Source organism: Erythrobacter sp. 'gip.4 top 5' (assembly GCF_056495765.1).
The window spans coordinates 2,294,533-2,349,940 of record NZ_CP200270.1 but is presented as its reverse complement, the minus strand read 5'-3'; the positions used below and the strand labels follow the sequence as shown (position 1 = coordinate 2,349,940).

Genomic DNA, 55,408 nt, shown 5'->3' with positions numbered 1-55,408 from the left:
TCATTCCCGGCGCGCTCGTCATCCTTGCGCTTTCGGTGCTTTATGCTCTTGCAGCCGACCTTGCATGGGTGGCCGCTGTGTTCCTCGGGATCAAGGCCGCGGTATTGGCGATCGTGGTGCAGGCTCTGGTGCGTATCGGCGCGCGCGCGCTCGAAACCACACTTAAACGCGTTTTGGCTGTGGCTGCATTTGCGGGACTTTTCTTTCTTGATCTGCCGTTTCCGTTAATTGTTCTGGGTGCCGGGGTGATCGGCATAGCGGTTGCCGCAGTGCGGCCGGAATGGCTCGCTGTCCGACCGGGCGGGAGCGACGGGCTGCCAACACCCCAACCGTGGCGCAGCACCTTCCTGTCAGTCGCAGTCTGGTCTGCAATCTGGGCCTCACCGATGCTGTTGATTGCCATGACGCTGGGGCAGGATCATGTGCTTTGGGAAATCGGCGTATTTTTTTCGCAGCTAGCCGTCGTCACCTTCGGCGGTGCTTATGCGGTGCTCGCCTACATGGCGCAGGAGGCGGTACAGGGCTTCGGGTGGCTGCGGCCGGGCGAAATGGCCGACGGGTTGGGTCTTGCCGAGACGACCCCAGGGCCGCTGATCCTTGTCATGCAATTTGTCGGCTATCTTGCCGCCTTCCGCGCGCCAGATCCGTTTTCGCCGCTGATTGCCGGTTTGCTTGGCGCGGCGGTTACAACCTGGGTCACTTTCGCGCCGTGCTTTATGTGGATTTTTGCCTTCGCGCCGTGGATCGACCGGCTCGGTAACGCAGTGCGCATCAAGGGTGGGCTGGCCGCCGTGACGGCTGCGGTGGTCGGCGTGATTGCCAATCTGACAGCCTGGTTCGCGCTTCACGTGCTGTTTGCGTCGGTCGGCGAGGCGCGGTTTGGGCTGCTGCGTCTCTACTGGCCCGATCAAGCTAGCTTTGATGTGCGTGCCGCCGGGTTGGCTATACTGGCCTGCATCTTGGCCTTTGTTTTCAAATGGCAAGTTCTACGCATACTAGCCCTCTGCTCTGTAAGCGGCCTTGCGCTAAGCCTGCTCGCTTGATTGCGCCCGTCAGCGATTTCGGGAATCGGTCTGGCTCAGGTCCAGTCCGCAACGGGTGCAGATCCGGTTCGGCCAAGGGACCACGAATATCCCCCGGAAGAACGCGTTCTTGGCGCAGCGCTGGCAATTGAAGCGCAGCATCGGCGCATTAACGATCAAGAGCAGCAAGATCGCTGCCACAAAGGCGAGCGTTGAATGACCATAGAGCCGGTCGACCGTGACAACCAACAGCACGCCAAAAGCCACGGCCCCCAGCATCCGCCAGGCATGACGCGCGGCGCGTGAATAAAGCGTCATGCCAGGCGGGCGAGGATCGATTGGGCGAACTCCGTCAGGGTATCATCGCGCGCGCCCATGACCACGATACGGTCACCAGGGCGGGCAAGGGCGATGATCCGGTCGGCGCAATCATCGCGTAAGGCGATATGTTCGGCCTGCCCCCCGGCAGTGTTGATAAGGCCGGTGACCCTTTCGCTGCCTTCGCTACGATCGACTGTCCCGCCGTAATAGACAGGGTCGCTGAAGATGGTGATGTCATCCGGCGCCAGTTCGCGTGCGAAGGTCCGGGCAAGCTCAGCACCCATCTGGCGCAAAGGGCCGTAGCCATGGGGCTGGAAGAAAGCGATTACCCTGCCGTGTGTGGTTTTCAAGGTGCGCAAGGTCGCCGCGCATTTTTCAGGGTTATGGCCAAAATCGTCAATCACCGTGATGTCGGACGACGTCGTGCCGATCACGTCGAACCGGCGCGCCAAACCCTCGAAGCTGCGCAGCGCGTAGGTCGCGTGCGCTATACTAAGACCGGCTGCACTTGCCGCCGCGATGGCGGCCAGCGCGTTGGACAGGTTATGCAGCCCCGGCATCGGCAGGATCAGCGGAAACACCTCGCGCTTGCGATTATCGATCACTGCGGCGCGGACGCCAAGTTCGCTCTGATCGATGGAATCCGGTTCGACCGTGATATCGGCGCTCCGCGTCTTGATCCCGAAGGTCACGGCGCCATCAGCCTTTGGCAGAAGATAGGCGGCTTCTGGACTGTCAAGATTGATGACAGCAGTCCCGGCTGTGGCAACGAACTTGCCGAACAGGGCACGCAGTTCCTCGATGCTCTTATGATCAAGGCTGACATTAAGCAGCACGCCGATAGTCGGCCGATAAAGCGAAATGGAACCGTCGCTTTCATCAACCTCACTGACGAACAGCGCCGGCCTGCCGATCCGCGCGCTGGCAAAGGGGTTGGCCGGGGTGACGAAATTCTTCATCACCGCACCGTTCATCACCGTGGGATCGTGTCCACCTTCGGCCAAGATCCAGGCGATCATCCCTGTGACTGTCGATTTGCCTGAAGTTCCGCCCACCGCGATGGAGAAATCGGCTGCGTTGAATAGGCCCGAGAGCAGTTCAGCGCGGCTCAACTTTTCGCAGTCAAGCGCGCGCGCTTGAGCGACTTCGGGTACCGTGTCCTCAATCGCGGCAGAGGCAATCAGAACCTGATTGGAGGACGTGACACCGCTTCCGTCCTGGGGAAACAGAGTGAAGCCATTGCTCTGCATCCATGCAAACTTATCAGGCGTGCGGCCTTGGTCACGGCTGCGGTCCGATCCTGCCACCGGATGGCCGAACCCTTGCGCGATCTGCGCTAGTGGCAGCATACCGGACCCGCCGATGCCGCAAAAGAACAGCGGACGCCCTGTAAGCGACCCGGCTTTGAACCCATAATCCATATTCGGCTTGGTTATTGGCTTGCGCCCTCCCTGACAAGCGCCATAGGCTGCGCGGCATGACGAATATCGCCATATGTGCGCCCGCCACGCCAATCACCCGAGAGCATCAAAGCGCGCTCGCGGCGCTGATTGCGGCGGAATTTCCGAACCACAATGTCACTTTTCACGATCAATGTTTCGAGCGTGACGGTCATTTTGCAGGTGACGATCTGCGACGCCTCACCGCGCTCCTCGATTGTGCCAATGATCCTGCCTTCGATGTCGTATGGTTCGCCAAGGGCGGTTATGGTTCGAACCGTATTGCCGAGGCTGCGGTTGCCCGGATGAACCAGGCTGCACGGGCCAAGACCTATGTGGGCTTTTCCGATTGCGGTTATATGCTGGCCGCACTTTACCGGGCGGGGATAGGGCAGAGCGTCCACGGCCACATGCCCGTCAGCGCGCGTTCGGAAGGCGGGCGCGATGCAATCCGGCGAGTACTGAAATGGCTGGGCGGCGATACCAGCGGGTTGGAGCCAAGCCTCGACGGGACAACGCCTGCCGCCGCTTTCAACCTTATCACGTTGGCCATGATCGCCGGAACGCCGATCATGCCCGATCTGACCGGCCATGTTGTGATGGTGGAAGAAGTATCCGAACATCTTTACGCGATTGACCGATTGTTTTTTCATCTTGCCGGAACGCTCCCGCGCCTCGCTGGCCTCAGGCTGGGGACGATTACAGATGTGCCGGAAAACTACGTTGAATTCGGCCAGAGCGAGGAAGACATCGCTCGTTTCTGGTGTGCGCGAGCCGGCATTCCCTACCTCGGCCGGGCGCTTGTCGGGCATACGTCTGCCAACAGGGTTGTGCCCTTCGGCCTTGCCAGTCCGCCCGTGCGGACGTAACGGCGCGCCCCAAAACTCATAAAGAGGGTCGTCCATGCGCGCATTTATTTTTCCGGGACAGGGCAGTCAGAAAATCGGCATGGGCGCCGATCTGGCCGAGGCGAGCCAGGCAGCGCGCGATGTGTTCGGTGAGGTGGACGAAGCGCTGCGTCAGCACCTTTCGGTTTTGATGCGCGAAGGACCAGAAGAGCGACTCACCCTTACCGAAAATGCTCAGCCGGCGATCATGGCCAATGCGATCGCGACTTTGCGCGTTCTGGAACACGACTTCGGCGTCAACATCCTTAAGGTGGCCCAATGCGTTGCGGGCCATTCGCTTGGCGAATATACGGCCCTGTGCGCGGTCGGCGCGTTCGGTCTTGCCGACACGGCCCAGCTTCTGAAATTGCGCGGATGGGTTATGCAGGCTGCTGTGCCGCTGGGCGAGGGCACGATGGCCGTGCTGCTGGGCGCGGATATCGATCAGGCTAGGGCACTGGCTGAAGCAGCTGCACAGGGTGAGATCTGCGAAATCGCCAATGACAATGACCCTTCGCAGGTCGTATTGTCAGGCCACACCGGCGCGATTGAGCGGGCGGTGGCGCTGGTCAAGGAGCACGGGATTAAGCGCGGCATGATCCTCAATGTGTCCGCACCATTCCATTCCTCACTGATGGCGCCAGCCGCCGTGCGCATGGCCGAGGCGCTGACAGCAACCCCTCCGCAGGCCTTCACTCTACCGCTCTATGCCAATGTCACCGCTGCCGCTGTCACCGACCCGGAAGCCGAACGTACGCTGCTGATCGAACAGGTGACAGGCCGCGTGCGCTGGCGCGAAAGCGTGCTTGCCATGCGCGCCGATGGCGTCGAAAGCTTTGTTGAACTGGGCGGGAAGGTGGTCGGGCCGATGGTGGGCCGGATCGATCGGGACGCCCACGTGACCAGCCTCGTGACCATGCAGGATCTTGAGGATTTCGCGAAGGAAATCGCCTGATGTTTTCTCTGAATGGAATGAATGCGCTGGTGACCGGCGCGAGCGGCGGGATCGGGTCAGCCATTGCCCACGCGTTGGCAAGCCAGGGCGCACGGCTCGCCCTGTCAGGCTCAAACCCCGCAAAGCTGCGCGCGTTTCGCGACGAGTTGAATGCGGCCTATCCACACCACGATCATGACGGCCATGTCGAAATCACGTGCGATCTTGGCAACGCAACTCAGGTGGAAGAGCTGATCCCAGCAATGCTCGATACGCTCGGCACAATGGACATCCTCGTCAACAATGCCGGCATCACCCGCGATAATCTTGGGATGCGGATGAAGGATGATGAATGGGATCAGGTGATCCGCATCAATCTCGAAGCCAGCTTCCGGCTAATGCGTGCCGCCGCCAAGCCGATGATGAAGGCTCGCTATGGTCGCATCATTAACATTACGTCCGTGGTTGGGGCGACGGGCAATCCCGGGCAGATGAACTATTGCGCAGCCAAGGCTGGCCTCACCGGCATGACCAAGGCATTTGCACAGGAAGTGGCCAGCCGCGGGATTACCGCCAATTGCGTAGCGCCAGGCTTCATCCGCACGGCGATGACATCGACGCTGGACGAAAAGCAGCAAGCCGCGATCAACGGACGCATCCCGATGGGCCGCATGGGTGAAGGCGCGGAAATAGGTGCTGCGGTGGCTTTCCTCGCCAGCCGCGAAGCCGCTTATGTGACGGGCGCAACGCTTCACGTTAATGGCGGGATGGCGATGCTCGGTTAACGTTGCGTGGGCTTTGCTTTGCCTTATCCCCAGCGCAATACCCCCTCGTAAAGCCGCCCGCTTGCCCGTATCGCGTTGCGCGCTAAGGTTTCAGGGACTTTTCCGGCGCTTGGGGGCGATTCCGTGCAACTCCACGCAACAGACAGGAACGATAGGGACAAGCAATGAAGGCCACGATTGAACGCGCGACGCTGTTGCGGTGCCTTTCCCATGTTCAATCCGTGGTGGAGCGCCGCAATACAATCCCGATCCTTTCCAACGTGTTGATTGATGCCAGCGACGGCGGATCGGTGCGGGTGATGGCTACGGATCTCGATCTGCAGGTGGTAGAGACGATGTCGGCTTCGTCCGTCGATCAGGCGGGTGCGATTACCGTGTCAGCACACTTGCTGTTCGAAATTGCGCGCAAACTGCCCGATGGCAGCCAGGTGAGCCTGACGACCAGCGACAACCGGCTGGAGGTCAAGGCGGGCCGGTCAAACTTCAAACTGCCCACGCTGCCGCGTGATGATTTCCCGGTCATTGTCGAAGGGGATTTGCCCACAAGTTTCGAACTGCCCGCGCGGCTGTTGGCCGAATTGATTGACCGTACGCGGTTTGCCATCTCGACCGAAGAAACCCGCTACTACCTCAACGGCATTTTTTTCCATGTGACGGACGAGGATGAGCCGTTGCTCAAGGCCGCGGCCACTGACGGCCACCGCTTGGCGCGCTTCACCTTGCCGCGCCCCGAGGGCGCCGCCGGGATGCCCGACGTGATTGTGCCTCGCAAAGCAGTGGGAGAGCTTCGCAAGCTTCTTGACGAAGCGCTGGATGGCAATGTGTTGATTGACCTTTCGGCCAGCAAGATCCGCTTTACCATGGGCGGCGAAGGCGGCGTCGTTCTGACCAGCAAGCTGATTGACGGCACTTTCCCCGATTACAGCCGGGTAATCCCTACCGCCAATGACAAACTGCTCAAGGTCGATCCCAAGCTGTTCTATTCTGGCGTCGATCGCGTCGCGACCATTGCCACCGAGAAAACCCGGGCGGTGAAGATCGGGCTCGACAATGATCGTGTCACGCTGTCGGTCACATCGCCCGATAATGGCACCGCTGCTGAAGAAATCGCCGCCGAATACCGTGCCGAGGGCTTAGAGATCGGCTTCAACGCCAATTACCTCAAGGATATTCTTGGCCAGATCGACAGCGATACGGTGGAGCTGCATCTTGCAGATGCCGGTGCGCCAACGTTGATCCGTGAAAATGAACAGGCGCGCGCTCTTTACGTGCTGATGCCGATGCGGGTGTGAGCTCTGCCTTGGCGGAGGGGGCTTTTCGATGAATGCTGCGCAAGTTCACGTCCGCAAATGTGATCTGACCGATGCTGTCCTGACCGATGTTCCTTTATGCCCGCTTCCCGATGGCGCGCTGCGGCTTGCGGTCGAGAGTTTCTCGATTACCGCCAACAACGTGACCTATGCAGTTGTTGGTGACGGCTTTAGGTATTGGGACTTCTTCCCGGCGCCTGATGGCTTTGGCATCGTGCCAGTGTGGGGCCATGCGCAGGTCATCGAAAGCCGCTGCCCGGACATCAGTGTTGGCGAGCGGATCTACGGCTACCTGCCAATGGCAAGCCATCTTGATGTGGTGCCGGGTCGGATCAATGTGAGCAGCTTCCTCGACACCACTGATTATCGCCAGACCATGAGCCCGGTGTACAACAGCTACACTCGCCTCGCGGCTGACCCCGAGCACAATCCGGCGCGTGAGGCGGAGCGGATGATCTTTGGCCCGCTATTTCGCACCGGATTTTTAATCGAATACTTTCTGCGTGAGGCCGCCTGGTTTGGCGCAGAACAGCTGATCGTCACTAGCGCTTCGTCCAAGACCGCGATGGGTCTGGCAAGTGTGGCACGCAAAAACTCAGCTGCCATCAAGCGGATCGGGCTGACTTCGGCGAGCAATGTCGCATTTGTTTTGGCGAGCGGGCTTTACGATGAAGTGCTGGCCTATGACGATCTGGAGCGCCTGCCTGTCTTGCGCAGTGTAAATGTCGATTTTGCAGGCAATGCGGACGTGCTGGCGCGAATCCACCATCATTTCGAGGATGCACTGGCGCATTCGTCCTTGGTAGGAATGACTCATATCGCGGCGCGCTCGACCTTTGGCGGGGGCGAGCCACTACCCGGACCCAAGCCTGCGCTTTTCTTTGCGCCAGACCATGCGGTCGCGTTCTTCAAGACACTTGGGGCGCAAGATGGTGGCAAGCTGATCGCAGCCGCGTGGCACGACTTTATCAAGACCGCCGATGGCCACGTCGCGATTGAGCGGCGTCACGGCCTTGGCGCGGCCCGCACTGTGTTTGCGACGATGATGGCAGGTGAGATTGACCCGGCCAAGGGTATCGTGATCGAACCCTGACCGGGGTGGGGTGCATTACTCCGCTGCTTCGGCCAGTTCGGCCCTTTGAGGGCCGCGAATTAACCCGCCAGGTGCTTCACCGGTCCAAGTGCCGTTACGGAAGGTGACAACGCCGCTCTTGATTGTGGCGATATAACCATCCGCCTTTTGTAGCAAACGCTTGCCACCAGCAGGCAGATCGAACGCCAGCCACGGCTTGCCAAGCTTGAGTGCATCCATGTCGGTCACGTTCAGATCGGCAAGGTAACCCGGTGCGATTACACCGCGGTCTTCTAGCCCGTACAGCACCGCCGTATCGCGACATTGGCGTTTGATTGCATGCTCCAGGCTAATCCTTGCCCCCCGCTTGCGGCTTTTCACCCAGTGTTCGAGCATGAATGTCGGCGAAGCGGCATCGCAAATCGTTCCGCAATGCGCGCCGCCATCCGAGAGCGAATTTACGGTGTCGTCGGCGTGTTGGAGCGGATGCAGAAAATCGAGATTGCCGTCAGCATAATTGAGGATAGGCAGGTAAATGAAGCCCTTACCTTCGTCGCGGCACAGCAGGTCATAGGCGTATTCTTGCGGCGAAACGCCAGCGACGGCGGCGCGGGCGTTGATGCTCGCCTCGGCGTCCGGCTCGTAATCGAAATCGGGGTCCATCTCATATTGCATCGCCCAGCCTTGCGAGATCACCATCACCACCCCGCCAATGTCCTTGGGAGCATCGGTGTAATCATTGGGTTCGGCGAGCAGAGCTGCGCGGAAAGCGGGATCGAGCAGCTTGGCCTTCTGCTCCTCCCAAGGCCGATCCTTGATGGCCATCCAGCTGGGGCGAAAAGCAAATGGGTTCACCGTTCCTTGCCAGGCCATGATGATCCCGTTCCCGCGCAGCGCGATCTGCGCCACAATTTGCGCGCCATTGTTGTTTTCGGCGCGCATCGCGGCGATCTGTTCGTCGAGAGACATTTCCTTTGCAATGGACTGCAACGCGGCGAAAGTTACGGGGATACCTGCTTCTCGGCTGAGTTTCCCCATCCAGTCGAACTCGTTCCATTCGCGCTTTAGGTCGCTGGCCATTTCGAACACGGCATGGCCGCCCGCTTTTGCTGCTCGGCCCATTGCATGGCCAATTGCAATCAGTTCCTGAGGGGTGGCGGTGGTGCCGGGGACGAGTTCGCCATCAACCGACTTGTGAAGCACAGTGCGCGAGGTGGAGAAGCCCAGCGCACCGGCGCGCACACCTTCTTCGACGATGCGGCTCATTTCGGCAATATCATCCGCAGTCGGCATGGCGCCCGGCTGTTCGCGCTCTCCCAATACATAGGCGCGCACGGCACCATGGGGAACATGCGTGCCAACATCGACCGTGCGGGGCAGCTTCTCCAACGCCTCAAGATATTCAGGGAAGGTTTCCCAATTCCAGGTCATCCCTTCGGCAAGGGCCGTGCCGGGAATGTCCTCCACACCTTCCATCAGGCTGATGAGCCACTCGTGCCGGTCGGGCTTGGCCGGTGCAAAGCCGACCCCGCAATTGCCCATGACGACCGTTGTGACGCCGTGCCAACTCGATGGGGCCATTTCCTGATCCCAGGTCGCTTGCCCATCATAATGCGTGTGAATGTCGACAAACCCCGGAGTAATGATCTTTCCAGCGGCATCGATTTCTTCGGACGCGCTGCCCTCGATCTTGCCTACCGCCACAATCAATCCGCCCTTGATGGCGACATCGCCGTTGAAGCTATCGGCCCCGGTGCCATCCACAATCGTGCCGCCCCGGATGATCAGGTCATATTGCGCCATTTTCTCTCTCCCTTATGGGAAAGAAGAATGTCGCAAAGCACCGCACCCTACAAGGGGGCGATGCTTTAGTTGATGAAACACAGCTTAAGCCAAGGGCAGGAATAATGGGTTTGAACAAGCTATATCGCATAGGTATTGTAGGACTTGTTGGATTTGCCGCGCCCAGCACGCCGCTCGCCGCGCAGGATAGCGGCGCTTGGCGCCTCGCTCCGCAGAGCGATCTGTCTGCGATGCTCGACTGTTTCGAGGCGGCGGGCCAAACGCTGATATCGGCCCACCGTGGCGGGCCGACGCCCGGCCTGCCCGAGAACGCGATCCCGACCATGGACGCGCTGCTGGCCGCGCAACCTGCAATCATGGAGGTTGATGTGGGCAAGAGCGCGGACGGCGTCCACTTCCTGCTGCATGACGATCGGCTTGATCGCACCACCACCGGCACCGGCGAGGCCGCCGCGCAGGATTGGGCCACGCTGAGCGCGTTGCGGCTCAAGGATAACTGGGGCTGGGTTACGCCCTATGCCATCCCGACTCTGACCGAGGCGCTGGTGTGGGCTAAGGGGCGCACGGTGCTTCAGATCGATTTCAAGCGCTCGGCTGATTACAACGCGGTGGTCGCCGCGATCCGCGAGGCCGAAATGGCGGGCAGCGTAATCCTTATCGCCTATTCGCCTCAGCAAGCCGCCGCGCTGCACCGTGCGGCACCTGAAATGCTGTTGTCGGTCTCCGTGGAGCGTCCTGGCGATGTCGCCGCCTTGGAAGCAGTCGGTATCCCGCAGGATCGGATGATCGCGTTCACCGGCACCCGCCTGCCGCGCCCTGAACTTTATAGCGAACTGGATGGCCGCGATATCGAGGTGATCTTTGGCACACTGGGCCGTCCTCCCCGCTCCATCGATGCGGTGATCGATCGTTACGGGATGGACGAACGCTATGCTGAACTTGGCAAGGAAGGTGTTGATATCATCGCCACCGACCGTCCCCGTGAAGCGGCCGCGGCGCTGGCTGAGGCAGGGCGCTTGCCCAAGGCGGGGCAATGCGGGGTCAGCCGGGGCGGATAAAGCTCAACGCATGGCGCGCTTGCAATGCTGCGATGCGTCGCCACCTGCAAACGTGAAGTCAGCTTATGCACGCGGTTGAAGGAGAACAAGCAATGGTCAAAGCAACATGGAACGGCACCGTCATCGCCGAGAGCGATGCGACCGTGGTGGTTGAAGGCAATCACTATTTCCCGCGCGGCTCGGTCAAACCTGATGTGCTGAGCGAGAGCGCAACCACCAGCCATTGCTCTTGGAAGGGTACCGCGCATTATCATAGCGTCACCGTTGATGGTGCGACCAACAGTGACGCCGCTTGGTATTACCCTGAACCCAAAAGCGCTGCTGCCGAGATCAAGGACCGCATCGCGTTCTGGCGCGGGGTCGTGGTCGGATAGACGCGGCTCAGGCGGTGTAAATGCGGGCCGCAAGAGGGTTGCCAGACGGTGCGCGTTCGCAGCGGATCTCTGCGCCTGAAATAGAGATTAGCGGCCAGCCTGCGCACCCACTTTGGCACTTCTGACGGCACCGTGCGTTGATCCGCAAAGGAGCGAGGCATGATCTACATCCTCATCAACCTCTGGCCGATCGCCGCGGCGATGCTGTTTGGGCTCATCATTGGCCTTGTCTGGCTGCGCGCATCGGGCATTTTGCTGCCGGGATGGAAAACGCTGGCTGGCGCGGCGCTCGCCGAATTCTGGCTTGCTGCGATCCTCGCAGGCGCCCTGATCCTTGCGCCTCCCGAAGCTGGTGCATGGGTGATGGCGGTGGGCAGCGCGCTGGTGATCTGGATCGGCTTTGTGGTGCCGGTGTTGTGGGTGAGCTTTATGGCGCTGGGCATGGGCGCACGCCGTACGATTTCGGTGGCGCTGCATTGGCTAGCGGTGATGCTGGGGCAGGCGATCCTGATGCAGACCATCGGCCTCGTCCCGCCCCAAATGGTCTGAACGGGACGGCTTTAGGCCGCCGCCGCTTCCGCAGACGCTGCCGCAACAGCCGCTTTGGCAATCCGCCGTGTTTCTTTCACGGTGTCGGGCGCGTCCAGAAATTCGCGGATTGCCGCAACGCTTTGGTCCGCATGGGTCAGCAGGAACAAATGACCGCCGCCCTCGAACGTCAAGAGTTGCGCGTTGGGGATCATTGCCTTCAGGATCTTGCCATTGACGACGGGCACGATCTGATCATCCTCGCCCATCATAATCAGCGTTTCCTTCTTCAGGAAAGGCAAGGCCGGCAGGCTGCTCCAGCCCATCATGCACAGCAGTTGATACACGTAACCGCGCGGGCTAGGGGGTTTTAACCGGCTGATATGGCTGGATTTATGATCTTCGCCGCCGGTCTCCATTAGTCCACCGTAAAGCGTTTTGAAGTGCTTGGCCATGAAATCGGGGTCTACATAGCGGCGCGGATCGGCCATTTTGGTGAAGGCGGCCGGGTTGCCCGGCACCATCAGCATCCCCGGCGTGGTGGCGATCAGGGTTAGGCGGCGGGTACGCTTGGGGTACTGAAGCGCAAATTGCTGCGCCATTGCGCCGCCCCATGACACGCCCATTACATCGACTTCATCCAAGCCGAGGTTCGCCAGCAGCAGCGCCGCTGTACGGCTCATCGTGAATGGATTGTAGGGCAGCATCGGATCGGGCGATTCGCCGGTGCCGGGCATGTCGAACATGACAAACCCGCGTTCGGGCATCGCGGCCGCCAGCGGCGCCAACGCCTCGATATTCGCGCCGATCCCGTTGAAGAACAGAACCGGAGGATGGTCAGACGGCATATCGAGCCGCCATGTCGCAATCCGTAGCGTCCGACCGCCCACTTTTTCCATTTTGACGACAGCGTCGTCCATTGCATTGGCCACGAAAACCCGTCCTTTCAATGCGCCCGAAAGAGCGCAAGTGCGGCGCGCCCGTCAGTCCCAGACCGAGCGTGCCGATAATCTGTTTGCGCGTAATTTCCCCGTCTTCTGGGTCTTACGCTGCACTGCAATATCAGACTTCTTCGATAACGTAGAGTCCCGGTGCAGGGTCGCTGGGTTGATAGGTGTCGTTGCCAAGCGCGGCCGGAGCGGGAATCTTTTTGCCTGAGCGCGCTTGCAACCATTCAATCCAGCGTGGCCACCAGCTGCCCTTGACCTCTTCGCTGCCTTGCAGCCACGCATCGGCCGTCGCAGGAAGCTTGCCCTTTTTGGTTTGCACGAAATATTTGGCCTTGGGATTGCCCGGCGGGTTTAAGATCGCCTGCATGTGTCCGGATTGCGAAAGCACATAGGTTACGTCCTTCGAACCAAACAACTGGGTCGAGCGATAGGTTGCCATCCACGGCGTGATGTGATCGGTCACCCCGCCCAGGACGAACAGGTCCGACGTGACCTTGCTGAGATCAATCTTGTGATCAACCATCTCGACTTCGCCTTTCTTGGTGAAGGCGAGCGTTTCATAAAGAGTCAGGAAGTCCCCCATCAGGCTGGCTGAAAGGTTGGTGGCGTCGGCGTTCCAGAACAACACGTCGAATGCCGGCGGATCGGACCCGAGCAGGTAATTGTTGATGACGTAGTTCCAGATCAGATCATTGGGCCGCAGCCAGGCGAACCCACGCGCAAGATCATCGGCCTTGATAATGCCGGCCTTCGATGCGCGTTGCCGGGCGAGCTTCATACCATTCTCGCTGACGAGCGATCCTGCCTCAATATCAGTCGCCTTGGGGTGCAACACGCAGACCATTAATGTCAGGGTGCCCAGCAGATCGGACTTGTCCGCCGCCAGTTTGGACGCGAGCATTGCGGCTGTTTGGCCACCCGAACATGCAGCCGATACATTCACCTTTTTCGCATCAGTGATGGCAGCAACGGTCTCCATCGCCTCCCGGCAGGAATGGACGTAATCGGCGATGTCCCACTTGCCCTGCGCCTTCGTCGGGTTGCGCCAGGAAATTACGAAGGACTGGATGCCGTTATCGAGCTGCCATTTCACCACCGACTTTTCGGGGCTGAGGTCGTTGATATACATCTTGTTGATTTGCGGCGGGATGGTGAGCTGCGGGATTTCATGCACTTCGTCTGTCGTCGGTGCGTAGTGGATGAGCTCCATCATCTCGGTCCGCAACACCACCGCGCCTTTGGAGGCAGCAACGTTTTCGCCCAGCTTGAACGGACGCTTGTCAACCTGGCTGACCATGCCTTTATTGTGGACGATATCGTTATAGGCGTTTTGCAAGCCCTTGATGAGGCTCAGCCCGCCACTGTCGATCACTCGCTTTTGCGCCGTCGGATTGCCGATAAGCGTGTTGCTGGGGGCAAGACCATCAAGGATGATGTTGGCGATGAAGTTGGCGCGGTTGCGTTCCAGCTCGTCGAGTTCGAGTTCGTCAAGCCAGTTACGCATTCCCTTTTGCACAGCGAGATAATACTGCGCACCTGCACGGAAAAACGGGTTGAAGGCCCAAGCGGGATCCATAAATCGCTTGTCCTTGGGATCTGGGGCGAGCTCGCTTTTGCCGGTCATGATCTTGACCATGTCCTGCGCCATTGCCGTTGAATGGCGCATTAGCCGCGATGGATCAGATGCGGTTTCGCGCAGCAGCAGCGCCACAGCGCTGACGAAGTCCTCTCGCGCTACGCCGATCAGTGGCCCTAAGGCATTGGTCGACTGGGCTGCTTCGTTTTCAAGCTTCACTTCGCTGCGTGCCATGGAGTCCTCTTTTATCGTGACCGTTTCATGCGCGGTTTCGCATGGCCGTCGATTAATCCGGCCTATCGGTGGGAGGATGCAGCTTAAGCAGCCAAGTTGCAAGCATGGTGCCTCGTGAAAGTGGCGACGGCAAAGCCACGATTATGAAAAAATTTATTATATCGCTTAATCAATTTCTTAAGGCTTCTCTGTAACTTACGATCATGGCGGGAGAACCTAATCGAAAATTCGCGACGATTGATCCGCCGCTGCAGAGCGTGAGCGGAACTGTGCGTTCGGTGAATGAGGCGACCGATGTCTCAACGGTGACGAACCTCCGCATCCGCGGCGAGCGTCGCGGACGCGGGCGGCGCCCCAACGAAGAGACCGACGCCGCGGGGCCGGCCATCAATGAGCCCACTGACGATCATCATTTTTTCCTTCCAAGTGAAGCGCAAGGAATGACATTGTTCCTGCTTTTTGCTTACGCTATTTCCATTGTCGCGTTCGAGGGGCTGCCTTCCACCAAAGTGCTCGGTGCAGCCTTGGCATCGGCGGCCCTTTTTGCTTGCGGTTCGCTATTTGCCGCTACCGAACGGCGTGCGGATGCGACCTCCCTGACACGGGCATCGGTGGTGCTGGTTGGTATCATTTTGCCGATGGGGCTGGTCGGCTACGCTTTAGCCAATTGGGTTGATGAGGGTCTGCCATGGCAATGGGCGGTGGCCACACTAATCTGCATCAATGCTGCCGTAGCTGCGCTTTTCGACACGCGGATGATTTCGCTGTTCGCCGGCAAAATAGCGAGCTGGTCCGGTTTTGCAATTTTGGTTCCTGGTACACTGACCTACGTTGCGCTTATTGCAACTGTGTTAACTTTGTCTCTGATCGCTCGTCTTGAATGGAAATCAGCCGAAAAACGCCGCGTCTTGCGTGAAGCGCGGGAACGGGTTGCCGCTCGTGCCGAGGATATATTGCGCAGCTTTGAGGAAAGTGGACAGGGCTGGTTCTGGGAAACTGACCGCCGCGGCCTAATCACGTACATATCGCCAAAAGCGGCCACGGTGCTGGGCAAGGTCAGCGCGGATATCATCGGCTGCCCGTTGAGCGCCATGGTGAATCCTGATGAAAGCGCCGCTGTTGCCGAGCGGACGCTCGCCTTCCATCTGTCAGCGCGTTCGGGCTTTCACGATATCGAGCTTCGGGCCGCGACCGTCGGCGACGAGCGCTGGTGGGCGTTAACCGGACGTCCGGTCTACGATAGTTACCGGAACTTCTGCGGATTTCGTGGGCACGGCACTGATCTTACGGAAAAGCGGCGTAACGAACAGCAGGTTTCGCGGTTGGCGCATTACGATTCGCTGACCGGTCTCGCCAATCGCGCCCAGATGAGCCAAGCACTTGAATAGATCCTGGCAGCGCCCACCGGACGTGAACGACCCTGCGCCGTGTTGATGCTCGATCTCGATCGGTTCAAGCAGGTCAACGACACGCTTGGACACCCTGCGGGTGATGCCCTGCTCAAGCAGGTCGCGCAGCGGCTTGAGCGTGCGATTGGTTCGGCAGGTCGGTGCGGGCGTCTCGGTGGCGATGAGTTTCAGGTTATCGTCCCCGGCCATCAAGATCGCGACGCGTTGGCTAACCTGGCGCAAGCCATCATAAATGCACTTTCGCAACCCTATTCAATCCAGGGGCAAAGCGTAGTGATCGGCGCATCACTGGGGATTGCAATGTCCCCCGAACATGGAGCAACAAGTGACGAATTGATCCGCAATGTCGACCTTGCCTTGTATGCTGCCAAAGACGCCGGCCGGGGGATTTATCGTTTTTTTGCCGAAGATCTTCATGCTGCAGCGGAAGAGCGCGCCGAGCTTGAGCAGGATTTGCGTGAGGCCATCGTCAAGGGTGAGCTTCAGCTATTTTATCAACCAGTGGTGTACGCCGCTACCGAGGAAATCGTCGGCTTTGAAGCGCTTATGCGCTGGAATCATCCCACGCGTGGTTGGCTGAGCCCGGCAAAATTCGTTCCGATTGCCGAAGATGCAGGACTTATTGACCGGATGGGTCAATGGGCTTTGCGCAAAGCGTGCGCAGACATGGCGTGCTGGCCGCGCGCGATCCGCTGCGCGGTCAATGTATCGGCGTTACAGTTTGCCAATCCCGAATTGCCGACCATCGTCGCCAATGCGCTTGCCCACAGCGGTGTTGCGCCATCGCGGCTTGAACTCGAGATCACTGAAAGCGTGTTTCTGAATGACAGCGCAGGCATTGATGCGATGTTCAAGGCGTTGAAACGGGTGGGTGTCCGCCTGGCGCTCGATGATTTCGGGACGGGCTATTCATCTCTCGGCTACTTGAAAAAGGCGCCTTTCGACAAAATCAAGATTGATCGCAGCTTTGTGCAGGGCGCTACGGAAGAAGGCAGCCGCAACGGCGCAATCATCGCATCGATCACGTCGCTTGCCGAGGCGCTGCACATGGACACCACTGCCGAGGGGGTTGAAACTTGGGACGAACTGGAACTGGTTCGTCTGCTGGGATGCAGCCACGTTCAAGGTTATATATACTACGGGGCGATGGACGCCTCTGAAGCCACGGCACTGGTTGCGGGCGGCCTGACGGCTGAGGCGAACGGCCCTCTGTGCGCCCGCGCGCCGCGTCAAAACCTCCTGCGCAAGGTCGCAGTTGTGAAGGATGGCACTAGGCTGAATGCGACGCTGCGCAACATATCCGAAGGCGGTGCGATGGTCGAAGGTGTATGGAATATCCCATCGGGCAGCAGCATGCGGATCGAACTATGTGCTGATAATTCGGTGACAGCACAGGTACGCTGGTCGCGCGAGAACCGCGTCGGGGTGGAATTCCATGCCCCTTTGCGACGCCGCCATGATGGTTGTTTCACCGTGCTTATGGGCCAAGCCGGAGAATTTGACGGACCGCGCACCTGGTAGTGCGCGCAGGGGGCCTGCGAACACATATTCGTTAGCGAGGCATTAGCCATCCCGCCAACAGGCTGGCGTTAGCGGAAAAATAACCATCGGACTTTACCCCTAGGACATCCCGTTGGAGTGACCAGTGGGGCCGCCGTTTTGGAAACTGGAGGTTGGCCTAGGCAATGTCCCTCAAGGGTCTTTTGTCGTCCCGTAGCGTCGTTGCCCCCCGCAGCGCAGGCATGGTTGACACCTCCGTGATGTCGGATCACGATCGGCTGGCCATGCTCAATGATCTTGAGCAATCTGGGCTGGGTTGGTTTTGGGCCAGCGATGACAAGGCTCAGCTTACCTATCTATCGGAGACGATTGCTGCACGTCTCGACGTGCCGCTCGATGACCTCATCGGTCAACCCCTGACGACCATATTCGCTGCGGCCGACCGTGAGCAGCGTGGCAAATCGCTCGCGCTGATGCTGGGCGCGCACAGAGCGTTTGCGGGGATCGCGGTGCGTGCAGCGCGAGGAGGTGAACATGTTGTGTTGCGATTGTCGGGGCAGCCAGCAACTGGTGCTGATGGCCGTTTCGTGGGATTTCGCGGCACCGGTGCGGATATTTCCGACGAATATCATCGCGAGGCGGAAACTGCGCGTCTGGCGCGCTTCGATTCGTTGACAGGCCTGTCCAACCGCCATCGCATGACCCATCACATTGAAACAACACTGTCAGCTTTTAGAGCGGCGCGGCGCAGTTGCGCGGTGATGATGCTTGATCTTGATCGCTTCAAACATGTCAACGATACGCTGGGGCACGCAGCGGGTGACGAACTGTTGAAGCAGGTGGCGGGCCGGTTGACCCGCGCGATTGATCGTGAGTGTGAGATTGGCCGGCTTGGAGGCGATGAATTCCAGGTAATGCTGCCCGACATTGATGATCGCGGTGTGCTGGGCGAGGTGGCGATGAAGATCATTTCCATGCTGCGTCAACCCTACAGCCTCGATGAAGGGCGTTGCGTGATTGGTGCCTCTGTGGGCATCGCGATCGCCCCGCATGATGGTGTGACCTGTGAAGAGGTGGTGCGTGCGGCGGACCTCGCGCTTTATGCGTCCAAAAACGGTGGGCGAGGGCAATATCGCTTTTTCTCCGGCGAGCTCGAAAATGAAACGATCTTCCGCCGCCGCCTTGAACAGGATCTCGGCACTGCCCTGAGCGAAGCGCAGCTGTTCCTTCGGTTCGAACCGATTGTCGAGGCCGCTGCCGGATCAGTTTCCGCGCGTGAGGCTCATGTATGCTGGGACCATAACGAGCGCGGCGTGATTGACGAGGAGGAATTCGCTCAGATCGTCGAAGGATCAACGCTGCTGGGCGATGTCGGGCGCTGGGCGATTGGCGCTGCATGTGCATCGGCGGCTCTTTGGCCTGAAAGTGTCCGGGTTGCGGTAAATGTTCCGGTGGCGCTGTTTCTGTCAGACGATTTCGTCGACCACGTAGGCATGGCGATTGGTGATGCCGGCATCACCCCCGCACGGCTCGAACTGGAAATCAGCGAAGCGGTGTTCTTCGGCGATGCTAATGTGGTAGACCGCACCCTGGCTGCATTGTTCAAGCTGGGCGTGCGGCTGACGCTGGATGATTTCGGTAGCGGCTATTCGTCGCTTGCCTATCTTCGCCGGGCGCCTTTCGACAGCGTCAAGATTGACCCGAAGCTGATCGCCGAGGCCGAGCATCAAGACAGCCGTGAACTGGGCTTGGTTCGCGCAATTGTCGCGCTGGCGGGTGCGTTGCAGATGGACACGATGGCAAGCGGGCTGGAGAGTGCCGATCTTGTGACGGCTTTGACGAATGGTGGGGTGCGTTTCCTACAAGGCCCGATCTTCAGCGAGCCTGTTGAAGAAGACATGGTCCTGCAAGAAATGGCCAATGGCGCCTGGCAGATAACGCCTGGCAGCGATCGTACCCGCCGTGCACGCCGCCGAACGGTGTTTCGCAAGGTTCAGGTCATCAATGATGACTATGCATACGAAGTGACGCTTCGCAATCTGTCGAAATCCGGCGCTTTGATTCAGGGTCTGGCCGAGGTGCCCAAAGGTACGCAGTTCGTCGTCGATCTGGGAGGGGGGCAATTGGCTGTGGCGACAGTGACGCGCAGTAACGGGGATGTGCAGGGGTTGGAGTTTGAACAATCGCTGATCGAAGATGGCTCTGGGGGGTTATGTACCCGCAATCGCGTATCGCCCTATGCATTGGCATCGGCGGGTGCGCCTTTGGCGGCGCTGGCACCGGGCAAGTTTATCGGCATGGATTTGGGAGGGGCAATACCCAAGTTCGGCTATGCTGCCCCACGCGCTTGATTGTTGCGTTTTTGGCGAATGACAACCGTTCAGCCCAACGCTACGTACCCCAATAATGACTGACCTTTCAAAAATTCGCAATTTCAGCATTATCGCGCATATCGACCATGGCAAGTCGACTCTCGCTGACCGGCTGATCCAGTTCACCGGCGGGCTGACTCTGCGGGAAATGTCCGAGCAAGTCCTTGATAATATGGACATCGAGAAAGAGCGAGGCATCACCATTAAGGCGCAGACCGTGCGCCTCAACTACACCGCCAAGGATGGCGAGACCTATCAGCTCAACCTGATGGATACGCCGGGCCATGTTGACTTCGCTTACGAGGTCTCCCGCTCCCTGGCCGCGTGCGAAGGCGCGCTGCTGGTGGTGGACGCAGCGCAAGGCGTCGAAGCCCAGACGCTCGCCAACGTCTACCAATCTATCGAGCACGACCACGAAATCGTCCCCGTCATCAACAAGATCGACCTGCCCGCCGCCGAGCCCGAAAAGGTCCGCGCCGAGATCGAGGAGATCATTGGCCTTGATGCCTCGAACGCGGTGATGACCAGCGCAAAGTCCGGCATCGGGATCGAGGACGTGCTCGAAGCCGTCGTGCAGCGCATCCCGCCGCCCACCGGCAAGATCGACGCCCCGCTCACCGCCAGCCTCGTCGACAGCTGGTACGACCCCTACCTCGGCGTCGTCATCCTCGTGCGCGTGATTGACGGCAAGCTGACCAAGGGCCTCAACATCCGCTTCATGCAGGGCGGAACGCAACACCTGGTCGACCGCGTCGGCTGCTTCACGCCCAAACGCACTGACCTGCAGGAACTCGGCCCCGGCGAAATCGGCTTCATCACCGCCCAGATCAAGGAGGTGGAGCAGGCCCGCGTCGGTGACACCATCACCACGGTCAAGGGCGGATCCAGCGTTGCGCTGCCCGGCTACAAGGAAGTGCAGCCGGTGGTGTTCTGCGGGCTGTTCCCGGTGGACGCGGCAGACTTTGAGAAACTGCGCGAAAGCATCGGCAAGCTGCGGCTCAACGATGCGAGCTTCAGCTTCGAAATGGAATCCAGCGCGGCGCTCGGCTTTGGCTTTCGCTGCGGGTTCCTCGGATTGCTCCACCTCGAAATCATTCAGGAACGCCTGACCCGCGAGTATGATCTCGACCTGATCACCACCGCGCCTTCGGTGGTCTATCGCCTGCATCTTGGGCACACCAAGAACGAGGATGCGACCATCATCGACATTCACAACCCGTCCGACTGGCCGGATGTGAACCGCATCGACGTGATCGAGGAGCCGTGGATCAAGGCGGTGATCTACACGCCGGACGACTATCTCGGCAGCATCCTGAAACTGTGTCAGGACCGCCGCGGCATCCAGACCGAACTCACCTACGTGGGCGGACGCGCGCAGGTGACCTACGAACTGCCGCTCAACGAAGTGGTGTTCGATTTCTACGACCGGCTGAAGAGCATTTCACGCGGCTACGCCTCTTTCGATTACGAACAGATCGGCACGCGCGAGGGCGACCTTGTGAAGATGAACATCCTCGTCAATGCCGAGCCGGTCGACGCGCTGAGCCTGATCGTCCACCGCCACGTCGCCGAAGAGCGCGGGCGCGGCATGTGCGAACGCCTGAAAGACCTGATCCCCCGCCACCTGTTCAAGATCCCGATCCAGGCGGCCATCGGCGGCAAGGTAATCGCCCGCGAAACTATCGCCGCGATGCGCAAGGACGTGACCGCCAAGTGTTACGGCGGAGATATTTCGCGCAAGAAGAAACTGCTGGACAAGCAGAAGAAGGGCAAGGCCCGGATGCGCGAGTACGGGAATGTCTCGATCCCGCAGGAAGCGTTTATCGCTGCCTTGAGGATGGGGGAGGAGTGACACGCTCCGCCTGATGGACTTCAGCAGTTGGCAAGGCATCCTAACCACGCTGATCGGCCTGACGCTGATCACCGTGATCGGGGTGGGCATCCGGCTGGTGATCATGATGCGCGTGCAGGAACGCCGCCAGCGCGCCAACCGCCAGATCAATGAACGGCTACGCACGCTGATGGCGGCTTATAAGACTCTGGGCGGGTCGTTCACCGGTGATCTCGTGGTCGATCCCACCCATCTGCGCCGCCGCGCGGCAGAGAACCGTCCCGCCAGCGCCGAGGGCGCGATTGCGCCCGCTGACGCCGCGATTGACCTCTCCGCCGAAGCGCAAGGCGGATCAGACCGCGCCCGGCGCATCCGCGATGCGGCGGAAAGCGCGCTGTCGGACATTCTGCTGCTCGGAACTGAAGAACAGGTGCGGCTGGCGGGTGAGGCCATTGGCGAGCTGGTCGCAGGCCGCCCGGTCCACACCAACGCGCTGGTGGTATCCTTGCGCGATTTCATCCGCACCTCGCTGGACCTCGACCCGATCCCGGCCTCCATCGCGGACACGCTGCCCGCACAGGGGCCGACGCGCCCTTCGGGCGGTGGCGGTCCGGGCCGGGGGGACAAGGGCGGCGGCGGAGGCCGGGGCGATGGTGGTGGCGGTGCTGGCGGCGGCGGCGGTATGGGCGGTGGGATGATGATGGGCGGGGGATTGGCAAGTGGAAGGGAATAAACCCACCTTCCGTTCGCCCTGAGCTTGTCGGAAGCGAAGCTGAACCGCAGGTTCAACGGTTGCTTTTCTTTTTAACAGCCGCGCGGCGCCCAAGAAGTGCAGTCTTTCGACAAGCTCAGGACGAACGGTTCTGTTAGGGCGAGACCGGCCTTCTCCCTTCGGCTTGTGAGCGGGGAACCAGTTCCGCTTGACTTGGCCGGCAATCAGAATGATCCAACGGTGATGTCATTCGGCGTATTCATGCACAAGGATGGGGGCGATCTACGACGATATACCCGAGGTGCATTACCAGTTTCCGAAACCCTATCTCAGCCGCGCCAAGCAGATGGTTGGCGATTGGATCGTCTATCGCGAGCCTGTGAAGCTGCCGCAATCGAAGGGTTTCTTCGCTGTGGCGAAGGTTGAGCAGATTATCCCTGACCCTGATATATCAGACCGCTATCGCGCTCTGATCGAGCCGGGCAGCTATTTGCCGTTCGAGCCAACGGTTCCCCATGTGGTCGAAGGACTGCCGGTCGAACGTGACCTTGCTAATGCACAAGCAGCTGTGCGTCCTCTCTCCAATTCGGACTTCGCTCGCATCATTGCGCTCGGCCTGCCCGATCATGACGCGCTCCCGAGGGTTGGCGATGCCGTGCCATCAAATCGTGTCGGCGAGAATCAAACCCCTTACGAAATTGAACGCCCCTTGGTGCAATCGCTTGTTAACCGCCCGTTCCGTGACCGTGCGTTTCGTCGTGCGGTGCTGCAAGCCTACGACGGGCGCTGCGCAGTTACAGGATGGAGGCTGGTCAACGGGGGAGGGCGGCTAGAGGCCGAGGCTGCGCATATTCGTCCCGTTGAGCATGGTGGGCCAGATTCGATGCGCAACGGATTGGCGCTTTCCGGCACAGCGCACTGGATGTTTGACCGGGGGCTGATTTGTATTTCTGACAATCACGACATCATGATCCATCGCAAGGTGAACGACCGAGCGGGCGTTGAGGCAATCATTAATTCTACTGGCCGATTGATAGCGCCTCAGCGTGAGGCCGATCGCCCGCATCCGCAATTTCTTGGCTGGCACCGCGAGTTTCACGCCTTCGCGGCGTAAAAGACACCCGCGCTTGCGCTCCCACCATCCTGCGGATCGTCCTCCTCTCTTGATGGGGAGAGTGAATTCAGAACAGGCGATACGCTTTTAGCGGCAGGCCGTGGGCTTCAACCCAATCGTTGATCGCTATGATTATCTCCCGATCGGCCTCACGCCAGTCAAGCGCGGCTTCTTGGTCGTTCTCGGTGAGGTTGTTCATTTCGCGAAAATACCGCGATACTCCAAAGGTATAAAGGCGAAAGCAGCCACGGCAAAGCCGCGGCCATGACGACGAACGGGTCGGCTGACGCCGCCCGCCGGCCGAGGGCGGCAATGTGCTACACGCACTGGCTTGCAACTTGCCCTTTGCTCCGCAAACGCCTGCGCTGCGCACCTTCACCACCCTAAGGCTCAAACCCCTCATCCTTCAACGTCCATTCCGTCCGCGGCTCGCGCTCCACTGGCGGCTCTGGTGGTTGCCATTGCTTTACCGGTGGCATCGCCTCCGCGTCCGGCCCTTCGCGCCCCTCCGGCCCCGTCAATCGCTTGCGTTCGGGCGGGTCGAAGTGGGTGCTGCTTGCCTCCCATGTCACATCGAGCACCTCGCGGGTCTTGGCGTCGGCCTGCATTGCGGCCAGATCGCGGTCGCGCAAGGTCAGGAAGTTCGCCCAGGCGTTCCGGGTTTCCGCGCTGAGCGCGGCCCAGCGGTGTTCGGCCTCGCGCTGGAAGCGGCGGCGGATGTCTTCGATCTTGCGGTCGATGCTGGCGCGGACTTGGGCTGGCGAGACATTGCTTTGCTCCGCCTCCCATTCCTTGCGCCATTCCTGCTTCAGCCGTTCGACCTGCACCTGGTCCACGGCGTTGAGGCCCTTGGGCGCGCCTTGGGCAAAGCGATCGGGCGCGCGGTTGCGCAGGATGAACATCAGCAGCCGGTCGTTGTAGCGGCGGCGGGTGCCGATCAGCGCGCCGTAGGAATAGACCGGCTCCTCGACGCCGTTGAGCGCGCGGTCCATCGCCACGTCTTCGACCCGCGCAACGCCGAGGTGGAGCGCGGCCTGCCATGCGGCGCGGAAGCTCTCGGCACCCGGTTGGCGGCGCAGATAGTAGGCGCCGGCCTGGCTCATGTTGACCGCCTTGTACGCCGCATCGACCGAGCCGGTGTCGGCCAGCGCTTCGATGAAGGCGCGCTGGCGCTCGGGCGTCCAGCCATCGTGGCGATCATACTGGCGCGGGACGGGGGTGAAGCCGGGCAATTCGCCGGGCGGAATGGGGCGGCGGGCGGAGCGGGGGTCTGTGCGTCGGGTCATGGGGGAGGAGGATCACAAAATGTCGCAGTAGGAAAATAGGGGCGCAGGAAAATGTGGGCGGAGCACGGGCCGGGGCGCAGCTTCACTTGGCGTTCAGCGCAGGCGTCGTTATAGGCGAAGCCATGTCGACCAAGCTCAGCACCCGTCTCGCGCAGGCAGCGCTCGCCGCCGCCACATTCGCGACCCTTTCCGCCTGCGCTGGCAGCACCGAGGGCAAGGACGTTGCCTACGTCGCGCGCGATGTCGAATCGCTGTATAGCGAGGCACAGCGGCGGCTTGACCGGGGCAACACGCTACAGGCCGCGGCGCTGTTTGACGAGGTGGAGCGCCAGCATCCCTATTCGCCGTGGGCCCGCCGCGCACAGCTGATGAGTGCCTTCAGCTATTACATCGCGCGTGATTACAACCAGTCGATCCGGAATGCACAGCGCTTCCTGTCCATTCACCCGGGCAACAAGGATGCGCCTTACGCCTACTATCTGATCGCGCTGAGCTATTACGAGCAGATCAGCGATGTGAACCGCGATCAGAAGATCACAGAGCAAGCGCAAACCGCGCTGCGTGAAGTCAATCGCCGCTTTCCGCAGACCGAATATGCCGCCGATGCGCGGTTGAAGCTGGACCTGGTGGTCGATCACCTCGCCGGCAAGGAGATGGAGATCGGCCGTCACTATCAGCGCATGGGCCTGTGGCTCGCCGCCGATATGCGGTTCCGCAATGTGGTCGAGAAGTTCGATACCACCAGCCACACGGCAGAGGCGCTGTTTCGTCTTACTGAAAGCAGCCTTGCGCTCGGCGTACCGGCCGAAGCGGTGAAATATGCCGCGGTGTTGGGCGCCAATTATCCGGGATCGGAATGGTACAACCGCGCCTTTAATTTGGTCGACAAGCACGCGAGCGGCGTCGTTCCGTCCTGACCCATAGTTGGCCCGTCGGAACAACGCGGCCGCCACCTATTTCTGGAACACCACCTTGGTGCTGCCGCTGACCATCTGTGCCAGTCGCGCGGCATCCCAATTCGTTAGCCGCACGCAGCCGTTGCTTTGTGCGCGGCCGATGGTCTCTGGCGCAGGCGTGCCGTGAATACCGTAATGTTCCTTACTCAGATCGATCCATACCACGCCGACAGGGCTGTTGGGGCCGGGCGGAAGCTGTTGCGTATCATCGCCGTTAGGCGCGCCGCGTAACAGTTTGGGGTCATAAGAGTAGGGCGGGTTATAGGCTTTGCCCTTCACGTCCCATTCGCCGATCGGCAAGGGATCGTTCTGCGATCCGGTGGTGACAGTGAACATCGCCACCAGCTGATCCTTATCATCAAACGCCTTCAGCCAGCCTTCGCTTTCATCGACCAGAATGCGCGCCACAGTCGGCTGATCGGTGCCCACGCCAAGCGAGCGCAGGGTTTCCAGCCAATCCTTGTTATCGACGCTGTCCGCTGCAATCCGGTCCGCGCCGATATTGGGGACGCGCACCTCTTGGCCCGGTTTGAACACCGGCGCGCTGTCCGCACCCGAAGCCGCAGGCGAGGGCGCGGCAGAGGCGCCACCGGCCCCGGCGGGGCGCCCGCCCGGATTAAGCTGCGCCAGAACATCGGGAGTCGTGTGGAAGCGTTCGGCCAGTTTTTCGGTCAGTGTTTCATAACCCAGCCGTTCCATCTTCGCCTGCTGCGCCGCGCCATCGGGCACGGGCATGAAAGTGATGTCACCCCAGGCTTCGGGAATGGTGACGATGCGCGTGGCAGGGATCGCCTTGCCCGCCATCAGCGCTAGCCGGGTCGCTTCATCAAGTTCGCCAGTAACAGGCAGGTCGCGCGCTTCCTGAAAGCCCTTGATCGCATTGCTCAGCGATGCGCCGGTCTTGCCGTCGATCACGCCAGGCCCAAAACCAAGCCGTTCCAGCATAACCTGAGCCTGCATGATGGGGCGCTGTTCGGAATCGGGCAGGGAGTCGGCCGGCGCCGCGGCGTCATTCGATGCCATGGTATCCGCGCCATTATTATCGCGGGTTGACGGCGCGGAGGCCTCGTCGGTCTGGCTTGCGTCGTCGGAAGGATTGCCGCCGCATGCTCCCAATATAAGGCACAGGGAAACCAGGGGGACCAGTGGCAGACGCATGAAAATTCCTTGTGTTTGTGCCGGATATGGCGCGGACAAGGCTTAACCGCTTATCGTGACAGCAGTTCCATTGGCCGTTTATTCAATCGGCGTCGTCATCCAGCGCTCCGCCCCGCACGCGCACCATCTCACGAATGATGGGAAGCGCGGGGGCAGCCGGCACATCTCCCCAAAAACCGATCCGGCGTGAGGCGATGATAAACCGATGCGCGAAGGTTCGGGGAGCTTTGCGATAAGTATCAGCGCGAATTGCGTCGCACACCGGGGATTTGCCAACCATGCGCAGGTGACGCGCCGTGCTGGGTGCGCTATCTGCGCAATCGCTCATGCTCACCCGGCTTTCGATCCGTAACATCGTCCTCATCGAAGCGCTCGATCTCGATTTCGCGCGCGGGCTTGGCGTGCTGACGGGGGAGACGGGGGCGGGCAAGTCGATCCTGCTGGACGCGCTGGGGTTGATCCTCGGGGATCGTGCGGAAACGTCTCTGGTGCGCGCCGGCGAAGACAAGGCCAGCGTGACCGCCAGCTTTGAATTTGCAGCGCTGCCGGCCGGGATCGCTGCTGCGCTGGATGATGCGGACATTACCATCGAACCGGGCGAGCCGCTGTTGATCCGGCGGCAGGTCAAGGCCGATGGCGGTTCCAAGGCCTTCATCAATGATTCGCCCGCAAGCGTGGCCTTGCTGCGCGAATTGGCCCCTGCACTGGTGGAATTGCACGGACAGCATGATGATCGCGGGCTGGTGAACCCGCGCGGCCACCGGCTGCTGCTGGATCGTTATGCCGGGACGCAGGTGGCAGGTCTGGAGCGCGCTTATGCCGATTGGGCCAAGGCCGAAGCCCAACTGGCCGAAGCGCGCGCAGCGGTGGCGCAGGCCAAAGCCGATCAGGATCTGCTGATCGCACATCTCGCTGAACTCGCCGCGCTGGAGCCAGTCGCGGGCGAGGAAGCGCGGCTCGCCGGGGCGAGGGCCGATATGCAGAAGGGTGAGAAGCTGTCGGATGACCTCGAGACCTTGCGCCACCTGTGGGAAGGTTCGGACTCGCCGCTGGCCGCGCTGCGCGTGGCGGCGCGCAAGCTCGACCGGATTGCCGAACAGCACGCACTTTTGGCCGAGGCGCTGGCCGCCCTTGATCGTGCCGTGATCGAAGCGAGCGAAGCGGAAGACAAGTTGCGCGGCGCGGCCGAGGCGCTGGTGCATGATCCGATGGAACTGGAGCGCGCTGAAACCCGCCTGTTCGAATTGCGCGCTGCGGCGCGCAAGCATCGCTGCGAGGTCGATGATCTGCCTGAGCTTGCCCGCACCATGCGCAGCCGCCTTGACGCGATCGAGGGCGGGGAAGCGCAATTGGACGCGTTAGAGGCAGCCGCCAAGGACGCGCGCGGCGCCTATGTTGCGGCGGCCGAAAAGGCCCATGCGGCGCGGGTTGCAGGGGCGGGCAAACTTGACGCGGCGGTCGCGGCGGAGCTTGCGCCGCTGAAGCTTGATGCCGCCCGGTTCCGCACCGCTATAACGCCGCTGCCCGAAGACCGCTGGGGTGCAAGCGGCATGGACGCGGTGGAGTTCCTGATTTCGACTAACCCCGGCGCGGACTTTGCGCCTTTGGGCAAGATCGCGTCGGGCGGGGAACTCTCACGCTTTATCCTCGCGCTCAAGGTCGCGCTGGCCGAGCAGGGCGGGGCGGCGACAATCATCTTCGACGAAATCGACCGCGGCGTCGGCGGCGCGGTGGCGAGCGCCATTGGAGATCGCCTCGCTCGGCTTGCGGCACAAGAAGGGCAATTGCTGGCGGTTACGCACAGCCCGCAGGTCGCGGCACGCGGCGGGCAGCATTACCTGATCGCCAAGGCCTCCAGCGGCATCGTGACCAAGACCAGCGTCGTGCTGCTGGATCACGCCGGGCGACAAGAAGAGATCGCCCGGATGCTCTCTGGCGCTGAAGTGACGCCCGAGGCTCGCGCACAGGCGGATCGGTTGCTGGAGGGGGTGTGATGCGCTGGCTTCCAATCTTCCTGCTCCCCCTGCTCTTTGTCGCTGCCTGCTCGCCTTCATCGGAGGAGGCCGCGATGGCCGAACAGCCCAATCATGACAGCTTTGGCACCGACGCCAACATGGCAGCATCACAGCCTGATGCGATCCTGCGCTATGCCGACCACCCGCGCGGGTTTGCCGAATTGCGTGTGCCCGAAGGGGAGGGGCCGTTTCCCCTTGCGGTGATCTATCATGGCGGATGCTGGAAAACCGGTATCGCGTCGCAAGCCTACATGGCGCCGCTCGCCACGCGTTGGCAAAGCGAGGGCATTGCCACGCTGAATGTCGATTATCGCGAAGTTGGCGATGGCGGCGGGTGGCCGGGCTCGTTTGCAGACTGGGCGGCTTCGGCTCGGCTGATCGAGGAGGTCGCAGACGCCCACCCCATTGACCGTAGTCGTGTCACGTTGGTCGGTCATTCGGCGGGCGGGCTTGCGGCGCACTGGTTGGCGACAGCGCAAGGTGAGGGTGGTCCCATCGGTGCGTGTGCATCCGTTGACGTCCGCGCCGCGATTGTGCTGGATGGGCCGGGCGATCTTTTGCCTGAAAAGCCCGCCTTCGATGCCTTATGCGAGTTTTCGGCGGTTGAACCTTTCATCGGCGGCGCGCCTGATGGTACGCCCCAACGCTACACTGCGATTGCGCCTGCGACCGCAGCGCCGCAGCTGTCCGAACTGCTGTTTGTCCAAGCCAAGCTCCCGCCTCCTGCCGCCGCGACGCAGGCCGCATTTACGGCGAACGGAGCACGGATTTCGGTGCGCGCAAACACCGGTGCCAGCCACTTTGCCATTATTACCCCCGGCGATCCGGCTTATGGCGCCAACGAGGCGGCGATATTGGCAGTGCTGAAGGGCGAATGACCGAGCCATGACCAATGTGATGAGCCTTTCCGAAGCCGAAGCCGCCAATGAGCTTATGCGGCTGGCGCGCGCGATTGCGCGGCACGACCGGCTGTATCATGCCGAGGATTCGCCGGAGGTTTCCGATGCCGAATATGATGCACTGGTGCGCCGCAATGCCGAATTGGAACAGGCGTTTCCCCATCTGGTCCGCCCGGATTCGCCATCACGCAAGGTAGGCCACGCCGTTGCTGCATCGCCGCTGGGCAAAGTGACGCATGAGGTTCGCATGATGAGCCTCGACAATGCCTTTTCGCCCGAGGAGGTGGCCGAGTGGCTGGCACGGATGCGGCGGTTCCTGAACCTGTCCGAAGCTGAGCCGCTGGCGTGCACCGCCGAAGACAAGATCGACGGCCTGTCCTGCTCGCTGCGGTATGAAAACGGGCAGCTGATGCGTGCGGCCACGCGCGGGGACGGGCAGGTGGGCGAGGATGTGACCGCCAATGTCGCGCATATCCCCGATATTCCCCAGACCCTGCCGCAGGGCGTGCCGGAAGTGTTCGAGGTGCGCGGTGAGGTCTATATGGAAAAACAGGCCTTTACCGCGTTGAATGCTGCGCAGCACGCAGCGGGCGGAAAGCTGTTTGCCAATCCCCGCAACGCTGCGGCCGGGAGCCTGAGGCAAAAGGATGCGGGCGTCACCGCGAAGCGACCGTTGCGGTTTTGGGCGCATGGCTGGGGCGCGGCGTCGGCGTTGCCGGGAACGACGCAGGCCGAGGTGGTGGCCAAGCTGCGCGAGTGGGGCTTTCCGGTCTCGCCGCTGTTCGTGCAGATCGAAGGCGGGGCGGCCGACCTTGTTGCGCATTTCGATGCCATCGGCGCGGCGCGGCCGGGCCTCGACTATGATATTGATGGGGTGGTCTACAAGCTTGACCGGCTCGACTGGCAGGAACGGTTGGGATTTGTCGCCAAGGCGCCGCGCTGGGCGCTGGCGCACAAGTTCCCGGCGGAGCGCGCCGAGACGGTGGTGCAGGGCATCGACATTCAGGTCGGGCGCACAGGCAAGCTGACGCCGGTGGGCCGCCTGGCACCGGTGCTGGTGGGCGGGGTGACGGTAACGAACGTCACGTTGCATAACCGCGACGAGATCGCCCGGCTGGGCCTGCGCATCGGTGACCGCGTGGTGATCCAGCGCGCCGGTGACGTGATCCCGCAGGTGGTCGAAAACCTGACTCGCGCCGACGACCGCGCCCCCTTCGCCTTTCCCGATCACTGCCCCGAATGCGGCAGCGAGGCGGTGGCCGAAGAAGGCGAGGTCGATGTCCGCTGCACCGGCGGCCTCATCTGCCCGGCGCAGCGCACCCAGCGGCTCGAACATTTTGTCAGCCGCAAGGCGCTCGAAATCGAGGGGCTGGGCGAAAAGACGATTGCGCAGTTCTTTGCGTTGGGGTGGTTGGAAAGCCCGGCGGATATCTTCCGCCTGCGCGGGCGCCGCAGTGACATTCTGCAACTTGAAGGCTGGCAGGAAAAGTCGGTCGACAATCTGCTGGCCGCCATCGAAACCAAGCGTGCACCCGATGCGGCGCGGCTGTTGTTCGGGTTGGGTATTCGGCACGTGGGCGAAGTGACGGCGCGGGACCTGATGAAGTATCTGCACGATCTGCCGGCGCTGCGGTCCTTGGCGCAGCGCGCCCATGCCGGCGATGCCGAGGCCGCGGGCGAACTCACCGCCATCGACGGGATCGGGCCAAGCGTGGTCGCGGCCTTGGGCGATTTCTTCCACGAACCGCACAACGGGGCCGTGTGGGAGGATATTCTGTCCGAAGTCAGCCCGCCGCGGTACGAGGTCAAAACCATCGCCAGCCGTGTGGCGGGCAAGACCGTGGTGTTCACCGGCAAGATGGAAACCATGAGCCGCGACGAGGCCAAGGCGCAGGCCGAACGATTGGGTGCCAAGGCGGCGGGCAGCGTCTCGGCAAAGACCGATTTGCTGGTGGCAGGGCCCGGGGCCGGGTCGAAGCTGAAGAAGGCCGCCGAACTGGGGATCGAGACGATGGATGAAGCGGGCTGGGCGGCGCTGGTGGCCGAGGCTCTGGGCGGCGGCTGATGGATCTGCTGCATGAGCTTCACCCGCAGGCGCTGCGGATCGCGGAATTGCCGCGTGCGCGGGGCGAAAAGGTGGCCGTGGCAGACGGCGCGACCGGGGGGCTGATCGCCGCTACGCTGCTGACCGTGCCGGGCGCGCTCGATTTCTTCGTGGGGGGCGGGGTGGTCTATTCCTTCGGGGCACGCGATGTGCTGTTCGGTCTTCCGCGCGATGCCTATGCCGAAATGCGCGGGGCGAGCGCGGAGTATGCACTGCTGCAAGCCCGCGCCATTCGTGACAATTTTGGCGCTGACTGGGGGCTGGCCGAGAGCGGATCGGTCGGCGGGTCGGCGCACCCGAGCGGTGCGCTCGCCTGATGCAGTGTCGCGGCGCTCGCAGGGCCGGAATGTGAGTTTACCAGACTGCTCGACACTGCCAGCGATCAGCGCATACCCAACATGGCCGCCTTCACCCGCAACGCGATGGCGCTGCTCGAAAGCGCACTGCTTACGGCTTATACCAAGTCCCATTGATCAGAACCCATGCGCCCATTGGCGCATGCCGATGGACATGATGCGCCAGGGCTGATCGACGAGCTTGTTCCAAGCGAAGCAGCAATGGTCGACGATGTCGTCGTAGGATGAGAAGATGCGGTTGGAGAGCCAGTTGTCGCGCATGAACTGCCAGACGTTTTCGACGGGGTTGAGCTCCGGGCACCTGGGCGGCAGCGGCATGAGAGTGATGTTGGCGGGCACGACCAGTTCCGCCGAGCCATGCCATCCGGCCTGATCGAGGATCAAGACGGCATGCGCCCCCGGCGCGACGTGGAAGGCGATCTCTTCGAGGTGCATGCTCATGGCCTCGCTGTTGCAACGGGGCATGACGATGCCAGCACCCTTGCCCTCGGCGGGACAGATGGCCCCGAAGATCCAGGCTGAGGCCCGGCGCTGGTCTTTGGGCGCACAGGGCCGGGTTCCGCGCTTGGCCCAGCGGCGGGTGAGCTTGGTCTGTTGGCCTATGCGCGCCTCATCTTGCCACCACAGTTCTATCGCGGTGCCGTGCGGCAAGGATAGTCGGATTTTTGCCAACTGGCCTGCGAAGTTTTTTTAAAATCGGCAATGTCATCCGCTTTCTGGCCACGATGACGAGGGCGGGCCGAGAGCTTGCGGAAGCCCAGCGCGCGCATCTCACGGCTCAGCGTCTGTTTGGTAATCGACAGGCCAAACTCATCCCACACCCACTGCGCCAGATCGATGAGACGCCAGCGGACAACCCCGTGCGCCGCAGGAATCGGGCCTGCTTCAACTTGCTGCGCAAGAGCGCGGCGCTGCTCATCGCTCAGAATCGAGACTTTGCCGGGGGCCTTGCGTGACATCAGCCCGTCCGGGCCATCAGCATTGAAGCGGATCACCCAATCCCGCACGACCTGCAGCGTCACGCCAGCCGCTTTGGCCGCTTCGCTCCGGCTGCTGCCGTCCAGGATCAAGCCCAACGCCAACAACCGCCGTACCTGATCCGGATCGTCACATCGTCGGGAAAATCGGCTCAAATCCCGCGAAGTGAAATCTGATCGAACACCAATCGCCGTCGCCATCGCAAGCCTCCTCGTGCTTGCTCCGGTGAATCAGAAAATCAGCGCCTTGGAAATCCCCCATGAGTCAGCCTCATCGGGATTTGGTATTAGTCGTTAGGCATGAGATAGATCTCGCGCACGGCAGACGATTTGGGCTGTTCAATTGCGAACATCACCGCTGCGGCGACGTCGGCCGGCGGGATCTTGGTGGGCAAGTCTTCGTCAAAGAACCCGGTGTTGACCATGCCGGGGGCGATCACGGTGGCGCGGCCGCCCCATTCGCGCATTTCTTCGGCGATGTTTTCAGACAATCCGTGGATGAACCACTTGGTCGCTGAATAGACCGATCCTTTCAGATGGTCGCGCCCGGCCTTGGAACCCGTCACGACAAAATGCCCCTTGGTTTTGCGCAGGTGCGGCATTGCCAGATGGGCGGTGTTGAGCACCGCAAGGATATTCAGGTGGATCATCTCATGCCATTCCTGCGGATCGCCGTTTTCAATGCCGGGGCTGGACACGCCTTTTCCGGCGTTGGCAAAGACCGCGTCGAGCCCGCCGAAATGCTCGGCAGCCGTGTTGATCGCGGTGCCAAGTGCCTGGCGGTCGGTCACGTCACACGGCAAGGCGAGCGCGGCGTCGCCCAGTTCTGCGGTGAGTTCGCCCAGCGTGTCGGCGGAGCGCGCAAGCATCGCGACGTTCCAGCCCTTTGCCGTAGCTGCGCGAACGGTGGCGGCACCGATGCCTGATGATGCGCCGGTGATGAGCAGGGTGCGGGTCATGGGGTTTCTCCTGATATGCGGTTTGTATCGCCGGGACCAAGCCGGTGCGGACTGTGCGTGTTCCATGACCTCACGTCCTTGCGCGCTCGCAAGCCTGGTATCCGTTCCAGCAGTAATCGCCGGAACGAGACAGAGACCGGACGAATGGCGCCGCTTGCAGCCTGAAAGCCATGGGGCGCATCACCCAGTCTAGGAACATTCGGCCGGACATCCGGTAAGGTCGTCGAATGAAAACCAACTTCCACAGTGAAAAGGTTGAACACGGTCCAGCAATGAACACGATGCCAACACGATCCCTTGCTGCCGATTGCGGTGCGCAGGGTTCCGGTGCAGTCGATAGCGGTGCAAAAAGCCGCCCTTCGCCGCGTTCCAACAGCCTCGTGACGCATATTCAGCGCGCCGACTTTCCCTGCGTGGGGGCCAAATCCGCTTTGGCTCAGGACGGCTTGCGCATCGAGACGGCTGGCGACATCAACAAGGCTGATGATGACCGCCGTATTTACCGCGCCTTGGTGAACTGGAGCGACATCGGAGCCCATGACGGGCCCGACTTCCGCAGCCTTGCTGTGGTGTTTGCCGGACCGCATGATCTGGACGAGAAGGCATTTGAAATAGCCTTATGGGACCGTCTGAGCGGATTGAGCGCCTATAATCAGGCAAGCGGCTTTGCCTGCGATCCCAAATTCAGCAGCGATCCCGAAGATGCGCATTTTGCGCTCAGCTTTGGCGGGCGGGCCTACTTTGCGGTCGGGCTGCACCCCAATTCGTCGCGAAAGGCGCGCCGCCTGCCTTTTCCCGCGATCATCTTCAACCTTCATGACCAATTCCAGCGCCTGCGCGATCAACAGCGGTACGAGCGGATGCGGGAAGTGATTCTGTCGCGGGACGAACAATTCGATGGTACGCCCAATCCAATGGTCGCACGCCACGGCGAGGTGAGCGAAGCGCGGCAATATAGCGGGCGTGCGGTCGACGACAATTGGACCTGCCCATTCTCTCCGAAGGAGGCGGCATGATGGAACGCATCGCCCCGCGTAGCGGCACCGCCGTTCGCCTCGCCAAAGGCGACATCCTGACAGTTTGCGACCCAGAGGGCGGACAGGTCAGTGACCTGATTGCGGTGGCCGATGGCGATCCTGGTGAAATCCTGTCAAACGGTCGCACCTTCGATTACGAGGAGTCCCTGCGCCTCACCACCGGTTCGCGCCTGTGGTCAAACCGCTCGCAGGTGATGCTCACGATCATTGAGGATACCGCGCCGCATCACGATTTTCTGCTGACGCCGTGTTCCTATGACACCTTCAGGCATTTCTATCCGGACAAGCCGGTGCATCGCGGGTGCTTTGGCAATCTGGCCGAGGCGCTCGCACCTTACGGGGTCACGATCGACATGATTCCGACAGCGTTCAACATCTTCATGCATGTTGCCGTTGCCCCGGACGGCAAGATCGCGGTGCTACCGCCCGGAACCAAGCCGGGTGACACGGTGCGATTTCGCGCCGAAATGGATCTTGTGATCGGCCTGACCGCCTGTTCCGCATACGCATCGAATGGCGGCAGCTTCAAACCGATTGACTTCGCCGTCGAACGCGCAGGCTGACGCGAGCGTCGTTCAGCGGGCGCGGCGTCGGCGCAGCCACAAGATTGCCCAGTCGCCGCGCTGAACCCGCGCCGCCATGCGAAAGCCCGCCCGGTGCATTGCGCGCCGGACATTGGCTTCCTGTTCGCCAGCCAACAGTCCTGCCAGCAGCAGGCTGCCGCCGGGCGACACGGCCTTGGCAAAGCCGGGCGCTAGGCTGACCAGCGGCCCGGCAAGGATGTTCGCGATCAATAGATCGTAGGGCCCGCGCACCTGTAGCAGCGGATCGTCCATTCCGTCGGCCACGATCATCACCGCTTCCCCGCGCCCTGCGCCCAGTGAAATGGCGTTCAGCCGGGCATTTTCCTCGACCACGCCGACGCAGACCGCGTCGATATCGGTCAGCGTCAGCAGCGCGCGCGGCCACAGCGCCAACGCGGCGAAACCCAGCAGCCCCGTGCCCGTGCCGATATCGGCGACGTTACGCGCGACCACACCGCTCGCCTTCATCGCACCCAGCATTTCAAGACACCCGGCAGTGGTCTTGTGCTGGCCCGTGCCGAAGGCCTGTGACGCGGGGATAATGAAGTCGATCAGGTCAGGATCGACGGGATAATCCGGCGTGTGGACATGAAACCGTCCGGCGCGGATCGGGGGCGCGTTGTGCTGGCTCAGCGTGACCCAGTCTTCATGCGGCAGTTCCTCTACCGTGATCTTGGGTGCAGTGCCTCCGAAAAGGCCCGCCAGCGCCGCCTTTTCGGCCTTGCCGGGTTTGCGCGGATACCAGCCTTCCAGCACCCAATCATCCGGCCGGTCTTCGGCAACCTCACGCCCCGCGATCACCAACTCGTAATCCCAATCGTCGATCAGATCATGCGCCAGCAGGGCGTCCTGAACGACGGGCTTGGGCGCATGGGCGGTGAGCTTCCAGGTCGTGCCGGCGGCCGTCATCTTAGCGGACAAAGCTCGCGCCGTTGGCGTCGATCACGGCGCCCGTCATGCTGGGGGGCGCATCCGTTAGGCAAAAGGCGATGATCGCCGCGATTTCCTCTGGCGTCGCCACGCGGCCCAGAGGAATGTCGGCCAGCAATCCCGGCCCGCCGCGGCTGGCGAGGTAATCGCCGGCCATGCTGGTGTCGGTAAAGCCGGGCGTGACCGCAAAACTCAGGATCCCGTCCTTGGCATAGGCGCGGGCGATGGTCTTGTGCATCCCCACCATCCCGGCCTTGGCGGCGGCATAGTGCCAGTGCGCCGGGCTGTCTCCGCGATAGGCGGCGCGGCTGGCGACATGGACCAGTCGCCCCGGAAACCTGCGTTCCTGCCAGCGCAGCACCGCAAAGCGCGAAAGCTGGGCGGCCGAAGTGAGGTTGACCCGGACAGTGTCCTCCCAGGCATCAAGCCATTCTATGTCCGACCGGTCGAGCCGGTTCGCTTCGAACCGCCCGGCATTGTTCACCACGGCATCGATTTCGCCATGGGCTAGACTAAGCGCCTGCTCCCACAGCGATTGCACGCTCAACGGATCGCCGAAATCGGCAGCGATGATCGGCGGCGCTCCGGGCGCAAGCGCGACGGCGCGCGAGGCATGGCCGATCACCGGCACGCCTCTGGCTGCCAACATTTCGAGCGTCGCCTTGCCGATTCCGCGGCTTGATCCGGTTACAAGAATGTGTCCCATGCAAGCGCCTATCCGAAACTTTGCAAGCTGTGTCCACCGCTCGCCGCTTGCCTCATGCGCTATCGTCGCTAAGTGAGAGAGCCAAATAGAGGGACCAACTGGGATCACCATGAACCAAAGACCGCTTTCTCCCCATTTGCAGGTGTGGCGCTGGGGCCCGCACATGCTGGTATCGATCCTGCACCGCGCAACCGGTGACGGGATGGCGCTGGTCGGTCTGGGCGTGCTGGTCTGGTGGTTGGGCGCGCTTGCCAGCGGACCAGAGACTTATGCCACTTTTCAAAGCGCGATGGGATCGCCGATCGGCCTGCTGATTCTGGTTGGATTGAGCTGGGCGTTTTTCACACACATGATGAGCGGGATGCGGCATTTTGTGCTCGACATCGGTGCGGGCTATCAGCTCGATACCAACCGCATGTGGTCGATAGCTGCTCCGATCATCGCCGTTTTTCTCACCGCGGGCTTCTGGGCCCTGATCCTGCTGCGCTGAGGAGCGAGAACCATGGGTAACGGAACTTCCATCGGACGCGTGCGGGGCCTTGGCGCCTCGCATCATGGCCCGCATCACTGGCTGGTGCAGCGTTTCACCGCGATCGGCAATGTGGTGCTGATGAGCTGGCTGTTGATCAGCCTGATCATGCTGGGCGATTACGGTTACGCCAATGTGGTCAAGTGGCTCTCGCAGCCGCTTTCGGCGACGGCGATGATCTTGCTGGTCTTCAGCCTGTTCTGGCACGCACGCCTTGGTCTGCAGGTGCTGATCGAGGATTACATTCATGACGCTGGCAGCAAGTTTGCTGCGATTTCGGCGCTCAATCTTGCAACAATCGGCGGCGGCGCGTTCGGCATTTTCAGCGTCGCCAGTCTCGCATTCGGAGGACAGGCCTGATGGCTACCGCAGCACCACGTGGCACCGCAAATGATGTCGGAGGCGCGCATCTGACGGGCGCTTATGCCATCACCGATCACACCTATGACGTCGTCGTCGTCGGCGCGGGCGGCAGCGGTTTGCGCGCAACGATGGGCGCGGCCGAAAGCGGCCTTCGCACTGCCAACATTTCGAAGGTGTTTCCCACCCGCAGCCACACCGTGGCCGCGCAGGGCGGTATCGCGGCCAGCCTTGGCAACAACAGTCCCGATCACTGGACCTGGCACATGTACGACACCGTCAAGGGGTCTGACTGGCTGGGCGATCAGGACGCGATCGAATATCTCGCCCGCGAAGCGCCTGCGGCGGTTTACGAGCTGGAGCACGCAGGCGTGCCGTTCAGCCGCAACGCCGATGGCACAATCTACCAGCGCCCGTTTGGTGGCCACATGCAGAACATGGGCGCCGGCCCGCCGGTGCAGCGCACCTGCGCCGCAGCCGACCGCACCGGCCACGCCATGCTCCACGCGCTGTATCAGCAGAGTCTGAAGTATGACGCGGACTTTTTCATCGAATACTTCGCGCTCGACCTCATCATGTCGGATGAAGGCGGGGAGCGGAAGTGCGTTGGCGTGATCGCCATGTGCCTGGACGATGGCACCATTCACCGGTTCCGCGCACAGTCTGTCGTGTTGGCGACCGGCGGATATGGGCGCTGCTATTACACCGCCACTTCTGCCCACACCTGCACCGGTGATGGAGGCGGCATGGTGCTGCGCGCGGGCCTGCCTTTGCAGGACATGGAGTTCGTGCAGTTCCACCCGACCGGCATTTACGGAGCGGGCGTACTGATTACCGAAGGTGCACGCGGCGAAGGCGGGTATCTCACCAACTCCGAGGGTGAACGCTTCATGGAGCGTTATGCGCCGTCGGCCAAGGACTTGGCCTCACGCGATGTCGTCAGCCGGTCAATGGCGCTGGAAATGCGCGAAGGGCGCGGTGTCGGGCCGGATGGGGATCACATCTACCTTCACCTCGATCACATCGACCCTGCCGTTCTGGCCCAGCGTCTGCCGGGCATCACGGAAAGCGGCAAGATTTTCGCAGGCGTCGATCTCACGCGCCAGCCGCTGCCGGTAACCCCGACGGTCCATTACAATATGGGCGGTATCCCGTGTAACTATCACGGCCAGGTCGTGACACTCGGCCCGGATGGCAATCCGGACAGCCCCATTCCTGGCCTTTATGCCGTGGGCGAAGCGGCGTGTGTTTCGGTGCACGGGGCCAACCGCCTCGGCTCGAATTCGCTGATCGACCTTGTGGTGTTCGGCCGTGCGACCGGTCATCATCTGCGTGACAGCCTGAAGGCTAATGCCAAGCAGCCCGAACTTCCCGCCGACAGCGCCGACTTCGCGCTGACCCGTCTGGATCACTTCCGCTATGCGCAGGGCGGATCGCCGACCGCGCAGATCCGGGCGGAAATGCAGAAGGCGATGCAGAAGCACTGCGCCGTGTTCCGCGACCAGAAGTTGATGGACGAAGGCGTGGCCAAGCTGGCCGAGCAGAACACCCGGATGCAGGACATTCACGTCACCGACAAGTCGCTGATCTGGAACAGCGACCTGATCGAGACGCTGGAACTCGACAATCTGATGGCGCAGGCCAACGTGACGATGGCGTCCGCCGCCAACCGCAAGGAAAGCCGCGGCGCCCACGCGCACGAGGATTTCCCCGATCGCAACGATGCCGAATGGATGAAGCACACCATCGCCTGGTTTGATGGCTGGGGTGGACGCGGCAGCAACAGCCGCATCGATTACCGCCCGGTGCACGAATACACGCTGACCGACGATATTGCCTATATCGAGCCCAAGGCACGCGTTTATTAACGCTGCCATTGCGGCGAAACACAAGCAAATGCCCGGTTCCGTAAAGGGACCGGGCCTTTTTTGTGTCTGCCGATGCCGGCGGGACCGAGAGGGCTGATGCCGCTCCCGGCCTTCTCAGGGGTTCAGTTGCCCGTGGCTGCCAGCGTCTTGGGTTGTGCCGGATAGGCGCAGCCCCGGCCCAGACCCCAGCCCTTCAGGAACGCACGCCGCGCCATGCCGGCGGTAAAGGCGGCGCGCATATCGCGATCATTGCCGGCCGCGCCCGTCACTTCGCGCACGATACCGCGGAATGGCAGGAACGATCCCACCACACTCTGGCCAATCCGCCCTTCGCTGAACCGGTCGCCGCCGTCGTCCAGGGCAATGTCGTAATCGGCGCCCAGGACCATGTCCAAGCTGGCGATCTCGCTGACCAGCGCATCGCAGACCTGCATCCCGTAGGTCGCATAGGGATTGCGCACGGCGGTTTGCAGCGCCTCTGGAATATCACGCGCGTCGATGTTGAGATCACGCAAGGGCGTCTTGGCGACTTCCCGCATATCGGGTTCGGGCATCGATTGGGCGTGAGCAACCGTCCCGCCAGTGCAGGCCAGTAGAAGGACGGCGGCGAGGGGAATTGTACGGACCATTGAAATCAGGCTCCTTCAAAGAAAACGTCACATGCAGAATTGTCAGTGCTTTCAAGCCCCAGTTTGAGCGCAGACATGCGCTGGCGGCTGGTTCCGTGAGTAAAGCTCTCCGGATTTATGCTCTGTCCAGCATTGCGCATTAACGTATCATCGCCGATCGCGCTTGCAGCCTGCAAACCTTCCTCCAGATCGCCCGGTTCGATCAGATCGCGGTTTTTGCCCGCCCACATTCCGGCATAGCAATCAGCCTGCAATTCCATCGCGACTTGCAGGCTGTTGGCCGCCTGACGATTTTGTTGCTGCGCGCGGCGGACCTGGCTGGCGAGGCCGGTGATATTCTGGATGTGGTGGCCATATTCATGTGCAATCACATACAGCCGCGCAAAATCGCCGCCGGTGCCGGCCATTTGGGCCAGCTGATCGTAGAACGCGGTGTCGATATAAATACCCTTGTCAGCCGGGCAATAAAACGGTCCGACCGCCGACGTTGCGCTGCCGCAACCCCCGGTCGTCACCTGCGCACGGAACAGATCAAGGCCCGGCGCTTCGAAGGGAATCCCTTCATCTGCAAAGGTGGCAGCCCAGGTTTCATTAAGATTGGTGAGCGCACTGCACGCCTCGTTGGCATATTCGCTACTGGTGCAAACCACCTGCGCGTCCATTTCCCGACCGCTGCCTTGCCCCGCTGGGCCCGTCTGTTGCTGGACGCCTTCGACCATCCCGATCATCTGCATCGGGTCGACGCCAAAAACGACAGCACCGATCAAGGCGATCACCAGCGTCCCGCAGCCGACCCCGCCAGCGCGCCCCATGCCACCGCCGCCGCTGCCATCGCTGGAACGGACATTGATCTTCGAAGTATCGAACGGACCAAGCCGCATGGGTGTTTCTCCATTCATCGTGTTCCGGCGCAAAGTGCTGGACAGCCGCTTTTGGTGCAGCGAAAGCAGCGCGAAGAGGCCGAACGTGCAGGAGATGCGGTGAATGCTCAAGAACAAGCGTGCTCTTGTCACCGGTTCCACATCCGGTATCGGCCTAGCCATCGGGCGCGCCTTGGTGGCCGAAGGCGCCGACGTGATCCTCAACGGGTTGGGCGATCCCGATGACATCGTTCGGCTGTGCAAAGAACTGGGTGCGACCTTCAACGGCGCGAACCTGATGGAGCCGCACGCGATCGCCGCGATGATGGAGGAGATCGGTCCGATTGATATCCTCGTCAACAATGCCGGGATGCAGCACGTTGCGCCGGTTGAGGAATTTCCGCCCGAAAAGTGGGACGCGATCATCGCGCTTAATCTGACGGCGGCGTTCCACACCACACGCTTTGCTGTGCCGGGCATGAAGGCCAAGGGCTGGGGCCGGATTATCAATACCGCCAGCGCGCATTCGCTCGCCGCCTCGCCCTTCAAAAGCGCTTATGTCGCGGCCAAGCATGGCCTTGCGGGCTTTACCAAGACGATCGCGCTGGAATTGGCGACCTGCGGTGTTACCGCCAATTGCATCTCGCCAGGCTATGTCTGGACGCCGCTGGTGGAAAACCAGATCCCTGACACGATGGCTGCTCGCGGGATGACGCGCGAGCAGGTGATGAACGATGTGCTGCTCGCCAAGCAACCGACCAAGAGCTTTGTCCTTCCCGAAGATGTGGCGGCGCTTGCGGTGTTCCTGTGCGGCGATGCGGCGCGCAATATCACCGGGGCCAATTACACCATAGACGGGGGCTGGACCGCCGAATGATCGCTACGCACGTTCGTCTGATAGCGGCGCTGATGGCAAGCCTCGTGCTGGCAGCCTGCGCCCCGCTTACGATCAACACCGCACCCGATATCGCCCGTGACAGTATCGAAGCGCGATTGCGGGCCGATATCGACATACTGGCCAGCGACCAGTTTGGCGGTCGCAAACCGGGGACGCCGGGTGGCATCGCCACCTATGAATTTATCGAACGGCGCATGGGCGAAATCGGTCTTGTTTCGGGCACCAACGATCCCGGCTCCTACTGGCGGCTGCCGGTCGATCTGGTCGAGAATCAGCCGATCAGCGGCCAGTTGAAGCTTGGGCAGGGCCGCAAAAGCATGGCCTTGACGGAAGATGAGGCCGCCGTCTTCACTCCGCGCCGGCGCGCCTTGGCAGCCGGAGGTCCGGGGACAGGCGTGCCGGTGGTCTTCGTTGGCTATGGGGATGGTTCGGTGCTGGGCGACGCCATGGCGGGCGCGGTCGCGCTGATGCTCGCCGATCCGGGGCGTGACACTGCACGGCGCGAGGCACTGTTCCGCCAGCGTGCCACAGCAGTTGTGACGGTACTGCCCGATGCCGAAGCGCTGGCCGCCGTGCGGCGCCGCTATGGCAGCGGACGGGTGGAGTTGGCGAGCGAGGAACTGGATACGCTATCGGCTTACATCACCGACGCAGCGCTTGCCCGCGTGCTGGGCGCCAAGCGCTGGTTGCTGTGGAAGAACGAAGCCGACAAAGGCGATTTCGCGCCCTTCGAACTCAATCTTGCCATGTCGATTGAGGCCACGGCTGACCGGCGGGAGTTTACCAGTCAAAACATCATCGGGATGATTCCGGGCACCGTCCCCGGATCGGGTGCGGTGCTGCTGCTGGGGCATTGGGATCACCTGGGCGAATGCGGTCCGCCCGAAGCGGTGAACCGCATCTGTAATGGCGCGGCTGACAATGCCAGCGGTATCGCCATGATGCTGGAACTGGCGCGGCGATTGAAGAGTGGCCCTGCATTGGACCGCGATATCTACGTGCTCGCCACCAGCGCGGAAGAGGCCGGGCTGCTGGGCGCGCGGGCCTTCGTCAAGACGCCGCCGATGGCGCTGGACAGCATTATTGCCGCATTCAATTTCGATATGATGGCGGTGGCACCTGCGGGAAGTCCGGTCGGCTTCATCGGGCGCGGGCAAAGCGCTGCGCTTGACGCTGCGATCCTTGAGGCCTTGACGCGAGGCGGACGGGTGCTGGGCGATCAGACGCTGGCTGACAGCTTCCTTCAGCGGCAGGATGGCTGGGCATTGCATCAGGCGGGCGTGCCGAGCGTGCTGCTGTCAGGAACCTATGGCAGCCGCACGGTTCTTAACCCGTTTCTGGCGAGCCGCTACCACCGTCCCAGCGACGAAGTGGACGGGATTGAACTGGGCGGGGCGGTGGAAGACTTGCTGCTCCACGAAGACCTGATCCGGGTGTTGGCCGACTCTGAACGCTATCCGCGCCCGGCCGCGGCGCAGCCCTAGCGCAATTGCGCAAGTGCGGTTACATGGGCCGCCACGATTCTCCGGCGCATCACGGATGCGCAGGAGAACCTTCGTTTCGGCTCTCAGAAAGTGGCACGCATGGATATCCCGCTCGGTTTGACCTTTGATGACGTGCTGCTTCGCCCTGCCGAAAGCAGCGTGTTGCCAAGCATGGCCGACACCTCGACAATGCTGACCCGCGAGATCGCGCTCAACATTCCGGTCCTGTCATCGGCGATGGACACCGTGACCGAGGCTGACATGGCCATCGTGATGGCGCAGCTCGGCGGGATCGGTGTGCTGCACCGCAATCTCGATATCGATGCGCAATGTGCGGCTGTGCGCGCGGTCAAGCGTTACGAAAGCGGCATGGTGGTCAATCCGATCACCATCGGCCCCGATGCGACGCTGGGCGACGCGCAGGCGCTGATGCAGTTGCACCGGATCAGCGGGATCCCTGTGGTGGACGCAGGTGGCCGGTTGGTGGGCATCCTCACCAATCGCGATGTACGCTTTGCGGAAAATCCGCTGCAGCCTGTGCGCGAGCTTATGACGACCGAGAACCTCGCCACCGTGCCGCTTGGCACCGGGCAGGAAGAGGCGCGCCGCTTGCTGCATCAGCGCCGGATCGAAAAGCTGCTGGTGGTGGATGATGCCTTCCGCTGCATTGGCCTCATCACGGTCAAGGATATCGAAAAGGCGGTGAATTACCCGCACGCAACCAAGGACGGCACCGGCCGCCTGCGCGCAGCGGCGGCGACGACCGTCGGTGACGCCGGCTTTGCCCGTACCGAAGCCTTGGTTGATGCCGAGGTCGATGTCATCGTGATCGACACCGCCCATGGCCACAATATCGAAGTCGCCCGCGCAGTCGAACGGGTAAAGAAGCTCTCGAACCGGGTGCAAGTCATCGCTGGCAACGTCGCTACCGCCGAAGCGACTCGCGCGCTGGTTGATGCCGGCGCCGATGCGGTCAAGGTGGGGATCGGGCCGGGGTCGATTTGCACCACCCGCGTGGTCGCGGGCGTGGGCGTGCCGCAGCTGACCGCGATTCTGGAAAGCGCCGCCGAAGCCGCCAAATCGGGCGTGCCGGTGATTGCCGATGGCGGGCTGCGCACCAGCGGAGACGCAGCCAAGGCCTTGGCGGCGGGCGCTTCCAGCATCATGATCGGTTCGATGCTGGCCGGCACGGCGGAAAGCCCGGGCGAAGTGTTCCTGTATCAGGGCCGCAGCTACAAGGCCTATCGCGGGATGGGCAGTGTCGGCGCGATGGCACGCGGCAGCGCCGACCGCTATTTCCAGCAGGACGTGTCTGCGATGAAACTGGTGCCGGAAGGGATTGAAGGCCAGGTGCCCTTCAAAGGCCCGGCGGCCAACGTTGTCCACCAGTTGGTCGGCGGCATCAAGGCGGCGATGGGCTACACCGGATCGCGCACGATCACCGATCTGCAAGAGCGCGCCCAATTTGTCCGAATCACCAATGCCGGCCTCTCCGAAAGCCACGTCCATGATGTCGCTATCACCCGCGAGGCACCCAATTATCCCACACGTTGAGGACGCAATATGACACCCGCCGCAAGAGTTGAGGCGGCGATCGAGCTGCTTGATATGATAATTCCTGCCGCGCGCACGAAAGGCGCGCCGGCTGACCGGATCATCGCCGAATATTTCCGCGCCCGCCGCTATGCCGGGTCCAAGGATCGGCGCGCGGTGCGCGATCTTGTCTATCAGGCGATCCGTGTGTGTGGTCCCGTGCCCGGAACGGGCCGAGCGGCCATGCTGGCTGTCGCAGCGCAGGACGAAGCGGTCGCGGCCTGTTTCGATGGCTCTCCCCACGGTCCGGCCCCGCGCGGCGAGAGCGAGGAGGCAGCCAAGACCGGACTTGCCCCCAAATGGCTGGCTGCGGCGTTGCGCGCTTCGGGCTTGGGTGGACCCGAAATCGCTGCGCTGATTGATCGGGCGCCGCTCGATATCCGGGTCAATGCCCTGAAAGCAGACCGGGCGACCATCACGCTGCCGGAGGCGGGCGAGCCTTTGGCCGCCGCGCAGGCGCTGCGGTACCTTTCAGGAACGCAGGTCGAACAATGGGAGGCCTACACCCAAGGCCTGATCGAAGTGCAGGATCTGGGCAGCCAGTTGATTATCGACGCCTTGCCTGTGAAGCCCGGTGATACCGTCATCGATCTGTGCGCAGGCGGTGGCGGCAAGACACTGGCGCTGGCTGCGCGGCTTGGCAACGCGGCGAGCATTATCGCTGCCGATACCGATAAGCGGCGGCTGGGCAATCTGGCGCCGCGTGCTGCGCGCGCGGGCGCCGCGATCGATCATACCCTGCTGCTCGACCCCGGCAACGAAATGCGCGCATTGAACCACTGGGTCCGCAAGGCTGATCACGTGCTGGTCGATGCGCCGTGTTCGGGCAGCGGCACCTGGCGGCGCAGCCCGGAAGCGCGCTGGCGGCTTGATCCGGCGGAACTGGCGCGGCTGAACAAGCTTCAGGACCACGTGCTTGATCTGGGCGCGCATCTGGTACGTCCCGGCGGAACGCTGGCGTATGTCACGTGCTCGCTACTTGATGCCGAAGGAACGAGCCGCGTGACCGCCTTTCTCACCCGCCATCCCGGCTGGCAGGTGGAACCTGTCACCATGCCACTGGGCCGTCCGCACGGCACGGGCCTGCGGCTCGATCCGCATCATGATGGCACGGATGGTTTTTTCATCGCGTGCTTGCGTTCACCATGATAGCTTCGCACGAAATGAACACGTCCTCCGGTTCTCGGTCCTCTGCACTGAAGGAGCTTTTGATGCGTTTTGCGCCTGCTGCTGTCACTTTGTCATTATGCCTTGCTGTTACAGCAAGCATCACCAGCGCAGGCGAGACTGGATTGCCCGATCCGCTTGCAGCGGCGCTCATCGCGCAAGGCCAGGCATCGCTCGCTGCGGGTGAGACTCAGGCAGCAACTGACGCGTTTGAGGCGGCGCTTGCCGTCGATCCGGGCTTCACGCCGATCCTGGTCGATCTGGCCGAAGCCGCCCGCCAGCAGGGCCTGCAGGGCAAGGCGATCCGCTATTATCGTGAGGCGCTTGACCGGGATCCGGGCAATTTCGCCGCAATCTCAGGCGAAGGCACGGCGCTGGTCGAAAAAGGCGCGGTTGAAAAGGCCAAGCAGAACCTCGCCAAGCTGCAATCACTGTGCGGGGACGGTTGCCCCGAAACAGTCGCCTTGCAAAGCAGCATTGCCCGCGGCCCTTCGCCGCGTCTGGCGATCGAGAGCCTGGCCGACGACGCGCCTGCGAGCAACTGATCGTTCAGATCAAGGCGCGAAACTCTGCGAGGACGGCTTCATAAACGTCCCGTTTGAAGGGCACGATCACTTCGCGCAGCAGACCGGGCTCGATCCAGCGCCATTCGTTGAATTCGGGCGGATCATGCGCCTCAAGATTGATATCGGTATCCGCGCCGAGGAAACGGCCCAGGAACCAGTGCTGTTCCTGCCCCCGATACTTGCCCTTCCACACCTTACCGAGCAGTTCGTCGGGCAGGTCGTAAACTACCGTGCGTGATGCCGGGGCGATCACCTCCACCAGATGCGCGCCGATCCCGGTTTCCTCTTCCAGCTCGCGCAGCGCCGCGTCGCGCACATCTTCGCCCTTGTCGATGCCGCCCTGGGGCATTTGCCAAAAGCCGTGCGCGCTGGGATCGATCCGCTGGCCGACAAAGACCAGCCCCTCTGCATTGACCAGCATGAAGCCCGCGCAAGGGCGGTAAGGCAAGGCCTTGCGGTTCATGCCGGGTTCTCCAGCATGAACCGCATCGCGGCAATCACCCGTTCCAGATCGCCCTGCGTGCTCGGCACGGCGCCGCGCAGGTTGGTGAAGGAGTGTGTCACCCCGCGCATTTCCAGAAACACGCAATCGCGTCCGGCATCAACCAGCGCCTTGGCATAGGCGCGGCCCGAATCGCGGATCGGATCGAGGCTTGCGGTGACGACAATGGTGGGCGGGGCATTGCTGTGATCCGAAAGGATCGGGAAGCCACGCGGGTCGGCGCGGTCGGCGCCGTAGGCGGCATCGAAGAAGCCCATGGTGTCGGCCGTGAGCAGGAAGCCTTCCGAAAACGCCGCCATGCTCGCAGACCCGTTAGCGTCCGCCACGAGCGGGAAGATCGGCACTTGCAGCACCACCGGCACGGCGGCGGGATCGGTGCCGAGCATCTGGCTGACCACGACGGTGGCATTGCCGCCTGCGCTGTCGCCGATGGTGATCAGGCCGGTCGCTTCGCGGCCCAGTTCCGCCGGGCTGCCCGCCACCCAGCGGGTCGCCGCCTCGCAGTCAAGGATCGCGGCGGGGAAGGGCGCTTCGGGGGCGAGGGCATAATGGACGGCGACCACCGGCAGATCGATCAGCGCCGCAATTTCGGTGCACAGCGCGTGATGCGTATCGAGATCACCGATCACGAAGCCACCGCCATGAAAGAACACGACGATGGGCGAAGCGGCATCGCGGTTCTCGCGGGAATCGTAGAGGCGCAAGCAAATGTCGCCATTCGGGCCGGGGCAGGCGAGATCGCGGATCACCGGCAGTGCACGGGCCGGGCGGTCGGCAATATTGTGCATTGCCTGATAGGACGCACGGGCTTCTTCCAGTGTCATGTCCACCAGCTTCGGCCCGTTCACCGCCGCCATCATGTCGAGGAAGCCCTTCATGTCGGGGCGGATGTAAGGCGTATTCGTCATGGCGTGTCTCTCCCGTGTTCTCTTGGCCGCCAGCGATAGGCGAGGGCATACGCACGTGCCAAGCGCATTTGCACTCGCTTGCGGCCGCGCAGCGCGCTAGCCCAAGACGCGATGGATAATCTGACACATAGCCTTGTGGGCGCAGTGATGGGGCAGGCGGGGCTGAAGCGCACCACCGGCCTTGCCATGCCGGCGCTGATCATCGGCGCGAACCTGCCGGACGTGGACGCGGCGTGCTTTTTCTGGCTGGAGGGCACCGAACACCTCGCGTTCCGGCGCGGCATCACCCACGGCCCGCCTGCGCTGGTATTGCTGCCGCTGATTTTGGCAGCGATATTATGGGCGTTCGACCGCTGGCAGACGAAGCGCGGCAAAAGGCCCGAGGCGCGGCTGCCGGTGCGGTTTGGCTGGCTTTACGCGATGGCGTTTATCGGCTGCCTCAGCCACCCGTTCTTCGACTGGCTCAATGTCTATGGCATCCGGCTGCTGGAGCCGTTCTCCTCGCGGTGGTTTTACGGCGACACGCTGTTCATTATCGATGTGTGGCTCTGGGCCCTGCTGATTGGCACCGTGTGGTGGTCGCGGCGGCGAGAGAAGGCAGGCGGGGAGTGGATGCGGCCTGCGCGCGTGGGGATAGCGGTTGGGCTGGCGTATATTGGAGTGAATGCGGCGATCACGCAGGCCGTCGTGTTCCACGATCCATCGCTCGATGACCCCATAATGAGCCCCCGGCCGATTTGGTCATGGGAACGGGAGATTATCGTCGACAATCGCGACGGAAGTTACTTGATCGACTACGAGCGCGTCGGCGATTGCCGTCTGCCCGACTTTACCAAGGCCCGCAGCACCAATTCCCAGCTCGACGCCTTCCTGTTCTGGTCGCGCGCGCCCTTTGCCACCCGTGCGGCGGACGGCTCAGTGGTCCTCTACGACGCCCGCTTCTACGATCCGCGCGCGCGGGGGCGGTTCTCGGTGGCGCTGCCGGATGTGAAGTGTGAACCTTTGCCTTCTTCGTCATCCTGAACTTGGTTAACGATCCATTCTTTCGCACGTACCGAAGCTCGCATTTGCGCGATGGATGCTGAAACAAGTTCAGCATGACGGCGTTAGTGTGAAAACGCCAATTCAGAGAGATACATGACCCAAATCGTATGGTTGCGGCGCGATCTGCGCCTTGCTGATAACCCTGCCCTGTACCACGCCGCGAAGGCCGGGCCGGTGGTGTGCGTCTACGTGCTCGATGACGATGCAGCCAAGCATCATGCCTATGGCGGCGCATCGCGGTGGTGGCTGCATCATTCGCTGACTAGCCTTGCCCATAGTCTCGAAGCGATGGGTTCAAAACTGATCCTGCGGCGCGGCGATGCAGTGGAGACGCTGACAAAACTGGCGGCACAGGCAGGTGCGACCACCATTCATGCCAACCATCATTACGAACCGTGGTGGCTGAATGCCGAACGCAAGCTGGCCAAGAGCCTCGACCTGCAATTGCACCATGGCAACTTCTTGATGCTTCCGGGCAGCATCACCACCGGCAGCGGCGGACAGTACAAGATTTATACCCCGTTCAGCCGCGCGCTGCGGGCAGAGTTTCCGCCGCGCGATGAACTTCCGGCGCCAGCCCGATTGGCCGCGCCCGATAGCTGGCCAGCCAGTGACGCGATTGCAGAATGGGCTTTGCTCCCCACCGCACCCGACTGGTCCGGCGGGATCGCCGCTGCGTGGCAGGTTGGCGAGGATGCCGCGCATCAACGCCTCAGCTGGTGGCAGGATCACGTTGATGATTACGATGACAAGCGCAATTTCCCGAGCGTCGACAAGGTTTCGCGCCTGTCCCCGCACCTTCACTGGGGTGAAATCTCGCCGATCCAGATCTGGCACGCCTTCAAGCACAAACGGTCGGATGGCTGGCGCACCTTTGAAAGCGAGCTGATCTGGCGCGATTATTCGCAAAACGCGATTTTGCAATTCCCCAAGTATGCCACGCAGAATTACCGCGAGGATTTCAACCGCTTCCCGTGGCGCGATCCGGCAACGGACGAAACCGCTGCGCGCGACCTCAAAGCCTGGCAGCAGGGTCGCACCGGCTACCCGATTGTCGATGCCGGGATGCGCCAGCTGTACCAGACCGGGTGGATGCACAACCGCGTGCGGATGATCACGGCCAGCTTCCTCATCAAGCATCTGCTGATAGATTGGCGCGAAGGGGAGAAGTGGTTCTGGGACTGCCTGTGTGATGCCGACTATGCCTCCAACGCGACCAATTGGCAGTGGACCGCAGGCACAGGAGTCGATTCCAATATGTTCAGCCGGATCATGGCGCCGCTGACTCAATCGGAGAAGTTCGATGCGGCGCGTTATATCCGTGAATACGTGCCGGAGCTGAAGGGCCTCGACGAACCGGCGATCCACGATCCCGAGGAGTTCAGCCGCAGACCATCGGATTATCCGCGCAAGATCATCGCGCACAAAGCTGCGCGGGAACGCGCCTTGGGCGCGCTGAAGGCGATGAAGTACGGCTGACAGGGGCTTGCCCGTCTGCGCTTTGTCCGCCTATGCCCGCCCGACAAGATAACGGGAGGGCTGGATGATGCGCGTAGGTCTGCAAATGGCCAGGTGGGTTTCAGGGGTCGCCATGGCGGCGTCGCTGGGGGCCTGTGCGGGCAGCCACGACAGCGCGCCTGCCGCTCTTACCGGACCGGCCGCGCCTACCGTGCGCCTTGTCCAACCGCCTGCGCGTGATCCGGCTGATCTTCAGGTCCTGTTCTGGTCCGACGACCAGCGCAGCCAGCGGTTTCGCGAGATGGAGCAGTGGTTTGCCGGGCACGAAGTCCCTGCCGCCGCATCGCCCCGTACGCTGCCAAAAGGTGCTCCGCTCAGCGCCGCCTTGCAGGCCGATCTGAAGGCCGCGATGGCCGAGACCGATACCGCCGGGATCATGGTGATCGAAGATGGTAAGGTGCGGTTCGAGGGCTACGGCCTTGGGCTTCGCGCGCAAGATCGCTGGACCAGCTTTTCGGTTGCCAAGAGTTTCACCTCGACCCTGCTGGGCGCGGCGGTGAAGGACGGGTACATCGCGAGCATGGACGACCCGGTCACGACCTATGTTCCCGGTCTCGCAGGCTCGGCCTATGAAGGCGTGACCGTACGCCAGCTCGCCACCATGACCAGCGGGGTCGCCTGGAACGAAAGCTACACCGATCCCAGCAGCGATGTCGCCAAGACCCAGAGCTTCGTGATCGAACACGGCGCCAACGCCATTGTCGCGCAGATGAAGGCGCTCCCGCGTGAGGCGGCGCCGGGCGAGAAGTGGGTGTACAAGACCGGCGAAACCAATCTGCTCGGCGTGTTGGTCGAAAATGCGATTGGCAAGCCCCTGGCCGAATATGCGAAAGACAAGATTGCCGAGCCGGCGGGCTTTGCGGGCGATCTGTTCTGGATGGTCGATCCACGCGGCGGCAATATCGGGGGCTGCTGCCTGTCGATCACGTTGGCCGATTATGCGCGAATGGGGCTTTTCGCACTCGAAGGTGGTGAAGGCGTGGTGCCGCCGGGCTGGTTTGCGCAAGCGGGCAAGGCACAGGTCGAATTCGGTCCAACTGCGCCGGGTTACGGCTATGGCTACCAGTGGTGGACATACCCCGGCACGACCTATGGCGCGCAAGGGATTTTTGGGCAGGGCATCACCCTGTATCCCGAAAAGGGCGTGGTGTTAGCCTATGTCGGCAATTGGTCGCGTGCGAGTGGCGGACCTGAACGTGCGCGGTTTCTGGCATTGAGCCAGCGGGTCGCCGCCGAAGCCCAATAGTCAGCGCAACGTCGCGTCTCAGATCACTTGGCGATAGCCACCGACGTTGCTGTAACGTTGGAGGATGTTGTCATGAATGATCGGGCTCAGCAGTTCGCTGAAAGCGCAGCCGACGATGCAGTTGTCCCACCACACGACTTCGGCGCGAAGCGATTCAAGGCCGGGCAGGGTCAGCCAGCACATCTGGCCTTCGTGCATCCGGTTGATCGAAGCGGCCGAGAAGCCGGAGATCGACAAATCATGCACCACGCTTTGAAAGGCCCGTCCGCCTGATGCACGCAAGGTCGCAGGGATTGTCAGCCGCGTGCGCGGACTGCACCGGTCTTCCTGCGCCGCCGAGCTGTAAGGGTCTGAATTCAAGGGCATTGCTTTGGGCCTTGTCCTGATACTTGCGGTCTCTCCGAGCGAAGCGGTCTGCATCTGGAACTGCCCCACATTCGTTAAGTGCAGGTATGCAATCAAGGTTAACGCCCGGTCAGGCGCGTATTGGCGTCAATCAATACGTTCGCGGTAGAAGCTGTCGAAGCCCTCCACCAGCAGTGCCAGCAACCGGTCGGCGACGACTTCCGGCACTTTGACCGTCGAGGGGTCTTCGCCCGGATAGGCGCGCGCGCGCATTTCGGTGCGGGTTGCGCCCGGATCGACGATCGCAACACGCAAGGGGCTGAGCCGTTCGACCTCGGCCGCATAGGTTTCAAGCAGGTTGTCGAATGCCGCCTTGGTGCAACCGTAAGCGCCCCAATAGGGCCGCGGTGCCGATCCCACGGAGCTTGTCAGGCCGATGATCCGGCCGGCTTCGGCGCGGCGCAGCATCTGGTCAAACCCGGCGAGCAGCGCCTGGGTCGCCACCACATTGATCAACAGCGCCTGATTGAAGGGCTTGGGCTCGATCTGTGATGTCGGTGTCAGTTCGGGAAGATAAGCCGCCGCCAGCACCATGATGTCGAGCGTCTGCCAGCGTCCGGCGATGGCTGCGGCAAGGCGGGAGACGGCATCAGGCTCCATCAGGTCGACCGGCGCAATGGTGGACGTGCCCCCGAAAGCGTGGATTTCATCCTCCACCGCTTCCAGCGTCTTGACCTTGCGCGCCACCAGAATGACGTGTGCGCCCGCTTTGGCGAAGGCTTTGGCGGTGGCGGCACCGATCCCGCGGCTGGCGCCGGTAATAAGGGCGGTGCGTCCGGCAAGCGGCTTTGCAGTGTCAGTCATGATAGGTCAGGCAGCTTTCGGATCGGCAAAAGGGAGTTGTGCGGATTTCTGTTCAGCCAGCGCAAGATCTGTCAGCGAGGTGGGATATTCGCCTGTGAAACAGGCATCGCAGAACTGCGGGCAGGCTGGGTCACGCCCTTCGCGTCCGACAGCACGGTAGAGGCCGTCAATCGAAACGAAGGCGAGGCTGTCGGCCTTGATGAATTGGCGCATGGGTTCAAGGTCCATGCGGGCGGCCAGCAGTTTGGAGCGTTCGGGCGTGTCGACCCCGTAGAAGCAGGAATGCGCGGTCGGCGGGCTGGCGACGCGGAAGTGGACCTCAGTCGCGCCTGCCTCGCGCATCATCTCGACGATCTTCATCGACGTGGTGCCGCGCACAATCGAATCGTCGATCAGCACGATGCGCTTGCCTTCGACCAGCGCACGGTTGGCGTTGTGTTTGCGCTTGACGCTGGAATGGCGGGCCCCGTCCGAAGGCTGGATGAAGGTGCGCCCGACATAGTGCGAACGGATGATTCCCAATTCGAACGGCAGGCCCGATTGCATCGCAAAGCCGATGGCCGCTGGCACGCCGCTGTCAGGCACCGGGACGACCAGATCGGCGTCACAGGGGGCTTCGAGCGCAAGCTGCGTCCCGATCGCTTTGCGCGCTTCATAAACTGACCGACCGGCAAAGACGCTGTCGGGGCGGCTGAAATAGACGTGTTCGAAGATACACGGGCGCGGGGAGGGGCTGCCGAAGGGGCGGATCGAGCGAACCTCGCCTGCGAAATCGACCATTACCAATTCGCCCGGATCCACTTCTCGGATGACTTCGGCGCCGACTACATCAAAGGCGACCGTTTCCGAGGCGAACAGGATAGCGTCACCCATGCGGCCCATCACCAATGGGCGGATACCCAGCGGATCACGGCAAGCGATCATGCCCTCACGCGTCATCACGATCAGGGCATAGGCGCCTTCGACCAGGCGCAGTGCATCGACCAGCCGATCGGCAATCGTGGGATACCGGCTTGTGGCGACAAGGTGAATGATCACTTCGGTGTCGGAGGTCGATTGGAAAATTGACCCCTTATTCACCAAATCGGTGCGCAGCGTGCCAGCGTTCGAAATGTTGCCATTATGCGAAACGGCAAAACCACCGCTGGCGAGTTCGGCATAGAGGGGTTGCACGTTCCGCAGACCCGATCCACCCGTCGTCGAATACCGGACATGGCCTGCGGCCATGTGACCGGGGAGCGCTGCGATGGCTTGGGAGGACGAGAAATTTTCGGCAACATGGCCAAGCCCGCGGCTCGCGAAGAATTCTTGGCCGTCGTAGCTGACAATTCCGGCCGCTTCCTGGCCGCGATGCTGAAGCGCGTGCAGTCCCAGCGCCGCCGTCGCGGCGGCATCATTGGCGCGGATCACGCCGAAAATCCCGCATTCCTCGCGCAGCTTGTCGCCATCCGCATCAAGGAAGGGGTGAGTCATATTGAGGGGTGTCATCGGCATCACCAGACCTGTCCGCGTGCAATCCCGCCGCTGCGCAGTGTCCCAATGGCGATGTGACGGATCAATTACAAGGGAAAGCCGCCCGGGCATGCCCGCCTTTTTGCCGACCGGCTTGTGACAAGGATGCACCCGCCAAGCCTGACCAGGGTTGATCGGCAGGGATTGCCCGGTGGCCTTGCGCGCACTACAGGCAGCGTTCAGCAACCAACGGGCAACCCTCACCACCCATGCTCTCCCCTTTCGAATGGATGATCGCCAAACGCTACCTCTGGCCTGGAAAGGGCGAGGCGTTTATTGCGCTGGTGGCCGGAATTTCGGTCGGCGTTGTCATGCTC

54 protein-coding genes (2 of these 54 running past the window's edge) are annotated in these 55,408 nt (G+C 61.9%); 34 read left to right on the top strand and 20 right to left on the bottom strand.

Annotated elements, in window-relative coordinates; genetic code table 11:
* Nucleotides 1–1,043: the 3' portion of a chromate efflux transporter gene (gene chrA, locus ACRANW_RS11320; protein ID WP_479431889.1), read on the top strand. It extends 280 nt beyond the left edge of the window; the window shows 1,043 of its 1,323 coding nt (coding positions 281–1,323); the start codon falls outside the window, past its left edge; its stop codon occupies nucleotides 1,041–1,043.
* 9 nt (nucleotides 1,044–1,052) lie between these two features.
* On the opposite strand, the gene ACRANW_RS11315 is transcribed toward chrA, so the two are convergent.
* On the bottom strand, nucleotides 1,053–1,340 hold the full coding sequence (locus tag ACRANW_RS11315; RefSeq protein ID WP_479431888.1) for a hypothetical protein: 288 nt from the start codon (nucleotides 1,338–1,340) through the stop codon (nucleotides 1,053–1,055).
* Nucleotides 1,337–2,764 carry a Mur ligase family protein gene (locus ACRANW_RS11310; protein ID WP_479431887.1) on the bottom strand — a complete coding sequence of 476 codons (1,428 nt, stop codon included), beginning with the start codon at nucleotides 2,762–2,764 and terminating at the stop codon, nucleotides 1,337–1,339. Before ACRANW_RS11310 ends, ACRANW_RS11315 begins: the two co-directional genes overlap by 4 nt.
* A gap of 56 nt (nucleotides 2,765–2,820) precedes the next feature.
* Here ACRANW_RS11310 and ACRANW_RS11305 point away from each other — a divergent pair, with 56 nt between their 5' ends.
* The 5 genes from ACRANW_RS11305 to ACRANW_RS11285 all read left to right on the top strand — a co-directional run bounded on the left by ACRANW_RS11305 (nucleotide 2,821) and on the right by ACRANW_RS11285 (nucleotide 7,791).
* Nucleotides 2,821–3,651 (top strand): LD-carboxypeptidase, encoded by an 831-nt coding sequence (locus tag ACRANW_RS11305; RefSeq protein ID WP_479431886.1) that lies wholly within the window; start codon nucleotides 2,821–2,823, stop codon nucleotides 3,649–3,651.
* Between the two features lie 34 nt (nucleotides 3,652–3,685).
* Nucleotides 3,686–4,624 (top strand): ACP S-malonyltransferase, encoded by a 939-nt coding sequence (gene fabD / locus ACRANW_RS11300; protein WP_479431885.1) that lies wholly within the window; start codon nucleotides 3,686–3,688, stop codon nucleotides 4,622–4,624.
* Nucleotides 4,624–5,388, top strand: coding sequence for a 3-oxoacyl-[acyl-carrier-protein] reductase (gene fabG, locus ACRANW_RS11295; RefSeq protein WP_479431884.1), 765 nt, complete (start codon nucleotides 4,624–4,626; stop codon nucleotides 5,386–5,388). Before fabD ends, fabG begins: the two co-directional genes overlap by 1 nt.
* Nucleotides 5,389–5,552: 164 nt before the next feature.
* On the top strand, nucleotides 5,553–6,680 hold the full coding sequence (gene dnaN, locus ACRANW_RS11290; protein ID WP_479431883.1) for a DNA polymerase III subunit beta: 1,128 nt from the start codon (nucleotides 5,553–5,555) through the stop codon (nucleotides 6,678–6,680).
* Nucleotides 6,681–6,708: 28 nt separating this feature from the next.
* Nucleotides 6,709–7,791: a DUF2855 family protein gene (locus tag ACRANW_RS11285; RefSeq protein ID WP_479431882.1), complete on the top strand. Its 1,083-nt coding sequence runs from the start codon at nucleotides 6,709–6,711 to the stop codon at nucleotides 7,789–7,791.
* Nucleotides 7,792–7,806: 15 nt separating this feature from the next.
* On the opposite strand, the gene ACRANW_RS11280 is transcribed toward ACRANW_RS11285, so the two are convergent.
* A complete protein-coding gene (locus ACRANW_RS11280; RefSeq protein WP_479431881.1) occupies nucleotides 7,807–9,573 on the bottom strand; it encodes an N-acyl-D-amino-acid deacylase family protein in 1,767 nt (588 codons plus the stop codon).
* Between the two features lie 104 nt (nucleotides 9,574–9,677).
* On the opposite strand from ACRANW_RS11280, the gene ACRANW_RS11275 reads away from it, so the two are divergent.
* The 3 genes from ACRANW_RS11275 to ACRANW_RS11265 all read left to right on the top strand — a co-directional run bounded on the left by ACRANW_RS11275 (nucleotide 9,678) and on the right by ACRANW_RS11265 (nucleotide 11,554).
* Entirely contained in the window at nucleotides 9,678–10,631 is a 954-nt protein-coding gene (locus ACRANW_RS11275) for a glycerophosphodiester phosphodiesterase family protein (RefSeq protein WP_479431880.1), read from the top strand.
* A gap of 92 nt (nucleotides 10,632–10,723) precedes the next feature.
* Nucleotides 10,724–11,005, top strand: a complete 282-nt coding sequence (locus tag ACRANW_RS11270; RefSeq protein ID WP_479431879.1) for a DUF427 domain-containing protein — start codon at nucleotides 10,724–10,726, stop codon at nucleotides 11,003–11,005.
* A gap of 159 nt (nucleotides 11,006–11,164) precedes the next feature.
* Complete coding sequence (locus ACRANW_RS11265; RefSeq protein WP_479431878.1) at nucleotides 11,165–11,554, top strand: hypothetical protein; 390 nt, start codon at nucleotides 11,165–11,167, stop codon at nucleotides 11,552–11,554.
* Between the two features lie 11 nt (nucleotides 11,555–11,565).
* Here ACRANW_RS11265 and ACRANW_RS11260 read toward each other — a convergent pair whose 3' ends face one another.
* Both ACRANW_RS11260 and ACRANW_RS11255 read right to left on the bottom strand, forming a co-directional pair.
* On the bottom strand, nucleotides 11,566–12,465 hold the full coding sequence (locus tag ACRANW_RS11260) for an alpha/beta fold hydrolase (RefSeq protein WP_479431877.1): 900 nt from the start codon (nucleotides 12,463–12,465) through the stop codon (nucleotides 11,566–11,568).
* A 130-nt stretch (nucleotides 12,466–12,595) separates the two neighbouring features.
* Nucleotides 12,596–14,293 carry a PHA/PHB synthase family protein gene (locus tag ACRANW_RS11255; RefSeq protein WP_479431876.1) on the bottom strand — a complete coding sequence of 566 codons (1,698 nt, stop codon included), beginning with the start codon at nucleotides 14,291–14,293 and terminating at the stop codon, nucleotides 12,596–12,598.
* Nucleotides 14,294–14,496: 203 nt separating this feature from the next.
* Between ACRANW_RS11255 and ACRANW_RS11250 the strand changes: the two genes are divergently transcribed.
* The 6 genes from ACRANW_RS11250 (at nucleotide 14,497) to ACRANW_RS11225 (ending at nucleotide 23,231) form a co-directional block, all read left to right on the top strand.
* Complete coding sequence (locus tag ACRANW_RS11250; RefSeq protein WP_479431875.1) at nucleotides 14,497–15,681, top strand: PAS domain-containing protein; 1,185 nt, start codon at nucleotides 14,497–14,499, stop codon at nucleotides 15,679–15,681.
* Complete coding sequence (locus ACRANW_RS11245; protein WP_479433929.1) at nucleotides 15,682–17,223, top strand: EAL domain-containing protein; 1,542 nt, start codon at nucleotides 15,682–15,684, stop codon at nucleotides 17,221–17,223.
* A 221-nt stretch (nucleotides 17,224–17,444) separates the two neighbouring features.
* A complete protein-coding gene (locus tag ACRANW_RS11240) occupies nucleotides 17,445–19,553 on the top strand; it encodes a putative bifunctional diguanylate cyclase/phosphodiesterase (RefSeq protein WP_479431874.1) in 2,109 nt (702 codons plus the stop codon).
* A 55-nt stretch (nucleotides 19,554–19,608) separates the two neighbouring features.
* A complete protein-coding gene (lepA, locus tag ACRANW_RS11235) occupies nucleotides 19,609–21,426 on the top strand; it encodes a translation elongation factor 4 (protein ID WP_479431873.1) in 1,818 nt (605 codons plus the stop codon).
* 13 nt (nucleotides 21,427–21,439) lie between these two features.
* The gene (locus ACRANW_RS11230; RefSeq protein ID WP_479431872.1) at nucleotides 21,440–22,138 is read left to right on the top strand and encodes a hypothetical protein; all 699 of its coding nucleotides are present in this window, start codon (nucleotides 21,440–21,442) and stop codon (nucleotides 22,136–22,138) included.
* Nucleotides 22,139–22,388: 250 nt separating this feature from the next.
* The gene (locus ACRANW_RS11225; protein WP_479431871.1) at nucleotides 22,389–23,231 is read left to right on the top strand and encodes an HNH endonuclease; all 843 of its coding nucleotides are present in this window, start codon (nucleotides 22,389–22,391) and stop codon (nucleotides 23,229–23,231) included.
* 67 nt (nucleotides 23,232–23,298) lie between these two features.
* Here the strand turns inward: ACRANW_RS11225 and ACRANW_RS11220 are convergent, their stop codons facing one another.
* Together ACRANW_RS11220 and ACRANW_RS11215 are read right to left on the bottom strand one after the other, a co-directional pair.
* Nucleotides 23,299–23,430 carry a type II toxin-antitoxin system CcdA family antitoxin gene (locus ACRANW_RS11220; RefSeq protein WP_479431870.1) on the bottom strand — a complete coding sequence of 44 codons (132 nt, stop codon included), beginning with the start codon at nucleotides 23,428–23,430 and terminating at the stop codon, nucleotides 23,299–23,301.
* 184 nt (nucleotides 23,431–23,614) lie between these two features.
* Nucleotides 23,615–24,517: a hypothetical protein gene (locus ACRANW_RS11215; RefSeq protein WP_479431869.1), complete on the bottom strand. Its 903-nt coding sequence runs from the start codon at nucleotides 24,515–24,517 to the stop codon at nucleotides 23,615–23,617.
* Nucleotides 24,518–24,639: 122 nt separating this feature from the next.
* On the opposite strand from ACRANW_RS11215, the gene ACRANW_RS11210 reads away from it, so the two are divergent.
* Nucleotides 24,640–25,434 (top strand): outer membrane protein assembly factor BamD, encoded by a 795-nt coding sequence (locus tag ACRANW_RS11210; RefSeq protein WP_479431868.1) that lies wholly within the window; start codon nucleotides 24,640–24,642, stop codon nucleotides 25,432–25,434.
* Nucleotides 25,435–25,470: 36 nt separating this feature from the next.
* On the opposite strand, the gene ACRANW_RS11205 is transcribed toward ACRANW_RS11210, so the two are convergent.
* Entirely contained in the window at nucleotides 25,471–26,496 is a 1,026-nt protein-coding gene (locus tag ACRANW_RS11205; RefSeq protein WP_479431867.1) for a L,D-transpeptidase family protein, read from the bottom strand.
* 217 nt (nucleotides 26,497–26,713) lie between these two features.
* Nucleotides 26,714–26,959, bottom strand: coding sequence for a hypothetical protein (locus tag ACRANW_RS11200; protein WP_479431866.1), 246 nt, complete (start codon nucleotides 26,957–26,959; stop codon nucleotides 26,714–26,716).
* Here ACRANW_RS11200 and recN point away from each other — a divergent pair.
* The 4 genes from recN to ACRANW_RS11180 are packed head-to-tail and all read left to right on the top strand — an operon-like array spanning nucleotide 26,958 to nucleotide 31,966.
* Nucleotides 26,958–28,625, top strand: coding sequence for a DNA repair protein RecN (recN, locus tag ACRANW_RS11195; protein ID WP_479431865.1), 1,668 nt, complete (start codon nucleotides 26,958–26,960; stop codon nucleotides 28,623–28,625). The two genes, ACRANW_RS11200 and recN, sit on opposite strands and share 2 nt — an antisense overlap.
* Complete coding sequence (locus tag ACRANW_RS11190; RefSeq protein WP_479431864.1) at nucleotides 28,625–29,524, top strand: alpha/beta fold hydrolase; 900 nt, start codon at nucleotides 28,625–28,627, stop codon at nucleotides 29,522–29,524. Before recN ends, ACRANW_RS11190 begins: the two co-directional genes overlap by 1 nt.
* 7 nt (nucleotides 29,525–29,531) lie before the next feature.
* Entirely contained in the window at nucleotides 29,532–31,610 is a 2,079-nt protein-coding gene (ligA, locus tag ACRANW_RS11185) for an NAD-dependent DNA ligase LigA (RefSeq protein WP_479431863.1), read from the top strand.
* Nucleotides 31,610–31,966 (top strand): CinA family protein, encoded by a 357-nt coding sequence (locus tag ACRANW_RS11180; RefSeq protein ID WP_479431862.1) that lies wholly within the window; start codon nucleotides 31,610–31,612, stop codon nucleotides 31,964–31,966. Before ligA ends, ACRANW_RS11180 begins: the two co-directional genes overlap by 1 nt.
* Nucleotides 31,967–32,122: 156 nt before the next feature.
* Here ACRANW_RS11180 and ACRANW_RS11175 read toward each other — a convergent pair.
* Nucleotides 32,123–33,183, bottom strand: a protein-coding gene (locus tag ACRANW_RS11175; protein WP_479431320.1) for an IS630 family transposase whose coding sequence is annotated in 2 segments (ribosomal slippage) — nucleotides 32,123–32,691 and nucleotides 32,691–33,183 — 1,062 coding nt in all. Because the reading frame shifts where the segments join, the coding sequence is not laid out codon by codon here.
* Nucleotides 33,184–33,269: 86 nt separating this feature from the next.
* A complete protein-coding gene (locus ACRANW_RS11170; RefSeq protein ID WP_479431861.1) occupies nucleotides 33,270–33,941 on the bottom strand; it encodes an SDR family oxidoreductase in 672 nt (223 codons plus the stop codon).
* A gap of 227 nt (nucleotides 33,942–34,168) precedes the next feature.
* Between ACRANW_RS11170 and gntA the strand changes: the two genes are divergently transcribed.
* Together gntA and ACRANW_RS11160 are read left to right on the top strand one after the other, a co-directional pair.
* Nucleotides 34,169–34,957, top strand: a complete 789-nt coding sequence (gene gntA, locus ACRANW_RS11165; protein ID WP_479431860.1) for a guanitoxin biosynthesis heme-dependent pre-guanitoxin N-hydroxylase GntA — start codon at nucleotides 34,169–34,171, stop codon at nucleotides 34,955–34,957.
* Nucleotides 34,957–35,541, top strand: a complete 585-nt coding sequence (locus tag ACRANW_RS11160) for a DUF1989 domain-containing protein (protein WP_479433928.1) — start codon at nucleotides 34,957–34,959, stop codon at nucleotides 35,539–35,541. The genes gntA and ACRANW_RS11160 overlap by 1 nt, the downstream gene beginning before the upstream one ends.
* A gap of 12 nt (nucleotides 35,542–35,553) precedes the next feature.
* Here the strand turns inward: ACRANW_RS11160 and ACRANW_RS11155 are convergent, their stop codons facing one another.
* The gene (locus ACRANW_RS11155; RefSeq protein WP_479431859.1) at nucleotides 35,554–36,471 is read right to left on the bottom strand and encodes a 50S ribosomal protein L11 methyltransferase; all 918 of its coding nucleotides are present in this window, start codon (nucleotides 36,469–36,471) and stop codon (nucleotides 35,554–35,556) included.
* Nucleotide 36,472: 1 nt separating this feature from the next.
* Entirely contained in the window at nucleotides 36,473–37,198 is a 726-nt protein-coding gene (locus ACRANW_RS11150; protein WP_479431858.1) for an SDR family NAD(P)-dependent oxidoreductase, read from the bottom strand.
* A gap of 109 nt (nucleotides 37,199–37,307) precedes the next feature.
* Between ACRANW_RS11150 and sdhC the strand changes: the two genes are divergently transcribed.
* From sdhC to sdhA, 3 genes are read left to right on the top strand one after another with little or no spacing between them, the layout of a single operon-like run.
* Complete coding sequence (gene sdhC, locus ACRANW_RS11145; protein WP_479431857.1) at nucleotides 37,308–37,688, top strand: succinate dehydrogenase, cytochrome b556 subunit; 381 nt, start codon at nucleotides 37,308–37,310, stop codon at nucleotides 37,686–37,688.
* Nucleotides 37,689–37,700: 12 nt separating this feature from the next.
* Complete coding sequence (gene sdhD, locus ACRANW_RS11140) at nucleotides 37,701–38,087, top strand: succinate dehydrogenase, hydrophobic membrane anchor protein (RefSeq protein ID WP_479431856.1); 387 nt, start codon at nucleotides 37,701–37,703, stop codon at nucleotides 38,085–38,087.
* A complete protein-coding gene (sdhA, locus tag ACRANW_RS11135; RefSeq protein WP_479431855.1) occupies nucleotides 38,087–39,955 on the top strand; it encodes a succinate dehydrogenase flavoprotein subunit in 1,869 nt (622 codons plus the stop codon). Before sdhD ends, sdhA begins: the two co-directional genes overlap by 1 nt.
* A gap of 122 nt (nucleotides 39,956–40,077) precedes the next feature.
* Here the strand turns inward: sdhA and ACRANW_RS11130 are convergent, their stop codons facing one another.
* Both ACRANW_RS11130 and ypfJ read right to left on the bottom strand, forming a co-directional pair.
* Nucleotides 40,078–40,584: a hypothetical protein gene (locus ACRANW_RS11130; protein ID WP_479431854.1), complete on the bottom strand. Its 507-nt coding sequence runs from the start codon at nucleotides 40,582–40,584 to the stop codon at nucleotides 40,078–40,080.
* A 5-nt stretch (nucleotides 40,585–40,589) separates the two neighbouring features.
* Nucleotides 40,590–41,465: a KPN_02809 family neutral zinc metallopeptidase gene (gene ypfJ / locus ACRANW_RS11125; RefSeq protein ID WP_479433927.1), complete on the bottom strand. Its 876-nt coding sequence runs from the start codon at nucleotides 41,463–41,465 to the stop codon at nucleotides 40,590–40,592.
* 103 nt (nucleotides 41,466–41,568) lie between these two features.
* Here ypfJ and ACRANW_RS11120 point away from each other — a divergent pair, with 103 nt between their 5' ends.
* The 5 genes from ACRANW_RS11120 (at nucleotide 41,569) to ACRANW_RS11100 (ending at nucleotide 47,131) form a co-directional block, all read left to right on the top strand.
* On the top strand, nucleotides 41,569–42,321 hold the full coding sequence (locus ACRANW_RS11120) for a 3-hydroxybutyrate dehydrogenase (RefSeq protein WP_479431853.1): 753 nt from the start codon (nucleotides 41,569–41,571) through the stop codon (nucleotides 42,319–42,321).
* A complete protein-coding gene (locus tag ACRANW_RS11115) occupies nucleotides 42,318–43,826 on the top strand; it encodes a M20/M25/M40 family metallo-hydrolase (protein WP_479431852.1) in 1,509 nt (502 codons plus the stop codon). Before ACRANW_RS11120 ends, ACRANW_RS11115 begins: the two co-directional genes overlap by 4 nt.
* A 99-nt stretch (nucleotides 43,827–43,925) precedes the next feature.
* Nucleotides 43,926–45,380: an IMP dehydrogenase gene (gene guaB / locus ACRANW_RS11110; RefSeq protein WP_479431851.1), complete on the top strand. Its 1,455-nt coding sequence runs from the start codon at nucleotides 43,926–43,928 to the stop codon at nucleotides 45,378–45,380.
* A gap of 9 nt (nucleotides 45,381–45,389) precedes the next feature.
* The gene (locus tag ACRANW_RS11105; protein ID WP_479431850.1) at nucleotides 45,390–46,568 is read left to right on the top strand and encodes an RsmB/NOP family class I SAM-dependent RNA methyltransferase; all 1,179 of its coding nucleotides are present in this window, start codon (nucleotides 45,390–45,392) and stop codon (nucleotides 46,566–46,568) included.
* A gap of 62 nt (nucleotides 46,569–46,630) precedes the next feature.
* Nucleotides 46,631–47,131: a tetratricopeptide repeat protein gene (locus tag ACRANW_RS11100; protein ID WP_479431849.1), complete on the top strand. Its 501-nt coding sequence runs from the start codon at nucleotides 46,631–46,633 to the stop codon at nucleotides 47,129–47,131.
* Nucleotides 47,132–47,135: 4 nt separating this feature from the next.
* Here the strand turns inward: ACRANW_RS11100 and ACRANW_RS11095 are convergent, their stop codons facing one another.
* Both ACRANW_RS11095 and ACRANW_RS11090 read right to left on the bottom strand, forming a co-directional pair.
* Nucleotides 47,136–47,615, bottom strand: a complete 480-nt coding sequence (locus ACRANW_RS11095) for an RNA pyrophosphohydrolase (protein ID WP_479431848.1) — start codon at nucleotides 47,613–47,615, stop codon at nucleotides 47,136–47,138.
* On the bottom strand, nucleotides 47,612–48,562 hold the full coding sequence (locus ACRANW_RS11090; RefSeq protein WP_479431847.1) for an alpha/beta hydrolase: 951 nt from the start codon (nucleotides 48,560–48,562) through the stop codon (nucleotides 47,612–47,614). The genes ACRANW_RS11095 and ACRANW_RS11090 overlap by 4 nt, the downstream gene beginning before the upstream one ends.
* Nucleotides 48,563–48,673: 111 nt before the next feature.
* Here ACRANW_RS11090 and ACRANW_RS11085 point away from each other — a divergent pair, with 111 nt between their 5' ends.
* From ACRANW_RS11085 to ACRANW_RS11075, 3 genes are all read left to right on the top strand, one after another.
* Nucleotides 48,674–49,585 (top strand): metal-dependent hydrolase, encoded by a 912-nt coding sequence (locus ACRANW_RS11085; RefSeq protein WP_479431846.1) that lies wholly within the window; start codon nucleotides 48,674–48,676, stop codon nucleotides 49,583–49,585.
* Nucleotides 49,586–49,699: 114 nt separating this feature from the next.
* Nucleotides 49,700–51,085, top strand: a complete 1,386-nt coding sequence (locus ACRANW_RS11080) for a cryptochrome/photolyase family protein (RefSeq protein ID WP_479431845.1) — start codon at nucleotides 49,700–49,702, stop codon at nucleotides 51,083–51,085.
* A 112-nt stretch (nucleotides 51,086–51,197) separates the two neighbouring features.
* A complete protein-coding gene (locus ACRANW_RS11075; protein WP_479431844.1) occupies nucleotides 51,198–52,370 on the top strand; it encodes a serine hydrolase domain-containing protein in 1,173 nt (390 codons plus the stop codon).
* 18 nt (nucleotides 52,371–52,388) lie between these two features.
* On the opposite strand, the gene ACRANW_RS11070 is transcribed toward ACRANW_RS11075, so the two are convergent.
* From ACRANW_RS11070 to purF, 3 genes are all read right to left on the bottom strand, one after another.
* Entirely contained in the window at nucleotides 52,389–52,736 is a 348-nt protein-coding gene (locus ACRANW_RS11070; RefSeq protein ID WP_479431843.1) for a PilZ domain-containing protein, read from the bottom strand.
* Between the two features lie 126 nt (nucleotides 52,737–52,862).
* The gene (locus ACRANW_RS11065) at nucleotides 52,863–53,579 is read right to left on the bottom strand and encodes an SDR family NAD(P)-dependent oxidoreductase (RefSeq protein ID WP_479431842.1); all 717 of its coding nucleotides are present in this window, start codon (nucleotides 53,577–53,579) and stop codon (nucleotides 52,863–52,865) included.
* A gap of 6 nt (nucleotides 53,580–53,585) precedes the next feature.
* Nucleotides 53,586–55,073 carry an amidophosphoribosyltransferase gene (gene purF / locus ACRANW_RS11060; protein WP_479431841.1) on the bottom strand — a complete coding sequence of 496 codons (1,488 nt, stop codon included), beginning with the start codon at nucleotides 55,071–55,073 and terminating at the stop codon, nucleotides 53,586–53,588.
* Between the two features lie 227 nt (nucleotides 55,074–55,300).
* Between purF and ACRANW_RS11055 the strand changes: the two genes are divergently transcribed.
* On the top strand, nucleotides 55,301–55,408 hold the start of the coding sequence (locus ACRANW_RS11055; protein WP_479431840.1) for a lipoprotein-releasing ABC transporter permease subunit. It continues 1,131 nt past the right edge of the window; 108 of the gene's 1,239 nt are visible here — the first part of the coding sequence; it begins with the start codon at nucleotides 55,301–55,303; its stop codon lies off the right edge, out of view.

Excerpts from the sequence above, each read along its gene's own strand:
- ACRANW_RS11315 (WP_479431888.1), bottom strand. The coding sequence starts at position 1,340 with ATGACGCTTTATTCACGCGCCGCGCGTCATGCCTGGCGGATGCTGGGG.
- ACRANW_RS11310 (WP_479431887.1), bottom strand. The coding sequence starts at position 2,764 with ATGGATTATGGGTTCAAAGCCGGGTCGCTTACAGGGCGTCCGCTGTTC.
- ACRANW_RS11305 (WP_479431886.1), top strand. The coding sequence starts at position 2,821 with ATGACGAATATCGCCATATGTGCGCCCGCCACGCCAATCACCCGAGAG.
- fabD (WP_479431885.1), top strand. The coding sequence starts at position 3,686 with ATGCGCGCATTTATTTTTCCGGGACAGGGCAGTCAGAAAATCGGCATG.
- fabG (WP_479431884.1), top strand. The coding sequence starts at position 4,624 with ATGTTTTCTCTGAATGGAATGAATGCGCTGGTGACCGGCGCGAGCGGC.
- dnaN (WP_479431883.1), top strand. The coding sequence starts at position 5,553 with ATGAAGGCCACGATTGAACGCGCGACGCTGTTGCGGTGCCTTTCCCAT.
- ACRANW_RS11285 (WP_479431882.1), top strand. The coding sequence starts at position 6,709 with ATGAATGCTGCGCAAGTTCACGTCCGCAAATGTGATCTGACCGATGCT.
- ACRANW_RS11280 (WP_479431881.1), bottom strand. The coding sequence starts at position 9,573 with ATGGCGCAATATGACCTGATCATCCGGGGCGGCACGATTGTGGATGGC.
- ACRANW_RS11275 (WP_479431880.1), top strand. The coding sequence starts at position 9,678 with ATGGGTTTGAACAAGCTATATCGCATAGGTATTGTAGGACTTGTTGGA.
- ACRANW_RS11270 (WP_479431879.1), top strand. The coding sequence starts at position 10,724 with ATGGTCAAAGCAACATGGAACGGCACCGTCATCGCCGAGAGCGATGCG.
- ACRANW_RS11265 (WP_479431878.1), top strand. The coding sequence starts at position 11,165 with ATGATCTACATCCTCATCAACCTCTGGCCGATCGCCGCGGCGATGCTG.
- ACRANW_RS11255 (WP_479431876.1), bottom strand. The coding sequence starts at position 14,293 with ATGGCACGCAGCGAAGTGAAGCTTGAAAACGAAGCAGCCCAGTCGACC.
- ACRANW_RS11250 (WP_479431875.1), top strand. The coding sequence starts at position 14,497 with ATGGCGGGAGAACCTAATCGAAAATTCGCGACGATTGATCCGCCGCTG.
- ACRANW_RS11240 (WP_479431874.1), top strand. The coding sequence starts at position 17,445 with ATGGTTGACACCTCCGTGATGTCGGATCACGATCGGCTGGCCATGCTC.
- lepA (WP_479431873.1), top strand. The coding sequence starts at position 19,609 with ATGACTGACCTTTCAAAAATTCGCAATTTCAGCATTATCGCGCATATC.
- ACRANW_RS11230 (WP_479431872.1), top strand. The coding sequence starts at position 21,440 with ATGGACTTCAGCAGTTGGCAAGGCATCCTAACCACGCTGATCGGCCTG.
- ACRANW_RS11225 (WP_479431871.1), top strand. The coding sequence starts at position 22,389 with ATGGGGGCGATCTACGACGATATACCCGAGGTGCATTACCAGTTTCCG.
- ACRANW_RS11220 (WP_479431870.1), bottom strand. The coding sequence starts at position 23,430 with ATGAACAACCTCACCGAGAACGACCAAGAAGCCGCGCTTGACTGGCGT.
- ACRANW_RS11215 (WP_479431869.1), bottom strand. The coding sequence starts at position 24,517 with ATGACCCGACGCACAGACCCCCGCTCCGCCCGCCGCCCCATTCCGCCC.
- ACRANW_RS11210 (WP_479431868.1), top strand. The coding sequence starts at position 24,640 with ATGTCGACCAAGCTCAGCACCCGTCTCGCGCAGGCAGCGCTCGCCGCC.
- ACRANW_RS11205 (WP_479431867.1), bottom strand. The coding sequence starts at position 26,496 with ATGGCATCGAATGACGCCGCGGCGCCGGCCGACTCCCTGCCCGATTCC.
- recN (WP_479431865.1), top strand. The coding sequence starts at position 26,958 with ATGCTCACCCGGCTTTCGATCCGTAACATCGTCCTCATCGAAGCGCTC.
- ACRANW_RS11200 (WP_479431866.1), bottom strand. The coding sequence starts at position 26,959 with ATGAGCGATTGCGCAGATAGCGCACCCAGCACGGCGCGTCACCTGCGC.
- ACRANW_RS11190 (WP_479431864.1), top strand. The coding sequence starts at position 28,625 with ATGCGCTGGCTTCCAATCTTCCTGCTCCCCCTGCTCTTTGTCGCTGCC.
- ligA (WP_479431863.1), top strand. The coding sequence starts at position 29,532 with ATGACCAATGTGATGAGCCTTTCCGAAGCCGAAGCCGCCAATGAGCTT.
- ACRANW_RS11180 (WP_479431862.1), top strand. The coding sequence starts at position 31,610 with ATGGATCTGCTGCATGAGCTTCACCCGCAGGCGCTGCGGATCGCGGAA.
- ACRANW_RS11170 (WP_479431861.1), bottom strand. The coding sequence starts at position 33,941 with ATGACCCGCACCCTGCTCATCACCGGCGCATCATCAGGCATCGGTGCC.
- gntA (WP_479431860.1), top strand. The coding sequence starts at position 34,169 with ATGAAAACCAACTTCCACAGTGAAAAGGTTGAACACGGTCCAGCAATG.
- ACRANW_RS11160 (WP_479433928.1), top strand. The coding sequence starts at position 34,957 with ATGGAACGCATCGCCCCGCGTAGCGGCACCGCCGTTCGCCTCGCCAAA.
- ACRANW_RS11155 (WP_479431859.1), bottom strand. The coding sequence starts at position 36,471 with ATGACGGCCGCCGGCACGACCTGGAAGCTCACCGCCCATGCGCCCAAG.
- ACRANW_RS11150 (WP_479431858.1), bottom strand. The coding sequence starts at position 37,198 with ATGGGACACATTCTTGTAACCGGATCAAGCCGCGGAATCGGCAAGGCG.
- sdhC (WP_479431857.1), top strand. The coding sequence starts at position 37,308 with ATGAACCAAAGACCGCTTTCTCCCCATTTGCAGGTGTGGCGCTGGGGC.
- sdhD (WP_479431856.1), top strand. The coding sequence starts at position 37,701 with ATGGGTAACGGAACTTCCATCGGACGCGTGCGGGGCCTTGGCGCCTCG.
- sdhA (WP_479431855.1), top strand. The coding sequence starts at position 38,087 with ATGGCTACCGCAGCACCACGTGGCACCGCAAATGATGTCGGAGGCGCG.
- ACRANW_RS11130 (WP_479431854.1), bottom strand. The coding sequence starts at position 40,584 with ATGGTCCGTACAATTCCCCTCGCCGCCGTCCTTCTACTGGCCTGCACT.
- ypfJ (WP_479433927.1), bottom strand. The coding sequence starts at position 41,465 with ATGCGGCTTGGTCCGTTCGATACTTCGAAGATCAATGTCCGTTCCAGC.
- ACRANW_RS11120 (WP_479431853.1), top strand. The coding sequence starts at position 41,569 with ATGCTCAAGAACAAGCGTGCTCTTGTCACCGGTTCCACATCCGGTATC.
- ACRANW_RS11115 (WP_479431852.1), top strand. The coding sequence starts at position 42,318 with ATGATCGCTACGCACGTTCGTCTGATAGCGGCGCTGATGGCAAGCCTC.
- guaB (WP_479431851.1), top strand. The coding sequence starts at position 43,926 with ATGGATATCCCGCTCGGTTTGACCTTTGATGACGTGCTGCTTCGCCCT.
- ACRANW_RS11105 (WP_479431850.1), top strand. The coding sequence starts at position 45,390 with ATGACACCCGCCGCAAGAGTTGAGGCGGCGATCGAGCTGCTTGATATG.
- ACRANW_RS11100 (WP_479431849.1), top strand. The coding sequence starts at position 46,631 with ATGCGTTTTGCGCCTGCTGCTGTCACTTTGTCATTATGCCTTGCTGTT.
- ACRANW_RS11095 (WP_479431848.1), bottom strand. The coding sequence starts at position 47,615 with ATGAACCGCAAGGCCTTGCCTTACCGCCCTTGCGCGGGCTTCATGCTG.
- ACRANW_RS11090 (WP_479431847.1), bottom strand. The coding sequence starts at position 48,562 with ATGACGAATACGCCTTACATCCGCCCCGACATGAAGGGCTTCCTCGAC.
- ACRANW_RS11085 (WP_479431846.1), top strand. The coding sequence starts at position 48,674 with ATGGATAATCTGACACATAGCCTTGTGGGCGCAGTGATGGGGCAGGCG.
- ACRANW_RS11080 (WP_479431845.1), top strand. The coding sequence starts at position 49,700 with ATGACCCAAATCGTATGGTTGCGGCGCGATCTGCGCCTTGCTGATAAC.
- ACRANW_RS11075 (WP_479431844.1), top strand. The coding sequence starts at position 51,198 with ATGGCGGCGTCGCTGGGGGCCTGTGCGGGCAGCCACGACAGCGCGCCT.
- ACRANW_RS11070 (WP_479431843.1), bottom strand. The coding sequence starts at position 52,736 with ATGCCCTTGAATTCAGACCCTTACAGCTCGGCGGCGCAGGAAGACCGG.
- ACRANW_RS11065 (WP_479431842.1), bottom strand. The coding sequence starts at position 53,579 with ATGACTGACACTGCAAAGCCGCTTGCCGGACGCACCGCCCTTATTACC.
- purF (WP_479431841.1), bottom strand. The coding sequence starts at position 55,073 with ATGCCGATGACACCCCTCAATATGACTCACCCCTTCCTTGATGCGGAT.